Annotated in this window: 36 protein-coding genes (1 of these 36 running past the window's edge); 20 read left to right on the top strand and 16 right to left on the bottom strand. The window is 71.9% G+C overall.

What is annotated here, in order from left to right:
- Positions 1 to 88 precede the first annotated feature (88 nt).
- Positions 89 to 604 (bottom strand): lytic polysaccharide monooxygenase auxiliary activity family 9 protein, encoded by a 516-nt coding sequence (locus tag ACZ53K_RS18770; protein WP_468837488.1) that lies wholly within the window; start codon positions 602 to 604, stop codon positions 89 to 91.
- Positions 605 to 894: 290 nt separating this feature from the next.
- Positions 895 to 1,356 (bottom strand): SCP2 sterol-binding domain-containing protein, encoded by a 462-nt coding sequence (locus tag ACZ53K_RS18765; RefSeq protein WP_468837486.1) that lies wholly within the window; start codon positions 1,354 to 1,356, stop codon positions 895 to 897.
- A 328-nt stretch (positions 1,357 to 1,684) separates the two neighbouring features.
- On the opposite strand from ACZ53K_RS18765, the gene ACZ53K_RS18760 reads away from it, so the two are divergent.
- From ACZ53K_RS18760 to ACZ53K_RS18710, 11 genes are all read left to right on the top strand, one after another.
- Positions 1,685 to 2,188: a hypothetical protein gene (locus ACZ53K_RS18760; RefSeq protein WP_468837484.1), complete on the top strand. Its 504-nt coding sequence runs from the start codon at positions 1,685 to 1,687 to the stop codon at positions 2,186 to 2,188.
- A 228-nt stretch (positions 2,189 to 2,416) separates the two neighbouring features.
- Positions 2,417 to 3,262, top strand: coding sequence for a 2-keto-4-pentenoate hydratase (locus ACZ53K_RS18755; RefSeq protein WP_468837482.1), 846 nt, complete (start codon positions 2,417 to 2,419; stop codon positions 3,260 to 3,262).
- 109 nt (positions 3,263 to 3,371) lie between these two features.
- Positions 3,372 to 3,704, top strand: coding sequence for a putative quinol monooxygenase (locus ACZ53K_RS18750; RefSeq protein ID WP_468837480.1), 333 nt, complete (start codon positions 3,372 to 3,374; stop codon positions 3,702 to 3,704).
- 412 nt (positions 3,705 to 4,116) lie between these two features.
- Positions 4,117 to 5,691 carry an AMP-binding protein gene (locus ACZ53K_RS18745; protein WP_468837478.1) on the top strand — a complete coding sequence of 525 codons (1,575 nt, stop codon included), beginning with the start codon at positions 4,117 to 4,119 and terminating at the stop codon, positions 5,689 to 5,691.
- A gap of 215 nt (positions 5,692 to 5,906) precedes the next feature.
- Positions 5,907 to 7,376, top strand: a complete 1,470-nt coding sequence (locus ACZ53K_RS18740) for an aldehyde dehydrogenase family protein (protein WP_468837475.1) — start codon at positions 5,907 to 5,909, stop codon at positions 7,374 to 7,376.
- On the top strand, positions 7,364 to 9,019 hold the full coding sequence (locus tag ACZ53K_RS18735) for an APC family permease (protein ID WP_468837527.1): 1,656 nt from the start codon (positions 7,364 to 7,366) through the stop codon (positions 9,017 to 9,019). The genes ACZ53K_RS18740 and ACZ53K_RS18735 overlap by 13 nt, the downstream gene beginning before the upstream one ends.
- A gap of 288 nt (positions 9,020 to 9,307) precedes the next feature.
- A complete protein-coding gene (locus tag ACZ53K_RS18730; protein WP_468837472.1) occupies positions 9,308 to 10,483 on the top strand; it encodes a L,D-transpeptidase family protein in 1,176 nt (391 codons plus the stop codon).
- A 297-nt stretch (positions 10,484 to 10,780) separates the two neighbouring features.
- A complete protein-coding gene (locus ACZ53K_RS18725) occupies positions 10,781 to 11,296 on the top strand; it encodes a helix-turn-helix domain-containing protein (protein WP_468837469.1) in 516 nt (171 codons plus the stop codon).
- Positions 11,297 to 11,490: 194 nt separating this feature from the next.
- Entirely contained in the window at positions 11,491 to 12,015 is a 525-nt protein-coding gene (locus ACZ53K_RS18720; RefSeq protein WP_468837466.1) for a hypothetical protein, read from the top strand.
- 8 nt (positions 12,016 to 12,023) lie between these two features.
- Entirely contained in the window at positions 12,024 to 13,268 is a 1,245-nt protein-coding gene (locus ACZ53K_RS18715) for an MAB_1171c family putative transporter (RefSeq protein ID WP_468837464.1), read from the top strand.
- Between the two features lie 8 nt (positions 13,269 to 13,276).
- Entirely contained in the window at positions 13,277 to 14,485 is a 1,209-nt protein-coding gene (locus ACZ53K_RS18710) for a cytochrome P450 family protein (protein ID WP_468837461.1), read from the top strand.
- 55 nt (positions 14,486 to 14,540) lie between these two features.
- On the opposite strand, the gene ACZ53K_RS18705 is transcribed toward ACZ53K_RS18710, so the two are convergent.
- Positions 14,541 to 15,287, bottom strand: a complete 747-nt coding sequence (locus ACZ53K_RS18705; RefSeq protein WP_468837459.1) for a thioesterase II family protein — start codon at positions 15,285 to 15,287, stop codon at positions 14,541 to 14,543.
- 230 nt (positions 15,288 to 15,517) lie between these two features.
- Between ACZ53K_RS18705 and ACZ53K_RS18700 the strand changes: the two genes are divergently transcribed.
- Positions 15,518 to 16,402: a DUF2268 domain-containing putative Zn-dependent protease gene (locus tag ACZ53K_RS18700; RefSeq protein ID WP_468837457.1), complete on the top strand. Its 885-nt coding sequence runs from the start codon at positions 15,518 to 15,520 to the stop codon at positions 16,400 to 16,402.
- A 27-nt stretch (positions 16,403 to 16,429) separates the two neighbouring features.
- Here ACZ53K_RS18700 and ACZ53K_RS18695 read toward each other — a convergent pair whose 3' ends face one another.
- Positions 16,430 to 17,821 (bottom strand): tetratricopeptide repeat protein, encoded by a 1,392-nt coding sequence (locus tag ACZ53K_RS18695; protein WP_468837454.1) that lies wholly within the window; start codon positions 17,819 to 17,821, stop codon positions 16,430 to 16,432.
- Between the two features lie 157 nt (positions 17,822 to 17,978).
- Here ACZ53K_RS18695 and ACZ53K_RS18690 point away from each other — a divergent pair, with 157 nt between their 5' ends.
- Entirely contained in the window at positions 17,979 to 20,009 is a 2,031-nt protein-coding gene (locus tag ACZ53K_RS18690; protein ID WP_468837451.1) for a M6 family metalloprotease domain-containing protein, read from the top strand.
- Positions 20,010 to 20,082: 73 nt separating this feature from the next.
- On the opposite strand, the gene ACZ53K_RS18685 is transcribed toward ACZ53K_RS18690, so the two are convergent.
- The 3 genes from ACZ53K_RS18685 to ACZ53K_RS18675 all read right to left on the bottom strand — a co-directional run bounded on the left by ACZ53K_RS18685 (position 20,083) and on the right by ACZ53K_RS18675 (position 24,318).
- Positions 20,083 to 20,841: a lysophospholipid acyltransferase family protein gene (locus ACZ53K_RS18685; protein ID WP_468837449.1), complete on the bottom strand. Its 759-nt coding sequence runs from the start codon at positions 20,839 to 20,841 to the stop codon at positions 20,083 to 20,085.
- Positions 20,842 to 21,004: 163 nt separating this feature from the next.
- Positions 21,005 to 22,105 (bottom strand): isoaspartyl peptidase/L-asparaginase family protein, encoded by a 1,101-nt coding sequence (locus ACZ53K_RS18680; RefSeq protein WP_468837447.1) that lies wholly within the window; start codon positions 22,103 to 22,105, stop codon positions 21,005 to 21,007.
- 137 nt (positions 22,106 to 22,242) lie between these two features.
- A complete protein-coding gene (locus tag ACZ53K_RS18675; RefSeq protein ID WP_468837444.1) occupies positions 22,243 to 24,318 on the bottom strand; it encodes a phosphocholine-specific phospholipase C in 2,076 nt (691 codons plus the stop codon).
- A 509-nt stretch (positions 24,319 to 24,827) separates the two neighbouring features.
- Between ACZ53K_RS18675 and ACZ53K_RS18670 the strand changes: the two genes are divergently transcribed.
- From ACZ53K_RS18670 to ACZ53K_RS18650, 5 genes are all read left to right on the top strand, one after another.
- Complete coding sequence (locus ACZ53K_RS18670; protein WP_468837441.1) at positions 24,828 to 25,784, top strand: hypothetical protein; 957 nt, start codon at positions 24,828 to 24,830, stop codon at positions 25,782 to 25,784.
- A 432-nt stretch (positions 25,785 to 26,216) separates the two neighbouring features.
- Positions 26,217 to 27,668, top strand: coding sequence for an amino acid permease (locus ACZ53K_RS18665; protein ID WP_468837524.1), 1,452 nt, complete (start codon positions 26,217 to 26,219; stop codon positions 27,666 to 27,668).
- 154 nt (positions 27,669 to 27,822) lie between these two features.
- Positions 27,823 to 28,773, top strand: coding sequence for a GNAT family N-acetyltransferase (locus ACZ53K_RS18660; RefSeq protein WP_468837438.1), 951 nt, complete (start codon positions 27,823 to 27,825; stop codon positions 28,771 to 28,773).
- A 333-nt stretch (positions 28,774 to 29,106) separates the two neighbouring features.
- Positions 29,107 to 29,967: a sigma-70 family RNA polymerase sigma factor gene (locus ACZ53K_RS18655; RefSeq protein ID WP_468837435.1), complete on the top strand. Its 861-nt coding sequence runs from the start codon at positions 29,107 to 29,109 to the stop codon at positions 29,965 to 29,967.
- Positions 29,968 to 29,980: 13 nt separating this feature from the next.
- Positions 29,981 to 30,760: a GNAT family N-acetyltransferase gene (locus ACZ53K_RS18650; protein ID WP_468837432.1), complete on the top strand. Its 780-nt coding sequence runs from the start codon at positions 29,981 to 29,983 to the stop codon at positions 30,758 to 30,760.
- A gap of 2 nt (positions 30,761 to 30,762) precedes the next feature.
- On the opposite strand, the gene ACZ53K_RS18645 is transcribed toward ACZ53K_RS18650, so the two are convergent.
- Positions 30,763 to 31,884, bottom strand: coding sequence for a prephenate dehydrogenase (locus ACZ53K_RS18645; RefSeq protein WP_468837429.1), 1,122 nt, complete (start codon positions 31,882 to 31,884; stop codon positions 30,763 to 30,765).
- Positions 31,881 to 33,287: an aminotransferase-like domain-containing protein gene (locus ACZ53K_RS18640; RefSeq protein ID WP_468837426.1), complete on the bottom strand. Its 1,407-nt coding sequence runs from the start codon at positions 33,285 to 33,287 to the stop codon at positions 31,881 to 31,883. The genes ACZ53K_RS18645 and ACZ53K_RS18640 overlap by 4 nt, the downstream gene beginning before the upstream one ends.
- A gap of 373 nt (positions 33,288 to 33,660) precedes the next feature.
- On the opposite strand from ACZ53K_RS18640, the gene hppD reads away from it, so the two are divergent.
- Positions 33,661 to 34,758, top strand: a complete 1,098-nt coding sequence (gene hppD / locus ACZ53K_RS18635; RefSeq protein WP_468837423.1) for a 4-hydroxyphenylpyruvate dioxygenase — start codon at positions 33,661 to 33,663, stop codon at positions 34,756 to 34,758.
- A complete protein-coding gene (locus ACZ53K_RS18630; protein WP_468837420.1) occupies positions 34,748 to 35,935 on the top strand; it encodes an alpha-hydroxy acid oxidase in 1,188 nt (395 codons plus the stop codon). The genes hppD and ACZ53K_RS18630 overlap by 11 nt, the downstream gene beginning before the upstream one ends.
- A 113-nt stretch (positions 35,936 to 36,048) precedes the next feature.
- Here ACZ53K_RS18630 and ACZ53K_RS18625 read toward each other — a convergent pair whose 3' ends face one another.
- From ACZ53K_RS18625 to ACZ53K_RS18595, 7 genes are all read right to left on the bottom strand, one after another.
- Positions 36,049 to 36,270: a ferredoxin gene (locus tag ACZ53K_RS18625; RefSeq protein WP_468837417.1), complete on the bottom strand. Its 222-nt coding sequence runs from the start codon at positions 36,268 to 36,270 to the stop codon at positions 36,049 to 36,051.
- A 58-nt stretch (positions 36,271 to 36,328) separates the two neighbouring features.
- Positions 36,329 to 37,543 carry a cytochrome P450 gene (locus ACZ53K_RS18620; RefSeq protein ID WP_468837415.1) on the bottom strand — a complete coding sequence of 405 codons (1,215 nt, stop codon included), beginning with the start codon at positions 37,541 to 37,543 and terminating at the stop codon, positions 36,329 to 36,331.
- An 8-nt stretch (positions 37,544 to 37,551) separates the two neighbouring features.
- On the bottom strand, positions 37,552 to 38,742 hold the full coding sequence (locus ACZ53K_RS18615) for a cytochrome P450 (protein WP_468837412.1): 1,191 nt from the start codon (positions 38,740 to 38,742) through the stop codon (positions 37,552 to 37,554).
- 25 nt (positions 38,743 to 38,767) lie between these two features.
- Positions 38,768 to 40,300, bottom strand: coding sequence for a tryptophan 7-halogenase (locus ACZ53K_RS18610; protein WP_468837409.1), 1,533 nt, complete (start codon positions 40,298 to 40,300; stop codon positions 38,768 to 38,770).
- A 50-nt stretch (positions 40,301 to 40,350) separates the two neighbouring features.
- A complete protein-coding gene (locus ACZ53K_RS18605) occupies positions 40,351 to 41,637 on the bottom strand; it encodes a cation:proton antiporter (protein WP_468837406.1) in 1,287 nt (428 codons plus the stop codon).
- Between the two features lie 70 nt (positions 41,638 to 41,707).
- A complete protein-coding gene (locus ACZ53K_RS18600) occupies positions 41,708 to 41,932 on the bottom strand; it encodes an MbtH family protein (protein ID WP_361148416.1) in 225 nt (74 codons plus the stop codon).
- Positions 41,929 to 45,369, bottom strand: the 3' portion of a protein-coding gene (locus ACZ53K_RS18595) for an amino acid adenylation domain-containing protein (protein WP_468837403.1). The gene runs 3,159 nt beyond the window's last position; the window shows 3,441 of its 6,600 coding nt (coding positions 3,160–6,600); its start codon lies beyond the right edge, outside the window; it ends in the stop codon at positions 41,929 to 41,931. Before ACZ53K_RS18595 ends, ACZ53K_RS18600 begins: the two co-directional genes overlap by 4 nt.

The raw sequence follows: 45,369 nt of genomic DNA, 5'->3' as shown, positions 1-45,369 counted from the left end.
GGGGGGGGGGGGGGGGGGGGGGGGGGGGGGGGGGGGGGGGGGGGGGGGGGGGGGGGGGGGTTCCCCCCCCCCCCCCCCCGCCCTGGCGTCAGCGTATGTTGACGTCGATGCAGGCGTAGAACGCGTTGGAGGTGTCCGCGACGTTCCAGACGGCGAGCACCTTCTGCTTGCCCTTGATGCCCTGGAAGTTGACGTTGTGCGTGACGGTGGCGGGCGGCTTGGCCCCGTGGTCGTTCACCTCCGCGATCTTGCGGCCGCCGATGAAGTACTGCCAGGTGCTGGTGCGGTGCTGGGCCGTCAGCCGCCAGGTGAAGCTCTGGGAGCTGCCGACGGAGGTCGCCTTCCAGCCCTTGCTGTCGTCGTCCAGCTCTCTGAACTGGGCGTTGCCGCCGCTGCAGCTCTTGAGGCCCTTGGGCCCCTCGACGCTCTGCGGCTCCCACTTGATGGGCCCGCACGAGACGGTGCCCGCCGCGCACTGGGCCTGACGGCTGGCCGGGGCGTTGACATAGCCGTGGGCGCTGGCCGAACCCGCCGGCAGGGTCACGACGAGGAGCGGAGCCAGCGCGGTGCCGATGGCCGTGGCGATCTTCCTCTTCTGGTGCATGTCGACTCCTTCACGGTGGGGGCCCGGCGCGGGGCAGGCGCGTACCGCCGCTGTCGCGTGGTACGTCGGCCCGGCGGGCCCCGCTGGTGGGGGTGGGGTGACGCGAAGGTGTGGTGCCGACGCGCGAGGACCGCGGCCGCCCCGAAGTGCAGTGCCGACTCCACGGGGAAGGCCGGATTCCCGCTCGCCAATTGGTCTAGACTTTACTGATGGGCCAGCCCCGGTCAAGGGGGTGGACATCAACTCGTCCCGCCCCAGGCGTCACCCACGCCCCACCGGCAAGTGCCCCTTCACACCTTGGGAATGGCGAAGTACCGGTTCATGCCGGCGGCCAGCCCCAGGTCACCGGAGACCTTGATCTTGCGCTTGAGGACCATCGTCACCGGATTGCCGTTGCCCGACACCAGCCGCAGGAACTCCGCGTCGCCCAGGGTCAGCGTCAGCCGCGGCTCGGCCGTACCCACACCCTCGCGGACCGTGCACACCCCGTCCGCGAGGGTGGTCTCCCAGACCGCCTCCCGCTCGCCGGTGATCCGCCAGCGGATCACCGCGTGCACCCCGGCCGCGGCGTCCGGACGGAACTGCCGCCCCATCCTGCCGAAAACCTCGCCGAGCACCCGCTCCCGCAGCTCACCCCGCGCCAGCTCGGTGATCTCCTTGGTGGACAGCCCCTTCACGATCCGCGCGAACTCCTCGGGCGAGACGCTCGCGAAGTCGAGCTCGGCCAGCAGCGACCTGACGTCTTGGGCCACGGCACTCTCCTCATCACACGACTGCTACCCCTGCATGGTGCACGGGCACCACCGCGCGGCGCCCGCCGGGGCCCGCCGACGGCGCGTCCCGGCTCCCCCACCGGCCACTTCCGGCCGCCGGCGCCACGGTTCACGCCGTTCCCCCGGAACGTCCGGCGGCCAGAGGGTTCGCGGCCCGCCCGCCGGATACCCGTCGGCCGTGCACCGCGCGGAGGCGGCCGTTCCGGCGTACCCGCCTCTCCTCCCGCGCGGCGCACCCGGCAGCGGCCGCCGCCGTCCGCACGGCGTACCGGCGGGAGGGGAGGCACCCGTGAGAAGGAGCGTCACCATGCCCGCACACCGGACCGTCCGCCGCGCCGCCCTGGCCGCCGCTCTCTCGGCCTTCGCCGTCACCGCGCCCGCCGGGTCGAGCGCCGGCGCCGTGCCCGCCCCGGCACCGGCCGACGACCGGGCCGAGGTGCCCACCCGGAGCGGCCGTACGGACTCGGCCGTCGACCGGGTCGCCGACTTCTACGGCAGCTACCTCGACGCCGTGACCGACGACGGGCGCGGCGCGCTGGCCCTGGCGCTGCGCGCCCACTACCTCACCCCCGAGCTGCGGGCCCGCCTGGGCAACTGGGAGCAGCGGGAACACGCGGACGGCGTGTTACGCGCCCAGGACACCCCCACGGCCTGGCGCGTCACCTACAACGACAGCGCCATGGGCCGCGCCTGGACCCGGGTCCGCCTCACCTGGGGCGGCCCCGAACAGCCGCGTCACACCCGGCTGCTCGTCACCTCCGACCTGAACAGCCTGCGCATCACCGACATCCAGCCGGACACCGGGCAGTAGCCGCACCGGCGCGCGGCCCGCGGGCGCCCGTACGCACATCGCCGGCGGGCCCATGCGGCCGCCCCCTCGAACTGATCGCCATGACAGCCGCGTTGATCCGATACCGTGCCGGGGAAGATCTTCGGCAGCAGCACGTCCGGCACCGGCCGGAAGGCGGCGAGCACTCCCTGGGCTTCCTCTCCGGACCGGGCCATGCCCGTGTACGTATGTGAAGGACGAGGGAGCACAGTGACACTCGCAGCGAGTACGACCGCACACAGCACCGAAGCGACCGGGGGCCCGGCACGTACGGCCGTCGAGGCGGCGTCGAGGCGGCTGCTCGACGCGCGGGCGACGGGCGTGCCGTGCGCCCCGGTCCGCGACCTGATCGGTACGGACATCGAGGCCGCCTACGCGGTGCAGGAGATGTTCACCCGTTCCCGGCTGGCGGACGGCGCGCGCCTCACCGGCCGCAAGATCGGCGTCACCAGCCCCGCACTGCAGGCGCAGTTCGGCACCGACGCACCGGACTTCGGCATGCTGTTCGCCGACATGGCGGTGCCGGACGGTGCGGAGATACCGGCCGGGGCGGTGCTCCAGCCGAAGGCCGAGGCGGAGGTCGCCCTGGTCCTGGAGAGCGATCTGACCCACGAGCGGCACACGGTCGCCGATCTGCTGCGGGCGGTCGCGTTCGCGCTGCCCGCGATCGAGGTCGTCGGCAGCCGTGTCCGGGACTGGGACATCACCCTGGCCGACACGGTCGCCGACAACGGGTCCGCCGGAATGTACGTCCTCGGCACCCGGCCCGTCCCGCTCGACGCGGTGGACCTGCGGCGGGCCGGGATCGTGATCGAGCGGCACGGCGAGCAGGTCTCCGCCGGCACCGGGGCCGGCGGTCCGAGCCACCCGCTGCACACGGCCCTGTGGCTGGCGGACGCGCTGGTCAGGGCCGGGCGGCCACTGCGGGCCGGGGACACCGTGCTGACCGGGGCGCTCGGCCCGGTGGTGGACGCCGCACCCGGCGACGCCCTGGAGGTGCGCATCGACGGGCTCGGCGACGTACGGGTGGCCTTCGCCCGCGAGAGCGAGGGCTGAATCACCCCGGATCTGGCGACACGTCCTGGTTTCTGACCCGGTGTTACGGCCCCGGGGCGGCGGTGGGATAGGTTCGTTCGACATTCCGTTCGCCTTGGAGGTCGCAGGTATGCCGGTCGTAGTCGCCACGGTCAGGACGAAGCCCGGCGAGCTGGAGACGGCACTGGACGTCTTCCGCTCGCACGCGCCCGCCGTCCACGAGGAGGACGGCTGCCTGCTGTACGCGGTCCACGCGGGAGAGGACCGGGTGGTGGTCGTGGAGAACTGGGCGGACGGTGCCGCGCTGGACGCGCACTCCCGTGGCGCCGCGCTCGCCGGGATCGCGGCCGGGGTGTCCGGTCTGCTCGCCGCGCCGATGGATATCGCCGTGCTGGACGCCGTCCCGATGGGCGACCCGGGCAAATCCGCTCTTCGAGCACACCGCCCGGAGCGACTTCCTTAAATCGCAGGTAAATACTCCGTCAATTCCCCACCGACGAAAGCGCGCCATTTCGGACGGTACGCATTTCTCGTGAGCGGCCATCGCGGCGATACGCGTGGCCGCTTCCGTCCGTCTACCGTCCATACCGCCCCGCACCCCGCTGACCGGCCATTTCCGCACCGCCCGCGAACGCGCCCGAGACGTCCGCGACCTGCTGCTCCGTAAGCCGGAAAGGCCCGACCACCGAGGTGCCGCCCACCCGGGTGCCGGCGCCCGGCCCCCGCGGTTGGCCAAATGTCCGCGTCTCGGTAAAAGGCCCGCCCACATGCGTTCGGGTGAACTTGGAACCCTTGATCGACGACCGTTAGCATGGAAATGGTTGTCCGGGGCAACTACCTAGCCGTCATGCCCCGGAATCAAGGAGGAATCACCTATGCCCGACACCGCGCACGACTTCCGCACCTACGTGGAGGAGAACCTCGACGCCCTGGGTGCCGACCCCGGGCGCGTGGCGCTGGTGCACCAAGGGCGACGCGTCACCGCGGGTGAGTTCCGCGCCCTCGTCCACCGCATGGCCCGCGCGATGCGCGGTCAGGGCATCGACCGTGGCCAGACCCTCACACTGCTCAGCGGCAACCTGCCCGAAACCCTCGCCGCCCGCTACGCCGCCAACCTCATCGGCTGCCGGGTCAACCACCTCTACAACAAGCTCTCCGCCGAGGTGCAGGCCACCATCGTCAAGGACGTGGAGACCGGCGCGCTGATCGTCGACCCCCGCTTCGACGACCGCGCCGCCGAGCTGACCACGCTGGCGCCGGTGCCGACCGTACTGACCCTGGGCCCCGCGAAGTCCGGCACCGACCTGCTGGAACTGGCCGCCGCCGAGAGCGACGAGCCGTTCCCGAGCCTCGCGCAGCCCGAGGACATCTGCACCATCCGCCACACCGGCGGCACCACCGGCCACCCCAAGGGCATCTGCACCACCTACGGGCAGGTCCGGTCCTTCGTCGCCGACAACGACGAGGACGCCGGCGACGCCAAGGTGATCTGGGAGCGCCCCTCGGACGAGGAGCCGGCCCACCTGCTGGTGTGCACCACGCTGGCGCACGCGGGCGGCATGATGGCCGACGTCACCCTGCGCGAGGGCGGCCTCGTGGTGCTGCACGAGGACTTCGACCCGGCCGAGGTGCTCGCGACCGTCGAGCGGGAGCGCATCACCCACCTGTTCCTGCTGCCGCCGCTGCTCTACCAGCTCACCGACCACCCGGACGCGGCCACCACCGACACCTCCAGCCTGCGCTGCCTGACCTACGGCGGCTGCCAGTCGTCGCCGGCCCGCATCGCCGACGCGATACGGCGCTTCGGCCCGGTGCTGGTGCAGTTCTACGGGCAGAACGAGGCCGGCGGGATCAGCGTGCTGCCCGCCGCCGACCACGACCCGGACAACCCGGAGCGGCTGCGTTCGGCCGGCCGTGTCCTGCCCAACGTCGAGGTGGCGGTCCGCGACGAGAACGGCCGTGACCTGCCGCGCGGCGAGCACGGCGAGATCTGCATCCGCTCCGGGAGCATCATGCAGGGCTACTGGAAGCAGCCGGAGCTGACCGCCGAGGTGCTGCGCGACGGCTGGCTGCACACCGGCGACATCGGCTTCCTGGACGACGAGAACTACCTGACCATCGTCGACCGGCTCAAGGACATGATCGTCGTGGTGGGCGGCCATGTGTACACCACCGAGCTGGAGGACCTCCTCAACACCCACCCGCAGGTCTCGCAGAGCGCCGTCTTCGGCGTGCGCGACGAGGACCGGATGGAACAGGTGTACGCGGCCGTGGTGCCCGCCGCCGGGGAGAGCGTCGACGAGGACAGCCTGCGCACGATGGTGCGCGAGGCACGCGGCGCGATGTACGAGCCGGCCCATATCCGGTTCGTCGACACGCTGCCGCTGACCGACGCCGGCAAGCCGGACAAGAAGCAGCTGCGCGAGCTGGCGACCCGCGAGGCCGCCTGACCCCGCGCGCACGGCCGGACCGGCCCCTGCCTCACGGAGGCGGGGGCCGGTCCGTTCGTACGCCAGGCCACCGCCCGCGGGCCCGCGGGGAAGCCACCCGGAGCAGCGCACCATGCGTGCGCACCACCCCCCGCCTACGCTCGGTACACAGATCGTCACCATCGGGCTGTCCGGCCGGGCCGCCCGACCGCGAGCACAGGCACGGAGGCTCACCCATGCCGGAGCTGTTCATCGGGGGTCAGTGGACCGCCGCGGCCGACGGGGAGGTACGCGAGATCCGCTGCCCGGCGGACGGCACGCCGGTCGCCACCGTCGACGAGGCGGGTGCCGCGGACGCGGCCGCCGCCGTCACCGCGGCCCGCGCGGCGTTCGACGACGGGCCGTGGCCGCACACCCCGGCCGCGGAGCGCGGGGCGCTGCTGCTGCGCGTCGCCGGTCTGCTGGAGCGGGACAAGGACACGTACGCGCGTGCCGAGTCCCTGGACACCGGCAAGCGGTTCGTGGAGAGCCAGTACGACATGGACGACATCGCGAACTGCTTTCGCTACTTCGGCAACCTGGTCGCGTCCGGCAACGACGGCCGGGTGGTGGACACCGGGCAGCCGGAGGTCGACAGCCGGGTGGTGTACGAGCCGGTCGGCGTCTGTTCCCTGATCACGCCGTGGAACTACCCGCTGCTGCAGACCGCCTGGAAGGTGGCCCCGGCCGTCGGCGCGGGCGACACCTTCGTCCTCAAACCCAGCGAACTGACCCCGCACACCGCGATCCTGCTGATGCGGACGCTGGCCGAGGCCGGGCTGCCGGACGGGGTGGCCAACCTGGTGCTGGGCGCCGGCGGCGCCGTCGGCGCGCCGCTGACCACCGACGAGCGAGTGGACCTGGTCTCCTTCACCGGCGGGCTGGTCACCGGGCGGAGCATCATGGCCGCCGCCGCGCCCACCGTGAAGAAGATCGCGCTGGAGCTGGGCGGCAAGAACCCCAACCTCGTCTTCGCCGACACCGACTTCGACACCGCCGTCGACTACGCGCTGATGGCGGTGTTCCTGCACTCCGGGCAGGTCTGCTCGGCGGGGGCGCGGCTGCTGGTCGACGACGAGCTGCACGACGACTTCGTGGACGAGCTGGTGCGCCGGGCGCGGGCGATCCGGCTGGGCGGGCCGTTCGACGAGGACGCCCGCACCGGGCCGCTGATCTCCGCCCAGCACCGCGACAAGGTGGAGAAGTACGTGGCGGCGGGCCTGGCCGAGGGCGCGGTGCTGCGCTGCGGCGGTGCGCGCCCCGACGACGCGGCGCTGCGGGACGGTTTCTACTACCTGCCGACCGTGCTGGACGAGTGCTCCCCCGGCATGTCGGTGATCCGCGACGAATCGTTCGGCCCGGTACTGACCGTGGAGCGGTTCCGTACCGAGGACGAGGCCGTGGCGCTGGCCAACGACACCGTCTACGGGCTGGCCGCCGGCGTGTGGACGCAGAGCGTGGAGCGTTCGCACCGGGTGGCTGCCCGGCTGCGCGCCGGAACCGTGTGGATCAACGACTTCCATCCGTACGTACCGCAGGCCGAGTGGGGCGGTATGAAGCAGTCCGGCGTCGGGCGGGAGCTGGGCCCGGCCGGACTCGGGGAGTACCAGGAGGCCAAGCACGTGTGGCGCAACACCGCGCCCCGGCCGCAGCGGTGGTTCGAGTGAGCGGCACCGGGCCGGCGGCGAGCGGCCCCGCGCCGGACGGCGGGAAGGCCGATGAGGAGGCGTACGGCAACGGCACCGCGCCGGCCGACGCCGCCGACAGCTCCGACGACAGCTCCGACGACGAGTCGCTCGCGGAACTCGGCTACAAGCCCGAGCTGAAGCGCACCCTCGGCAACTTCCACACCTTCGCGGCCGGCATCAGCTACATCTCCATCCTCACCGGCACCTTCCAGCTCTTCTATTTCGGTGTGAACCACGGCGGGCCCGCCTACTGGTGGTCCTGGCCGATGGTCTTCTGCGGCCAGCTGATGGTGGCCCTGTGCTTCTGCGAGCTGGCCGCCCGCTATCCGGTGGCCGGATCGGTCTACAACTGGGCCAAGCAGCTGGGCGGCCCGCACGTGGGCTGGCTCGGCGGCTGGATGATGATGACCGCGACCATGGTGTCGCTGGCCGCCGTGGCGCTCGCCTACCAGGTCACGCTGCCGCAGATCTCCTCGTTCTTCCAGTTCATCGGCGACGGCTCCGGGAAGACCGACCACGCCGCCAACGCCGTGCTCCTCGGCGCCGTACTCGTCGTCTTCACGACGCTCATCAACGCGTTCGGCGTCAAGCTGATGGCCCAGATCAACTCCGCCGGTGTGGCCATCGAGCTGGTCGCCGCGCTGGCGCTGATCGTGCTGCTGGCCGCGCACATCACCCGCCCGCCGAGCGCGGTGACCGAGACCTACGGGCTGGCCGAGGGCCAGTCGCTGGGCTACCTCGGCGCGTTCCTCACCGCGTCGCTCGCCTCCGCCTACGTCATGTACGGCTTCGACACGGCGTCGTCGCTCGGCGAGGAGTCCAAGGACCCCGGCCGCAACGCGCCGCGCGCGATCCTGCGGGCGCTGTTCGCGTCGTTCCTCATCGGCGGGCTGATCCTGCTGTTCGCGCTGCTGGCCACGCCCGACCTGCACGCCAAGGAGCTGTCCGTGGACGGCCTCCAGTACGTCGTGCTCAGCACGCTCGGCTCGACCATGGGCCAGATCATGCTGTGGTGCGTGGTCATCGCGATCACGGTGTGCGCGCTGGCCGTGCACACCGCCGGCATCCGGCTGGCGTTCGCCATGGCCCGGGACACCAACCTGCCGGCCGCCTCGCTGCTCGCCCGGGTCAGCCCGCGCTTCCAGACACCGGTGGCGCCCGCGGTGATCATCGGGTGCATCGCGGTCTGCATCCTGCTGATCAACGTCAACCAGCCGCAGATCTTCTCGGTGATCACCAGCATCGCGATCATCATGATCTATGTGGCGTATCTGATGGTCACCGTGCCGATGCTGGTCCGGCGGCTGCGCGGCCAGTGGGAGCCGGCCGAGGGGAAGTTCTCGCTGGGCAGGTTCGGGCTGCCGGTCAACATCCTCGCCGTGCTGTGGGGCACCGCGATGGCCACCAACCTCGCCTGGCCGCGCCCCGAGGTCTACAACGCGACCGGCCCGCAGCACTGGTACCTGCGCTGGGGCGCGTTCCTGTTCGTCGGCATCGTCGCCGTCGGCGGGTTCACGTACTACTGGTTCGTGCAGCGCAAGCACACCTGCGTACTGGCCGGGCACGCCGCCGAGACCCCGGACGACGAGCCCGAGGACCCGGCCGCTCCCGCCTCCTCCTGACACCGGCCCGGATACCGGGCAGGGGCGCACCGCGCGGGGCCGACGGCCCGGCGGTGCGCCCCTGACGCGTCCGGCCGGACAAGCGGAATATCCCCCTCCGCCAGCTCGGCGCACACCTGTACCGATCTGTGACACAAATATCCGTTTCTTCAGGCAACCGATCATGCGGTGTCACCCGTCTGCATGTACGGCGGTTGCCGACAACCGGCCCCGGCGGTCCCCGCGACCACGCCGGAGCCCGAGCGGTTCCCGCCACAGCCACTTGTGTTGCTTTGGAGGGAACCGCTCGTGCACGTCAGATCAGCCCGTCGCACCATCATGCTGTCCGCCACCCTGGTGGGAGCCGCGGTGCTGACCGCGTGCGGAGCGGACGGCGGCTCGCAGACGTCGGACAAGCCGGCGGCGAAGGTGACCGTGACCCCGGCCGCGGGCAGCAAGGCCGCGGAACTGGGCTCCCCGATATCGGTGAAGGTGGACGGCGGCAGCCTCACCTCCGTCGAGGCCAAGGACGACAAGGGCGGCAAGGTCGAGGGCAAGCTGTCCGGTGACGGCTCGTCGTGGACGTCCGAGGGCAAGGTCAAGCCCGGCACCACGTACACCGTGCACACGAAGACGAAGTCCGGCGACGGCAAGGAGTCGGACGCCGACTCGTCCTTCACCACCGCGAAGGCCGACAAGGTCAACAAGCTCACCAACACCCCGTCGAACGGGCAGACCGTCGGCACCGGCATGCCGATATCCATCCTCTTCGACCACCCGGTCGCCAAGGACCAGCGCGCCGAGGTCCAGAAGGCCCTCAAGGTCACCACGCAGCCGCAGGTGGAGGGCGCCTGGGGCTGGGTCAAGGACTGGTCGGGCAAGGACCGCGTCGACTGGCGGCCCAAGACCTACTGGCCGGCCGGCACCAAGGTGTCCGTCAAGGGCGGCCTGGGCGGTATCGACTCCGGCAAGAGCGGCGGCTGGTTCGCGCGCGACTACGACTTCGGATTCACCGTCGGCCCGGACCACAAGGCCGTCATCGACGTCACGGCGCACAGCATGACCCTGTACGAGAACGGCAAGCCCGTCGACACGATCCGGGGCTCCGCGGGCTCGCCGCAGGACCCGACGCGCGGCGGCGTGCACACCGTACGCAGCAAGAACGCGGCCGAGACGATGGACTCGTCCACCATCGGCCACGGCACCGAGTGGATGCTGGACTCGAAGTGGGTGACCCACCTCACCGCGTCGGGCACCTTCCTGCACTCCGCGCCCTGGAACAAGTCGATCGGCGTGGTCAACAACAGCCACGGCTGCTTCGGCATGACCACCTCGGACGCCAAGCGGGCCTACGACTTCCTGACGATCGGCTCGACGGTCGAGGTGAAGAACACCAGCAGCACCAAGAAGACCGACGTCGGCAACGGCCTGGAGGTCTGGCAGGAGACCTGGGAGCAGTGGCAGCAGCGCAGCGCGGTGAAGTGACCGCCGCGGCGGCAGTGCCGTCCGGGCGCGTCGGCGCCTGAGTGTGCGAGCGTGAGGGTGGGGCTCCCCCGTAGGCGGGGCGGGCCCCACCTGTGGTTGCGGACGTGTTCGGACCACACCCCCGTGCCGGTCCGAACTGTCCGCCCCGCTTCACACCAGAGTCTTTGACTCAGGTGTGAAGAATAGAGGGTCCGGGCGGTGCGTGCCAGCCCACAGGGGTGGGAGCGCCCGTCCGCCCCGGCGACCGGACCACTACAGTGGAAGTCTCACGTTTGGCCTTGAAGGGAGCGCGGCGCGATGGGGGACGAGGACCGCGGGCCGGTCAGCCTGGCCGAAAAGCTGGACCGGCTGTTCCAGGAACGAAGTCGCGAGCGGGGCAAAGCACTCTCCGCGAACGATGTCGCCACCGAGATAAACATCAGGGCCGGCGAGCAGGTGATCTCCGGCAACTACATCTGGCAGCTCCGCAAGGGCAAGCGGGACAATCCGACCAAGCGGCACATCGAAGCGCTCGCGGAATACTTCGGCGTGCCCGCCGCGCACTTCCACGACCAGCGGGACACGGGCCCCGGCGGCACGTCCGCCGACCGGCCCGACCAGCCTCCGGAGCTGCTGGAGGCGATGCAGGACGCGGGGGTCATCGCGATGGCCGCGCGGTTCATGGACATGTCCGCCGAGTCCCGTACGGCCGTACTGGAGATGATCGACCGGGTACGGAAGCTGGAAGGACTGCCGGACGTCGGCAGCACCACGGGCAACGGCGCGGCCAACCCGGTGGGCAACTCCGGCGAAACCTGGCGTACCGCTCGCTGACCGATGCTCCTTACCGACTGACACCCCCTGCCGTCCCCGGACCCACCCCCGCCCGTTCCCGGGCCGGAAGCCCGGGCGGCAGGGTCCGCGGAAGCCTGCGGGCCCGCGTACGACCCCGCCCGGGAGGGGCCATCCGGCGCTGCATGAGAATGGCGCGTGTACCTTTCACGGCGGAGGCCGAAGGAGAGCACGCCATGAAGTTCACACGGCGACCGGACCGTGTGCTCGCCGACTGTTCGGACCGGCTGCGCGGACTGCACATCCCGCGCCCCTTCGAGCTGGGTGCCTTCCTGGACCGGCTCGCCGAACAGCGCGGCCGCCCGATCCACCTGGAGCCGCAGGTCACCCCGCCCGCCGGACCGTGCGGCCTGTGGATCGCCACCAACCGGGCCGACTACGTCTTCCACGACGCGGCCACCACCGCGCTGCACCGCGACCACATCGTGCTGCACGAGGTCGGCCACATGCTCAGCGGCCACTCCAACCTGCTCTCCGGCGAGGTCGCGCACACCCTCGTACCCGACCTCGACCCCGCGTCGGTGGAATCCGTCCTGGGCCGCAGCCACTACAGCGACCAGGACGAGCAGGAGGCCGAGATGATCGCCTCGCTGATCCTGCGGCGCGCCGACCGCACCCCCGCCCGCCGCCCGGCGACGACCCAGCAGGCCGAGGTCCTCAGCCGCATGGACGACGTCTTCGGCTCTCCCAAGCGACGGTAGAACTCCAGATGGTCAACGTTCTCTTCCTCTCCATAGCGGCCGTCCTGCTGCTGGCCGCCGCGTACAAGGCGCGGCCCCTGCTGCGCCGGCCGCGCCCGCGCGGCCTGGGCGCGCTGTGCGGGTTCCTGACCGGGCTGGGCGCCTCGCTGGTGTTCCTGACGCCCGTCGTCGGTGACGCGCTGAGCGTCGTCACGCCCAAGCTGGGCCGGCTGCTGGGCAACGGCAGCACGCTGGCCGCCGCCACCTGCATCTCCATCCTGCTGCTGCGCTTCAACGAGGAGCCGCCGGACGCCGACCGCAAGGCCCGCCACCGGCTCGTCTCGCTGGGCGTCGTCCTGGTCGCGATGGCTGTGCTGTTCTTCGCCTCGCCGATGGACGACGCCCCCGGCGCCCCTACCTTCGGCGAGCTGCCGCGCACCGAGCCGCTGCTGAACATCTACGTACTGGTGTTCACCGTGCACCTCGGCACGGCCATCGTCGACCTGCTGCGCCAGGCCCTGCGCTACTCCCGGCACGCCCCGCGCACCAGCCTCCGCTACGGGCTGCGCGTCATCGCCGCCGGCTGCGCGCTGGGCATGGTCTACATCGGCTATAAAATCGTCCATGTGGTCGGGCTGTGGACCGACGCCGCGTGGCTGCCGCCCGAGCAGCTGTGCAGCTCCCTGGTGACGCCCGCGACCTGCACCTTCAGCGTCGGCCTGCCCGCCATCTGCAGCCTGCTGCTGGTCATCGGCGTACTGCTGCCCGCCGTCGGCCCGGCCCTGGCCTGGCCCTGGCGGCGGATGCAGCTGTGGCAGCTGCACCGCGGGCTGCACCCGCTGTGGGCCGCGCTGACGGCGGCGGTCCCGGAGATCCAGCTCACCGCCACCGAGAACCGGTACGCGGCGCCCGACCCCGAGTTCCGGCTCTACCGCCGGGTGATCGAGATACGCGACGGCATGCTGGCGCTGCGCCCGCACCGCAGCGACGAGGTGCGCCGCGCCGCCGAGGAACGGCTGCGGGCCGGCGGCGCCGACGCGCGGCAAGTGGACGCCGGTGTCGAGGCCGCGGTGCTGGCGGCGGCGCTGGAGTCCCGGCGCAGCGGACACACCGCCGCCCACGCGGTCAGCGCCGAGGACGCGACGCTGACCCGCCCCGAACTGAACGATCTGTTCGACGAGGCCCGCTGGCTGCGCAGGGTCTCGAACGCCTTCGTGTCGTCCGGCAACGGCCCCGCAGCGGCCGAGCCGTCCCGGCCCGCCGCAGGAATCTGAGGTCATACGTGAGCCACCCCATGGAGTCTCCGGAGTTCTTCCGCGACCCGTACCCGCTGCTCGCCGCACTGCGCGAACGCGGCCCCGTCCAGCAGGTACGGTCCGGGCCGCACGGCGCGACCTGGCTGGTCACCGGGTGGGCCGAGGCCCGTACCGCGATGGCCGAGCCCCGGCTCTCCAAGGACACCACCCGCTACTTCGCGGACAAGCCGTCCAAGCGCAACCTGGCCCCCGCCGTCAGCGCCACCATGCTGGCCACCGACCCGCCGGACCACACCCGGCTGCGCAGACTGGCCGTCAAGGCCTTCACCCCGGCCGCGGTGGCCCGCCTGGAACCGCGCGTCAGCGAGATCGCGAACGGCCTGCTGGACCGGATGGCCGCCCGCGGCGGCACCGCCGACCTCGTCGAGGAGTTCGCCGTCCCGCTGCCCATCGAGGTCATCAGCGACCTCCTCGGCGTCCCCCGCGCGGACCGCGCCGCACTGCGCCACTGGTCCAACGACCTCTTCGCGGCCGGCGCCCCGGACACCATCGACGCCGCCTCACACGCGATCAGCGACTACATGGCCGACCTCATCGAGCAAAAACGCGCGGCGGGGCGTGGCGACGGCGAGGCCGGGTCCGCCGGCCGCGACCTGCTGACCGATCTGATCGCCGCGCGCGACGAGGGCGACCGGCTCAGCGAGGCCGAGCTGGTATCGCTGGCCGTCCTGCTGGTCGTCGCCGGACACGAGACCACCACCAGCCTGATCGGCAACGGGGCGCTCGCGCTCCTGCGGGACGACGCGCTGCGTACGCGGCTGCGCGAGAATCCCGCGCTCATCCCGGACGCCGTTGAGGAGCTGCTGCGGTACGACTCCCCGATCACCACCGCCACCTTCCGCTACGCGGCCGAACCGCTCACCCTCGGCGGCGCCGAGATCGCGGCGGGCGACATCGTCCTGGTCTCACCGGGCGCCGCCAACCGCGACCCCGCCCGCTTCACCGACCCCGGCACGCTGGACCCGGACCGCCCCTCCGGCCACCTTTCCTTCGGCCACGGCCCGCACCACTGCCTGGGCGCCCCGCTGGCCCGTCTGGAAGCCCGTATCGCCTTCCACGCCCTGCTCACCCGCTTCCCGGACCTGCGCCTGGCCGTACCGCCGGCCGAACTCGACTGGCGCCACACCCGCCTGATGCGCGGCCTGGACCGGCTGCCGGTCACCGGCACGGCCTGACCCGGAGGGCCGGCCGGGCGCCGCGGGCCGGACACGGCCCGGGCGCCCGCGGTCCTCACTCCCCCGCCGCGAAGTCCTCCACCGCGCGGCAGACCGCGGCCGCGTGCTCGGCGAGGTAGAAGTGGCCGCCGGAGAAGGTCTCCTCGCGGTACTCGGCGATGGTGTGCGCCTTCCAGGCAGCCGCTTCCTCGCGGGTCACGCGCGGGTCCGCGTCACCGGTGAGGCACAGCAGCGGGATGTCCAGCACGGCGTCGGCGGGAGGCCGGTACAGCTCGATCGCGCGGTAGTCGTTGCGGATGGCCGGGAGGATCAGCCGCACGATGTCCGGGTCGTCGAGGAGCCGGCTGTGGGTGCCGTCCAAGCGGCCGACCTCGGCGAGGAGTTCCTCGTCGGTGCCCTGGTGGAGGTGGCGCTCGGCCCGGAACATCGAGGGCGCGCGGCGGCCGGAGACGACGAGCCGGCGGGGCGCCGGCCGGCCGAGGTCGGCGAGCCGCCGGGCGGACTCGAAGGCGACGGACGCGCCCATGCTGTGCCCGAACAGGACCAGCGGGGTGGTGTCGTGGCGGTTCAGGCAGCCGATCACCTCATCGGCGAGGCCCTCCACGGAGGTGACGAAAGGGTCGTTCCACCGGTCCTGGCGTCCGGGGTACTGGATCGCCGACACGTCGAGATGGTCGCCGAGGTGGGCGGCGAACGGCCGGTAGTACGAGGCGGATCCCCCGGCGTGCGGGAAGAAGATGAGGTGGGCGGCGGGCCGCGGCCCCCGGCGTACGTCCCGTATCCAAGCGTTCTTCCCCGTCATGTGTACGTGCTCCTGTGCTGGTGGGCCGGTGGTCGGGCTGCTCGCCCGCGCGGGCCGGCCGAGGAGCCGGACCGTACGCGGACCAGTCAAGGATGACCGGTCCGGGGGGTGTCGGGCCAGCAGAAAGTTGATCAAGAAGGGATCGGTCCGGCGGGAGCCGGTTCCGAGGGGCGCGCTGTCGCCCGCTCGGCTTGCACCTCCCGTAGCGGGAGGCTTTACGGTCCCGGGACATGAAGATCATTGTTCATGACACCGCGTCCGCCATGTCCCGCCTCCTCCGCCTGCCCTTGGCGGAACGGCCCGACGCCCTCCGAGACCTGCTCAGCCCGCTGCAGACCGTGATGTCCGGGATCGGCGGCCCGGACGTGGTCGAGATGCACCGGATGGGCTGCGGATTCCGTATCGACCGGGAGGACCCCCGGTACGCGGACGCCTTGGAGCAACTGCGGAACGCCCGGGTGTGGGACCGGATCGAGGACTGCCTCGCCACGGCGCGGGAGCGGCTGAGCAGCGCGGCGCCCGGTGCCCGGACCGCCGATACCGTGCATGTGGTGCTGGTGCTCGGTGATCCCGATGACGAGCTGATGGTCCGTAACGCCGGTTACACCGGCCTGGGCGGCTTTCCGGGGATGATCCAGCTGACGGTCTGGCCCACCGCGACCAGCCTGGCGAAGATCGGGTACGCCGCAGCGCACGAGCTGCATCACAACGTGCGCTACGCCAACGTGGTCTGGGACCCGGCGGCGGTCACGGTCGGCGAGCAGGTCGTGGCCGAGGGGCTGGCCGAGGCGTTCGTACGGGAGCTGGCGGGCGAGGAGGCCATGGGCCCCTGGGCGACGGCGCTGACCGGCGCCGAGCTGGACAGCGCCTACGAGAAGATCACGGCCGCGATCGACGTGGCCGGGATGCAGAACCTGCCTCCGTACGTGTACGGCGACGACACCGCCCGGCGCATGGGCCGCGAGCCCGTCGGGCTGCCGTACGCCGCCGGGTACGCGGTCGGCCTGCGCATCGTGGACGCCCACCTGGCGGCCTCCGGCCTGACCGCCGCCCAGAGCGTCACCCTGCCGGCCCGTGACGTGCTCGCCAACGCGGGAGTGCCGACCGGCGTATAGCGCCGGTCATGGCCCGGGACCGTCTCCTCACCGCGCCAGCGCCGCGGCCCCCACCGCCGCCTGTTCCGCGGCACGGGACCGGGCCGCGGCCGCCTTGGCGGTTTCGCCGAGCCGGTCGGCGAGGCGGGCCTGGGCCAGCCAGTTGTACGGGCAGACGGGGCGCAGGTTGATGCGCTCGCTGAGCAGTGTGCGCGCCGTCTCGTCGCGCCCGGCGCGGAGCGCGGACTCCAGGAGCGTCTTCTGTACGGCGTCCCGCTGGGCGTGGCTGCCGCCGAAGGTGTTCAGGCGGTAGCGGATGGGGGCGAGGAGGTCGACGGCCTGTCCGTATCTGCCCTGGCCGTAGGCGATCAGGGCGCGGCAGACGGGCAGGCCGACGCCGGCGGTCATGGCGACGTTGGACAGTCCGGGCCGGGCGCGGACGAGCCAGGCCTCCCGCTCCCGGACCAGGCGTTCGGCGTCGGCGATGCGGTCAGCGCCGATGTACGCCATGACGGCGTGCACGTCGTTGAAGGCGTAGTACGGCGGGTCCTGGCGGGCCGCCCAGGCGTCGGCGAGGCGGTCCCAGCGGGGGCCGGCGCCGCGGTCGGCCAGCAGCAGCCGCCACAGGAGGGCCGAGGCGTCCAGGAGTTCCATGGCGAGGCCGGGCGACTCCTCGTGGTGCAGCACGGCGTCGTAGATGTCCAGCGCCCGGTCCGTGTCGCCGGATTCGAGGGCGTAGAGGCAGTAGTGCCACCAGTTGTGCACGTTCAGGTAGTTGCCGGAGGCCCAGTCCTCCATCCGGGCGTCCAGGAAGCGGATGCCCTGCGCGAACTGCCCCTGCATCTCGTACGTGTGCACGACCGCGTGGATGCCCCACACGTCGCGGGGGTTGTGCTGGACGGCCGCCAGGCCGGCTTCCTCCGAGCGGGCGTAGTGGCCCGATTCCTCCAGCCCGAAGGCGTACATGCCGAGGAGGTGGCCGTAGTGCGGGTCGTCCTCGGGCCAGGCGGTGAGCGCGCCGCCGACGCGGTCGCGCAGGCGGGCGGCGTCACCGGTGAGGAAGTCGATCTGGTGGCCGACGGCGAGCGCGAGTTCGTCGCGCGGGAAGGCCACGGTCAGCTCGCCCAGTACGTGTCCGGCGCGGTGGATGTCGCCGTTCAGCCAGGACGTGGCGGCGGCGAGGTGCATCCGCTCGCGGTCCGTCGGCCGGCCGGCGCGTACGCAGTCCGTGTAGCGGGTGAACGCCGCCTTGGCGGCGGTGGCGTCCTTCTCCTCGGTGCCCAGCAGCCCCAGGTAGGCCGCGAGGACGTTGCCCATGACGGATTTCGGGGCGGCCTCCAGGGCCGCCTGCGTCGCGGTGGCGACCTCGCCGCGGAAGAAGAGCAGTTCGCACAGCGCGTTCTCGTAATGGGACACGGCTTCCGCGCTGGTCCCCGTCATCGCGTGACCGTGCCGGTCACTCACCGTCCGCGGCATCGTCGGCTCCTCACGACCCTCTGGCGTCACTCCGTCCCCCGCCTTACCTTGTCGGGGGTAGGAATTCTGTTCGATCACCTTGTCATGTCCTGGACTTGAGATCACAGACAAGAGGTGCGCCTTGTTCCTTCCCCGCAGACCGGCCCGCCCATACCGCGGCAGGGCCGGCAGACTGGGTGTTCTCGCCCTCCTCCTCGGCGTCCTGGCCGCCGTCGCCGCCGGCCCCGCCCGGGCGGCTCCCGAGGCCGCGCCCGCGGTCCGGCCCCCGCTCGTCCGGCCCGTCGACCCGCAGAACTGGCGCAATCCCGACGCCATGACCTGGGCCGAATACCGTTCGGTCCCCGGCACGAACTGGGCCGACCCCGCCGTCAAGCCCACCCGGCGGATGTTCAGGGGCGCGCTCGTCCTGCTGGATTACCCGGACGAGGAGTTCAGCGTCAGCAGGCCCGCCGGTTCGTCCGTCTTCGGCAACCCGCAGCCCAGCGCCCACGACATCCCCCGCCCGCAGGTGCCCGCGTTCTACCGGGACTTCCTCAACAAGCCGGGCAAACTCAACCATGGCCACACCATCAACGAGTACTGGATGGAGGACTCCGGCGGCCGGCTCGGCGTCGAACTGACCTCGTTCGGCGTCTACCGGATGCCTTCCAAGTCGTACCAGTACGGCATCGAACCGTCCATGAACCCCGGCGCCTGCCCCGTGGGCGACAGCTGCGGCAAGAACATCCGCACCGACGGCAAGGCGGCCTGGGTCGCCGACGTGGGCGACGCGGAGACCAAGAAGTACGACTTCATCTTCTACCTGACCGCGGGCCAGGACGAGTCCGCCGCCTGGCAGGAGTTCGGGCAGATGAAGTTCGCCTCGCCCGGGGACGTCCCGGCCGCCTGGGGCCCGCCCTCCCCCATCCAGGGCGGGGGGAACGCCGCCCGCACCCGCTACGTGCCGTGGACCTCCTGGAAGGCCGCCGCCCGCATCTGGCCCAACGCCGAGGCCGGGTCCTCCACCCAGGCCGAGAGCTCCGGCATGGCCGTGTACGCCCACGAGTTCAGCCACATCCTGGGTATCGCGGACAACTACAACAACCCGTACGGCACACCGATGCGCCGCGCCTACACCGGCATCTGGAGCATGCTCTCGCGCGGCTCCTTCAACGGCCCCGGCGGCCCGCACACCCGCTGGCAGATACCGGCGGCCAACGGCGCCTCGATGGGCTCCCAGCACGTCCTGCGCGACAAGCTCAAACTCGGCATCGTCGACGACAAGAACGTCCTGCGCCTGGACCGGGACGCGCTGAAGACGTCCGGCGTCGCGGTCGCCCAGGTCACCGCGCGCTCCGCGCCGCCCGGCGCCAAGGGCCTGTCCGGCGTCAACATCACCATGGGCCGGGACCTGGAGCCGGCCTGCTCCACCACGACCGATCCGCTGTGCGACGGCGGCGGTTACGACAATTACACCGTCGAGGTCGTCGACCGGATGGGCATGGACTCCTTCACCCCGGACAACGGGGTGCTGCTCTCCAAGACGAGGAACGAGGACCGGGCACCGTTCGCGTGGGTGATCGACGCGCATCCGGAGGACATCGGCATGGTGGACTTCCGGCGCCCCGACGGCACCCCGCAGATGATCACCATGGGTGACTACCGGCAGCTCAGCGACGCGCTGTTCCACGCGGGCGCGGACTCCGGCAGCTCCTACGAGTACGTCGACCGGGCCAACCGGCTGCACTTCTACGTACTGGACATCGAGCGGGACAAGAAGGGCGTACTGCGCTACACCGTCGCCGTCCGGTCCCTGGACGGCGCGGGCCCGCAGCGCCGCGGTGCGCAGCTGCGGCACGGCACCGCCCACGGCAAGCCCGCCAAGGGCCGGGCGGTGTGCACCTTCCCGCTGACCAACACCGGCCGTCCGGGGAGCGGGGCCGCGCACCTGGACTCCGACGTGTACCGGCTCTCGGCCGCCGCGGGCGGGCACGGCTGGTCCGCCTGGCTGCCGAACCGGCTCGCCACCGCGAAGTCCGGCAGCACGGTGAGCGTCCCGGTCGCCGTCACGGCGAAGCCGGGGGCCGCCCGGCACGGCCGGGTCGTCCTGAAGGCCCGCTCCGAGAGCGACCCGAGCAAGTCCGTCCAGGCCACCTGCGCGCTGGGCCGCTGATCTGCCGACCCGGCGTACGGACCGTGCCGCTCACCCGGGGTGAGCGGCACGGAGGCCGGGCGCGTACGGGCCGTCAGCCGGCGCGGACGGCCGGTACGGCGGGCCGCGGCGCGCTCTTCGCACCGGCCTTCGTGCCCGGCCCGGAACCGTTCCCGGACGTGGCCTGTGCCTTGGCCTCCGCCGCGTACGTGTCGACGTACTCCTGCTCGGACAGCTTCAGCAGGGCGTACATGATCTCGTCCGTGACGGCCCGCAGCACCAGCCGCTGGTCGGCCATCCCGGCGTAGCGGGAGAAGTCCAGCGGCTCCCCGAAGCGGATGGTGATCGGGACGAGGCGCGGCAGCCGCCGGCCGGCCGGCTGGGCCTCGAACGTCCCGATCATCGCGCACGGCACCACCGGCGCACCCGTGCGCAGCGCCATCTCCGCCACGCCGGTCTTCCCCTTGTACATCCGGCCGTCGTGCGAGCGCGTGCCCTCGGGGTAGATGCCGAGCAGCTCACCGCCGCGCAGCACCCGTACGCCTGCCTCGACGGCGGCCTGGCCGGCGCTGCGCCCGGAGCGGTCCACCGGGATCTGCCCGCAGGCGCGGAAGAAGGCCGCGGTCAGCCGTCCTTTGACGCCCCGTCCGGTGAAGTACTCCTGCTTGCACAGGAAGGTGATCCGGCGCTTGACCGTGGCCGGCATCAGGAAGCTGTCGCAGAAGGAGAGGTGGTTCCCGGCGATGATGGCGGCGCCCGACGCGGGCAGGTTCTCCCGTCCCTCGACGCGGGGGCGGAACAGGCACCGCAGCAGCGGCACCAGGACGATGGATTTGAACAAGTAATAGAACATGTAACTGATCCCCTCCCCAGAGTGATCCCCCCGCGTCGGGGGACGGTAGTGCCGCTCCGGTTCCGGAGGGAGAGGGCCTATTGAGCCATCGTCGGGCCGACGGCCGACGGGTGCGGATCACGCCACCGGCCGCACCGGGACACCGGCGCGGCCGGGGCCGAAATCACTGGTTCGCGGGTGTCTCGTCGGCGAACACCTTGGTGACGACGCGGCCGTCCTCGGTCAGATAGCCGTGCAGCATCCCCTCGCTGCTGTGCGGCGCGTCGAAGACGCCCCGGGCGTTCAGCGCGATCACGCCGCCGGTGCCGCCCAGCTTCGGCAGCCGCTCGACCAGTACCTCGTACGCGGCGGTGGCCAGGTCCCGGCCGCCGAACTCGATCAGGTTCGAGATCGTGCCGGTGGCGGCGCCCCGGAGGAAAACCTCGCCCGCTCCGGTGGCGCTGGCCGCGACGGTGCCGTTCTTGGCGTAGGTGCCCGCGCCGACGACGGGTGAGTCGCCGACCCGGCCGGCCATCTTGCCGGTGAGGCCGCCGGTGGAGGTCGCCGCCGCCAGGTCCCGCTTCCCGTCCACGGCCACCGCGCCCACCGTGCCCTGGGTCAGCGTCTCGCCCTTGCCCGTCAGCCGGCCCTTGGCCTTCATCAGCTCCTGCCAGCGCTTCTCGGTCCAGTAATAGTCCTGGGTGACGGTCGGCAGGCCGCTGCGGGCCGCGAAGTCGTCGGCGCCCTCGCCCGCCAGCAGCACGTGCCTGGTCTTCTCCATCACCAGCCGCGCCGCGGAGACCGGGTTGCGGACGTTGCGTACCCCGGCCACGGCTCCCGCCGCCAGGTCGGCGCCGCGCATGATCGACGCGTCCAGCTCGTGGCCCGCGTCCTCGTTGAACACCGCGCCCTTGCCCGCGTTGAACAGCGGGTTGTCCTCCAGCCTGCGTACCGCGGCCTCGACGGCCGCCACACTGCTGCCGCCCTTGCCCAGAACCTGCTGCCCGGCGCGCAACGCCTCGGCCAGCCCGTCGCGGTACGCCTTCTCCTGCGCGGGCGTGGTGTCCTCGCGCTTCAGGGCGGTGCCCGCGCCCCCGTGCACCGCGATGACGACGTGGCGGGCGTCCGGCCGCGGCTTGCCCTTGGCGGCCTGGGCCGCGACGGGCTCGGCGGTCCCGGGGCGGCCGGCGGAGGCTGCGCTGCCGGGCACCACGGCCAGCAGTGCGGCCACGGACAGCGTTCCGGCGCCGATACGGGTCAGGCGCCGTGCCGAGTTCCTGGTCATGGGCTCACTCCCTTGAACGGGTGATCAGGCGTCGGCACGATATCGCGCACATGCCAAGCGGAAACCGCCATGATCCGGACAGCGCGAAGGGCCGCCCCTCCCCGCACACGGGAGGGGCGGCGCGGTGGCCGTACGGCTCACACAGTGCGGATCGCGGGGTCGCTCACCCCGGCCTTCCCGTTCTCCACGTGCCCGGCGAACCGGCGCAGGAAGGTGCGGTCCGCGTCGCAGACCACGCTCACGTCGTACCAGCGCTTGCCCGCCCGCGAGTCCACGGTGTGGGTCACCCGCTGCCCCGGGCGCACGGTGACCCGGTGCGGGGCGCCGCCGTACGCGTCGGTGATCGTGAGCGTGCGGGTGCCGTCACCCGCGTTGGTCAGGGCCAGGTCGAGGTTGCCGGTGGCGCTGTTGTGCCGCGCGGTCACCTCGGGTCCCGCCGTCCTGCCCGGTCCCCGGAAGGTGCGCACGAAGCCGTTCGGGCCGAACACCGTCAGGTCGTACGTGCCCTTCGAGTAGGCCGTGTTCCAGGTGTCGGAATCCCTTTTGCCGCGCTCGGTGGTGTACGTCCACGGGCCGTCACCGCGGTTCGGCGCGGTCACGTAGAACTGCGCGCCGGCGGCGTCGCCGCCGCTGAAGGTCAGGCGGTACTTCCCGGCGGCGGTGTCGGCGGCACCGTCCACATACGGCGCGTAGGGCAGCGGGCGGGTGGGGCGCGCGCCACGCTCCTGCTTGGGCAGGCTGCCCGCGGCCGGCGGCTGAGGATGGAAGTCGGCGGGCCGGGGGTGGATCGGCGTGTAGCCGCCGGTGTCCGGCAACGCGCCCGGCCTCCCCGTACCGCTGAAGTCGAACGCCGAGGTCAGGTCGCCGCAGACGGTGCGCCGCCACTTCGAGATGTGCGGCTCGGACACGCCGAAGCGGCGTTCCATGAACCGGATGACCGAGGTGTGGTCGAAGGTCTCGGAGCAGACGTATCCGCCGGTGCTCCACGGCGAGACGACCAGCATCGGCACGCGCTGGCCGAGACCGTAGGAGCCGGCCTGGTATCCGCCGCCGCCGGGGTACAGCTCCTGTTCGGTGGAGACCGTGGAGCGGCCCTGGTTGGCGTCGGCGGGCGGGTACGGCGGGACGACGTGGTCGAAGAAGCCGTCGTTCTCGTCGTAGGTGATGAACAGGGCCGTCTTGCTCCACACCTTCGGATCGGAGGTCAGCACGTCCAGCACCTGGGAGATGTACCAGGCACCGTAGTTGGCGGGCCAGCTCGGGTGCTCGGTGTACGCCTCGGGGCAGGCGATCCAGGAGACCTTCGGCAGCCGCTTGTTCCTGACGTCCGCCCGCAGGTCGTCGAGGAGCTGTCCGCCGCCCTTCACGTCCGAGCCCCGCCGGGCCTTCTCGTAGAGCGGGTCGCCGGGCTTGGCGTTGCGGTAGCTGTTGAAGTACAGCAGGGAGTTGTCGCCGTAATTGCCCCGGTAGGGGTCGTTCTTGAGCCAGCCCCAGCTGCCGGCCGCGTCGAGGCCGTCCCCGATGTCCTGGTAGATCTTCCAGGACACCCCCTCGGCCTCCAGCCGCTCGGGGTATGTGGTCCAGCTGTACCCCTTCTCGTCATTGCCCAGGACCGGGCCGCTGGGGTCACCGACGCCCTTGCCGTCGTTGCCCGTGTAGCCGGTCCACAGGTAGTAGCGGTTCGGGTCGGTGGAGCCGATGAACGAGCAGTGGTACGCGTCGCAGACGGTGAAGGTGTCGGCCAGCGCGAAGTGGAACGGGATGTCCTTGCGTGCCAGGTGCGCCATCGTCGTGGCCGTCTTGGCCGGGATCCACTGGTCGTACCGGCCGTTGTTGAACGCCCGGTGGCTGCCCTTCCAGTCGTGGTTGAGGTCCTCGATGAAGGTCAGCCCCAGATAGTCATCCTTGGTCTGCGGCCGGAACGGCAGCACCTCCTTGCCCTTGCCGTCGGCCTGGTGCCAGACCGGCTTGCCGCTGGGCAGCGTCACCGGCCGCGGGTCACCGAAGCCCCGTACGCCGCGCAGGGTGCCGAAGTAATGGTCGAAGGAACGGTTCTCCTGCATCAGTACGACGATGTGCTCGACGTCCTCGATGGTGCCGGTGCGGCGGTCGGCGGGGATCGCGGCGGCGCGGGCGATGCTCTGCGACAGCGCGGTGAACGCGGTGGCCCCGCCGGTGAGTTGCAGGAACCGGCGCCGGTTGAGTTCTGGCATGGCTGAAATGACCCCTTGGGATGGGCGGCTACGGGCGCGACTGGAGTGTTCCAAGAGGAACGAGGCCGTGGGAAGACGCCGTGACGCCCGGGTGAAAACCCGCGGGGTGGGATGTGAACAGACGGAGGACGCCCCTTCGTTCCCGCCGCGCCGGGCATATCGTGCCCGCACCGCCCATACCGGTCCGCCACCGTCCGAGCCGAGCCGTGGGCGACACGTCCGGCCGAAACCTTGCCGGCCGGCGCCCCTTCAGGGATCTGGCATATGCCAATTGCATACTGTTCGTTTTTTGCCGCCGCATGATCGACCGATTTCACCGGCATTGTCGCGCCCGGTTTCGAAGCGGAGTCAGGTAATTACGATCACCAGTTTCGAACCGAGTAGCCGCTGAGTAGGGTGTGGCACTGCCGGTGGAACTGGGGGAACAGTGCGTACCGGTTGATTTCGGCATGGCTGAAAATGCGCTGGTGGCCGACCTCACCGGCAGAACGGCAGGAGCGGCAGGGGACATGACCGCTGGGTTATTCGAGGGGCAGTACGTGTGGCATCCGGCAGCCGATGACCTCCAGCTCGCACGGGCCTGTGTGGACATCCGGGCGGGCCGCTACTTCGGCGCGCGCGAAATCCTCCGGGAAGCGCGCGGGGACCACGGCGTACGCGCGCACCGCTCCCTGGTGCTGGCCTCCGAAGCCGCCGATTCGGACCTGGCGGAACGCTGGCTGGCCGAGGAACCCGGCCGGGAAGCGGCCCTGCTGTGGGCGCGGGTCGCGGTACTGCGGGCCGTCCGCGCGGCCGACGGCGGCGACCGGCGGGCCGAGGCCCTCGGCCGGATCGCCGTGGCCGCCTGCGACCGCGCCGCCGAGACGGCGCCCGACGACCCCACACCGTGGTCCGCCAAACTGACCCTGGCCCGCCTGCAACAGCCCCGCGACCCCGCCCCGCAAGGGCTGCTCACCGCGCCGCCCGGCCCCTGGTCGCTCTTCTCCCACATCCTGCGGCTCGACCCCTGGAACCGCGAGGGCCACCACCGCTTCCTGTCGTTCTTCTTCCCGCGGTACGGGGGCGAGGCGAACGCGTCCTGGGACGTCGCCGCGTTCCTCAGCCAGCGGGCACCGTCCTCCTCACCGCTGCGGCTGCTGCCCCTGGTCGCCCTGGTGGACGGCTACAACCCCGACTCGCTGCTGGCCGAACGCACCTGGGAACAGCCGCAGTGGAAGGCCACCGCCCTGAGCGTCTACCGCAACTGGCTGCCGCACGTCGCCGGATACCGCTTCACACCGGTCCTCGACCTCGCCTACCTGGCACACGCACTGCACATGGCGCAGTGCTCCTTCGAGGCGCGGGCGGTCTTCACGGCCATGGGCCCGTACGCCTCCCGTATGCCGTGGAGCGTCTTCGGCGACCCGGAGGAGCAGCTGAACAAGGCGAGACGCGCGTGCGGTCTGCCGGTGCCCGATGCTCCCTGACCTCCCGGTCGGTGGTCGCGGGGGCGGCGGGGGCCAGGGTGGTGGCCGCCGCCGGTCGCCGGTTGTGTGGTGTGGTGCCGGCCGGGTGCCGGGTGTCCGGTGTGCCGTGGGCCGGTCGCCGCCCGTTGACTCGTGGCGGCTGTCCGCCGCTTGCCGGGCGTACGGCCCGCTGTCCGCCGCTCACCTGGTCAGCAAGCCGCCGTCCGTCCTTCGCCGTACCCCGATCCCCCGGCCTGCCGGAGGCCGCCCCCCTGCGCCCCGGTACGCCCCGAAGACAGGTGCCGACACCGCGTATCGACGCTCCGCGCCGATGTCTTCCTGTCCCCCACCAGAAAGGTTGCGGTTGTGTCCGATCCCGTGTCCCCCGCCCGTACGAGAACCCGCCGCGCCGCGGATCCCGTCACCCTCGACGACGACGCGACGCTGCACGCCATGGGCTACCCGCGGAAACTGACCCGGCGGTTCCGCGCGTTCGACAATTTCGCCATCTCTTTCACCATCATCAACATCCTGTCCGGGATCTTCTCCTCCTTCGGGTTCGGAATGAACGCCGGCGGACCGGTGATCCTGGTCTTCGGCTGGATAGCCGTCGCCGCGATGGTGCTGTTCGTCGGCGCCTCGATGGCGGAGATCGCCTCCGCCTATCCCACCAGCGGCGCGCTGTACTTCTCGGCCGGTAAGCTGGCCAAGCGGCACCGCGGCGCCTGGTCCTGGTACACGGGCTGGCTCAACTTCGTCGGCCAGGTCGGCGGCACGGCCGCCACCGGCTACGCGGCGGCCACCTTCATCCAGGCCTTCATCGCCATGCAGTGGCCGTCCTACGAGGCCACCCCGCAGCGCGCGGTCCTGATCACCGCGGCGATCCTGGTCGTCCAGGCGCTCGCCAACACCTTCACGGTGCAGCTGGTCGCGGTGCTGAATCGTATCTCCGTGTGGTGGCTGCTGATCGGCCTGGTCGTCATCGTCGCGGCGCTGGTCGCACTGCCCTCGCACCACCAGTCGCCGTCGTTCGTGACCCACTTCGTCAACAACACCGGCTTCACCAACGGCCTGTACGGCGCGATGCTCGGCCTTCTCGTCACCAGCTGGACGTTCACCGGGTTCGACGGCAGCTTCCACATGTCCGAGGAAACGGTCCAGGCCACCGTCAACGCGCCCAAGGGCATCATGCGGGCCATCGGCTACTCCGCGATCGCCGGCCTCGTCCTCATGCTCGCCCTGGTCTTCGCGATCCGCGACTACGCGGGCGCGGCGGCCGCCGAGGCGCCGCCGGTACAGATCCTCATCGACGCGCTCGGCACCGGCACCGCCAAATTCCTGCTGCTGATCGTGATCGGCGCGATGCTCTTCTGCGGGCTGGCCAACATGACCAGCAACACCCGGCAGATCTTCGCCTTCTCCCGGGACGGCGCGATGCCCGGCTCCCGGTGGTGGCACTCCGTCTCCACCCGCACCCGCACCCCCGTCAAGGCGGTCTGGCTGGCCGCGGCCTGCTCCCTGGTCCTCGTCATCCCCGGCTGGTGGTCGCACACCGCGTTCACCGCCGTCGTCAGCGTCAACGTCGTCGGGCTCTTCCTCGCCTACGCGGTGCCGATCTTCCTGCGGCTGCGGCTGGACACGTTCCAGCCCGGGCCGTGGAACCTGGGCCGGTACGGCAAGCTGGTCGCGGCCGTCGCGGTGACCTGGATCGTGATCAGCAGCGTGCTGTTCATGCTGCCGCAGGCGTCGCCGATCACCGCGGAATCGTTCAACTACGCGCCGATCGCGCTGGGCGTGGTGCTCGTCATCGCCACGGTGTGGTGGTTCGCCACCGCCCGGCGGCGGTTCCAGGGACCGGTCAGTTACGGTCGGCCCGACGAAGTGGCCGCGATGGACCTGATCTGACGCGACGCCACGTCGGCACGGGCGCCCGGACGCGCGGACGCCCGGCCGGGCCGGCCACCCCTGACCAGGGCGGCCGGCCCGGCGTCCCCTCCGCACCTCCGTCCCGCCGCCCCGTACGGCGGCGGGGCCCGACAGCCAAGGACGTACACCAGGTATGACCACCCCCGGTGAGATCCCCCACCAGAACGCCACCACCGACGACACGGCCGCCGCGCCCGGCGCCGCCGCCGCGATGATCACCGCGGACCCGGGCGTCCCGGCCGGTGAGTTCACCGTGCGCCCCGCCACGCTGGAAGAATGGCGCGACGTCGCCCAATGGGCCGCCGACGAAGGCTGGAACCCCGGCCTCGTCGACACCGACTGCTTCCACGCCACCGACCCGGACGGCTTCTTCATCGGCCTCCTCGACGGGCAGCTCGTCGCGTCGGTCTCCGTCGTCAACTACTCCCCGGACTACGCGTTCCTGGGCTACTACCTGGTACACCCCGACTTCCGCGGCCGCGGACTCGGCATGGCCACCTGGCGCGCCGCGATCCGGCACGCCGAGGGCCGGACCATCGGGCTGGACGCGGTCCCGGCCCAGGAAGCCACCTACCGGCGCTCCGGCTTCAGCACCGCCTACCGGACCACGCGCTACCGCGGGCGCCCCGTGCGGCCCGGCACGCCAGCGGTGCCGGTCGTGTCCGTCACCGCCGACCACCTCGACGAGATAGCCGCGTACGACCGGCAGTGCTTCCCGGCCGACCGGCGCGCGTTCCTCTCCCGCTGGCTCACCGCCCCCGGCCACCACGCGTACGCGCAGGTACGGGACGGGCGCATCGCGGGATACGGCATCATCCGTCCCGCCCGCGACGGATACCGCCTCGGCCCGCTCTTCGCCGACACGTCCCGGGGGGCCGAGGCGCTCTTCGACGCGCTGATCTCTCATATGGGCGCCGACGACACGGTGCACGTCGACATACCCGACCCGCACCACAGCGCGAGCGCCCTGGCCCTGTCCCGGGGGCTGGTCCCGGACTCGCACACGATGCGGATGTATACGGGGGAGGTTGCGCCGGTTCGTGGGGAGCGGGGGTATGCGGTGACCAGTTTGGAACTCGGCTGAGATGCGCGCTTTGCGCGCGTTGTTTTGAGGTTTGGCTTTCCCACCGTGGGGGGTGCGGTTCAGGTGTCCTCAAACGCCGGACGGGCTGGGGTTGTGCGGGGCGGGTAGTGGGGCTGCGCGCACCCGCACCCACCAAACAACCCATGCGAACCCGGCGCGAAGCGCCACCCCTCGCGCGCAGCGCGAGACAGGCCAACCCCTACAGGGTGAACCCACAAATCAGGCCCAGCCCCCTGAGGTATCACTTCGACCGGGCCCCCGGGAGGAACACCCGTTCACGCGACGTCAGTACCCTCGCTGCCCAAGGCGACATCGTGCGTACAGGAGGCTCCGATGGGCGGCGGAGAGGCGGTGGGTGAGGACGCGACCGCGTTCTCCCGGCTGGTGGCGCGGTACCGGGCGGAGTTGCAGGTGCACTGTTACCGGTTGCTGGGGTCGTTCGAGGAGTCCGGCGAGCTGGTGACGGAGACGCTGTTACGCGCCTGGCGTGAGCGGGAGTCCTTCGCCGGCCACGCGACGTTCCGTACGTGGCTGTATCGCGTGGCGACCCACGCGTGCCTGGACCACCTGGCCGCCCGTCCGCGCACCCCGCCGACGGGCGGGTTACCGGAGGTGCAGCCGTGTCCGGACACGTTACTGGACCAGGTGATCACCCAGGAGCCCGAGGCGGGTGAGGTGGTCGCCGCGGAAACGATCGGGCTGGCTTTTGTGGCGGCGCTCCAGTTACTGCCGCCGCGTCAGCGGGCCGTGTTCGTGCTGCGGGAAGTGCTGGGCTGGTCGGCGCGGGAGACGGCCACCGCATTGGGGGTCAGTGTGGCGGCGGTGAACAGTGCGTTGCAGCGGGCCCGGCCCAGGGTGCGGGACCGGAAGGCTGTGGGCGCGGCGGGCTCGGGTGGGAGTGCTGTGCTTCGGCGCTATGTGGAGGCGCTGGAGGGGGCGGATGAAAATGCGCTTGCCGCCGTCTTGAGGGAGGGTGCAGGCTGTGCCCGGCTCGCCGTGCCACCGGGCGTCCGCTGCGTGCCCACCTGGATGAACCGGCAGCCCGCTGTCGCGCTCTATGCCCGGGGGCCGGACGAGGCCGCCCACCATGCCCACGGCCTCGAAGTGCTCCGCGTCGAGGACGACCGTATCGCGGAGGTCACTGTTTTCGGCCCCGGCCTCTTCGCCGTCGTGGGTCTGCCCGCTGCTCTGTGAGGAAACGTCACGCATGAAGTCAAGTGAGATCGCCGGCCTGCTCACGGGCCTTGACGAGGAGCGCCGGGCTTCCGGTACGGCCGACCCGGACAGTGGGGTCGTGCGGGAGGTCGCTGCGGACGGGTCGGAGTGCCGGATCGTGTACGCGCGCTGTGCGGAGGAGGATGCCGACGGCGTCATCCGCGCGGAGACCGCCCGTGCCGGCGCTCTCGGCTACGCGTTGGAGTGGAAGCTGTACGGCCATGACGTCCCGGCCGGGATGGACCGTCGGCTGCGCGCTGCCGGATTCGAGCCGGAGGACGCGGAGAAGGTGCTGGTGCTGCCGGTGAGCGAGGAGACGGCGGCGGCCTTCGGGGCTCCGGCGTACGAGATCCGGCGGGTCGGGGACGCGCGGGGGCTGGACGATGTCGCCACGATCTCGCGGGACGTGGGGCGTCGTCGTGTCGAGGAGGAGCGGCGGCAGCTTGAGCTGGGGCTGCGGGACGCTCCCGCGGACATGAGTGTCCACGTCGCTTACGTGGACGGTGTGCCGGCGGCGTGCGGGCGGGTGCATTACCGGCCGGGCGGTGCTTTCGCCGAGCTGGCCGGCGGGCGGACCAGGCCGGCGTACCGGAAGCGGGGGCTGTTCACGGCACTGGTCGCCGCCCGGCTGCGGGAGGCTTGCGCGCGCGGCCGTACCCATGCGTTCGTCGACGCGCTGCCCACATCCGAACCCACCTTGCTGAAGCGCGGGTTCACGTGGGTGACGACCACGCAGCCGTTCGTCTACGAGCCCGGGACGCGGGTGGAATAGGTTCACCCGCTCGTGGCGCGCGCCGGGCGGCCGTCCGTCTCGGCGTCCCACCCTTCCGCGGTGACGCGGGCGAGCAGGGGGCCGGTCACGGCTGCGGGGACGGCGAGCCGGACCGTCAGGTCACCGGGTGCGCCGTCGCCGGGGCGTACTTCGGCGTCCTCGGGGCCGACGCCCAGGTCGGTGGTGGCGGTGAGGAGGCGGGCGAGTTCGCCGGGGCGGTCGGTGATCCGGACGCGTACGGAAGCGGAGCGCGGCGGGTGGCCGGGGTGGCCGGCGGATATCCCGTCGAGTCCGGTGATGCCCCGGTCGAGGAGATCCACGACGGTGCCCAGGCTCTGCGCGCTGTGCCGGCCGGCCGGTCCGGCCAGGTCGCGGAGGGCGATGAGGAGTTCGGCGAGGTCGGACTGGAGGTCGGTGAGGACGCCGGCGACGGCACCGGCGTTGGACTGGAGTATGTCGCTCCAGAGCCGGGAGTCGCCGCCGGCGATCCGGGTGACGTCGCGCAGTCCCTGGCCGGCCAGCCGCGGCGCCTGGGGCGGGCCGCTGCCGAGCCGGGCCGCCATCAGGCTGGACACCACGTGCGGCACGTGGGAGGTGAGCGCCACCGCGTCGTCGTGCGCCTTGCTCTGCATGACCAGCGGTACGGCTCCGCAGAGTCCGATCAGGGCGAGGGCGCGGTCCAGGGCGGTGCGGGAGGTGAGCCGGGACGGGGTGAGTACCCAGACGCGGTCCTGGAAGAGGTCCACGCGGGCCGCGAGCGGGCCGGAGCGTTCGCGGCCGGCCAGCGGGTGGCCGCCGATGTAGCGGGTCGGGTCGGGCGCCCCGGCCAGGATCGCCCGTTCCGGCTCGTACTTCACGCTGGCGACGTCGGTGTAGGTGCTGGCCAGCCCGCGTGTCTGGTGGTGGGCGAGGACGGTGGCGACGAGGCTGGGCGGGACGGCGATCACGGCCAGGTCCACCGGTTCGGGCGGCGGTCCCGGTATGCCGGCGCCCAGCGCGGCGGCGGTCCGTACGGCGGACGGGTCGCTGTCCTGGAGATGGACCGTGACGCCCTGGCGGGCCGCGGCGAGCGCCAGGGAGGTGCCGATCAGCCCGGTGCCGACGACGGCGAGGGTGCGGATCACCGGGCACCGTCCGGGCGCGGGGCGGCGGGTGCGGCGGACGGGGTGGCGGCTCCGTCCGCCGCACCTGCCTCGTGGGCCGCTTCATTGCCGTTGGCGCGGAGCCGTTCGGTGATGAGCGCGGCGAGCCGGTCGAGGCCCTTCTCGATGCGTTCGGGGGTCAGGGTGCTGATGGAGAGCCGGAGTTGGCGGCACTGCGCGGACGCGCCGTAGAAGTGGTGCATGGGGGTGAACAGCACGCCGTGCCGGCGGGCCGCGTGCTCCAGGAAGGCGTCGGTGACGATGAACGGCACGCTCAGGACGACGAAGAAGCCGCCGGTCGGCTCGTTCCAGGTGACGCCGGGGCAGTCGGCGAAGCGCCGGGTCAGTCCGGCGAGGACCTGGTTGAGGTTGCGCCGGTAGACGTCCGTCTCGCGGCGGTTGGCCTCGACCATGCTGCATCCGTGGCTGAGCAGTTTGCCGCCGATGACCGCCTGGGCGATGGGTGAGGTGTTGACGGTGAGCATGCTTTTGATCTTCGACAGTTCGTCGGCGAACAGCCCGTCGGTGCCGTCGCCGGTCACCCGCTGGTCGGCGACCACGTACCCCACCCGCGCCCCGGGGACCCCGGTCTTGGCGAACGAGCCCAGGTAGACGACCCGGCGGTTGCGGTCCAGGGACTTCAGCGTCGGCGGCCGCTCGGCGGAGGTGTGGAAGACGCCGTAGGCGTTGTCCTCCAGCAGCAGGAGGTTCTCCCGCTCGGCGATCTCCAGCAGCCGGTGCCGTTCGGACAGTTCCATGCTGGCGCCCACGGGGTTGGCGAAGTCGGGCGTCACGTAACAGGCGCGTACCCGCCGGCCCGCGGCCCGCGCGCGACGCAGCTGGGCGAGGAGGTCGTCCAGGTCGATGCCGTGTTCCCCGGTGTGCACCGGCAGTACGGGCAGGTCGGCGAGGAGCGCGGCGCCGGTCAGGCCTACGTAGGTGGGCCGGGGCGCGAGCACGGCGTCGCGGCTGTCGGCGCGCAGGGCGCGCAGTACGAGGAACATCGCCTCCTGGCAGCCGACCGTGACGACCACGGACCCGTCCACGGCCTCGATGCCCTCGTCCACGGCCAGGCTCCGCGCGATCAGTCCGGCGATGATCCCTTTCGTCTCGCCGTACTGGAAGAGGGTCCGGGCGATTTCCGCTTCCGTCATCCGGCGCTCGGCGCCCAGGTGTGCGCAGAAGATCTGGAGGTATTCATGCACCTGGGAAGCGTCATAAAATCCTTCGTACGGCCGTCCCGCGGCGAAAGAGATCGCTTCCGGATAGGTGTCGGCGATCTGATTCAGAAGATTCATGGACTCCATCGAGGCGTCGGCCAGCGAAGCGTGCAGCGTCGCGCTATTCAGCTCGGCTGCGGCGATTTCCGGTTGCATGATTTCCATGGCTGCCTTCTGTCGGTCAGGAAGGAGTACGGCGGGCGCCCGTGCGCGCCGCGCCCTCAGCATCCCCCAGGGCCGGATCAACAGCAATGGTTGCCGTGGGCGCTTACGGGGTCAAGGTGATACCGCGTCGGCCGGCCGGTCGGGGCCTCTTTCTTGACACGTGCGACAGCGGTAGTGCCGGTGTAATGTCGGGCACCACCGAAATTGTTCGCCTTCCGCTGTCCGGCGGCAGTGGCGAACTCACCAAGAGGTCCACGGATTAGGCCGGCCCGGTCATCGGTGCCGGTCGTGCGGCAGGTAATCCGTCCACTCCGGTAGGCGAGCCGGCTCGACGAGCCACGTCGACAGATCATTCCTTCAAACGGGGACTCTCATGACAGTTTCGAAAACCACAGCGGCAACGGCTGCTGTCAGCGATCTCGCGATCGACTACGTCGAGATGTACGTGGACGACCTGGACGCGGCGGCGTTCGCCTGGGTCGACCGGTACGCGTTCACCGTCATCGGCACCGGCGGCTCCGCCGAGCACCGCAGCATCGCCCTGCGGCACGGCACGATCACCCTGGTGCTCACCATGGCGACCTCCGACCGGCACCCGGCGTCGGTGTACGTCGCGGCGCACGGCGACGGCGTCGCGGACATCGCGCTGCGCACCGCCGACGTCGAGGGGGCCTTCGCGCACGCGGTCGCCAACGGCGCCCAGCCGCTGCGCGAGCCCGCCCGGCACGAGCCCGGCGGCGGCGTGACGGCCACCGTGAGCGGCTTCGGCGATGTGGTGCACACGCTGGTGCAACGTGCCCCGGAGGAGGGCCCCGGGCTGCCGGTCGGCTTCGTGCCGACGCTCAAGTCCCGGCAGCCGGTGCCCAGCGAGGTGGGGCTGCTCGAACTGGACCACATCGCGGTGTGCCTGAACAACGGCGACCTCGGCGCGACCGTCGAGTACTACCGGCGGGCCCTCGGCTTCCGGGAGATCTTCGAGGAGCACATCGTCGTGGGCGCCCAGGCGATGGACTCCAAGGTCGTCCAGAGCCCCACCGGCCGGGTCACCCTGACGCTCATCGAGCCGGACACCACGGCGGACCCGGGGCAGATCGACGACTTCCTCAAGAGCCACCACGGGGCGGGGGTCCAGCATCTCGCGTTCTCCTGTGACGACGCCGTGCACGCGGTGCGTACCCTCGGCGGCCGCGGCGTGGAGTTCCTCAGCTCCCCCGCCGCGTACTACGACCTGCTGGGCGAGCGGATCGCGCTCAGCGACCACAGTCTGGACGACCTGCGGTCGACCGGTCTGCTGGCGGACCAGGACCACGGCGGGCAGCTGTTCCAGATCTTCACCGCCTCCACCCACCCGCGGCGCACGATCTTCTACGAGATCATCGAGCGGCAGGGCGCGAAGACGTTCGGCAGCTCCAACATCAAGGCGCTGTACGAGGCCGTGGAGCTGGAGAAGAAGGGCCAGCGTGTCCTGTGAGGACCCGGCGCCCGGCGGCGCGGCGGCGGACACGCTCCTGACCCTTGAGGACATCGAGCGTGCCGCCGCCGCGGTGCTGCCTGCCGGGGTGCGGGACTTCATCGCGGGCGGCAGCGGACGCGAGTGCACCCTGGCCGCCAACCGGGAGGCGTTCGACCGGGTCTTCGTGCGGCCGCGGGTGCTGCGGGACGTGTCGCGGTGCACGGCCGAGGCCGCGTTGCTGGGCCGTCCGGCGCGGATGCCGGTGGCGGTGGCGCCGGTGGCGTACCAGGCCTTGGTGCATCCCGACGGTGAACTGGCGGCGGCCCGGGCGGCGAAGGCGGCGGGCGTGCCGTTCACGGTGAGCACGCTGGGCACCGTGCCGGTGGAGGAGATCACCGCGCTCGGCGGCCGTGTCTGGTTCCAGCTGTACTGGCTGCGCGCGCCCGGGCGGGCACTGGAGCTGGCGCGGCGCGCGGAGGACGCCGGCTGTGAGGCGCTGATGCTGACCGTGGATGTGCCCTGGATGGGGCGGCGGCTGCGCGACGTTCGCAATGAGTTCGCGCTGCCGGAGCGGGTGCGGGCGGTCCATCTCGACGGTGGTGGCGCCTCGGCCGCCCATCGGCGCGCCGCCGGGGTCTCGGCGGTGGCCGTGCACACCGGCCAGGAGTTCTCCTCGGCCCTGTCCTGGTCCCAGGTGGCGGAGCTGCGGGCGCACACCCGGCTGCCGCTGCTGCTCAAGGGGGTGCTGGCGCCTGAGGACGCGGTGCGTGCGGCGGAGTTCGGTGTCGATGCCGTCGTGGTGTCCAACCATGGAGGTCGTCAGTTGGACGGTGCCCTGCCGAGCGTAGAGGCGCTGCCCGAGATCGCCGAGGCGGTCGGCGGGAGCTGCGAGGTGCTGCTGGACAGCGGTGTCCGCTCGGGTACGGACGTGCTCAAGGCGCTGGCGCTGGGCGCGTCCGGGGTGCTGGTCGGGCGTCCGCCGGTGTGGGGCCTCGCGGCTGCCGGGGAGGCGGGCGCGCACCGGGTGCTCGGCCTGCTGGCCGCCGAACTGGCCGACGCGCTGGGGCTGGCGGGCTGTGCCACGGTCGCGGACGCGCGGCGGCTGCGTACGGTACGGGCCGGGGCCGCGGCCGGGCCGGGCGGGCCCTCCGGGGGCCGGGCCGGCACCGTACGGGTGGAGGCCGGTGGCCCGTAGCGCCGGTGCCCGGTGGCGATGCGAAAGCTCCTGGTGGCCGGGGATTCCGGCCACCAGGAGCTGTTTTTCGTGGTGTTCTCCGGTGGCCCGGCGTCGCACCGGGTCCGGTGGCGTTACGCGCCGGAAGCGTCCGTCTCCCTCTCGTGCACCGCGATGGCGCCGGCCGGGCACCGCAGGGCCGCCGTACGCACCTTCGCCGCCAGTTCCTCGGGGGGCGTCGCGTCGGCGAGCCGTACCGTGCCGTCCTCCTCCGACTGGTCGAAGACCGCGGGCACCAGCAGCTTGCACATGCCGGAAGCGGCGCAGATCTCCGGGTCCACCCGTACCTCGACCATCGTGCTCTCCTCATTTCCGGGGTGTCCGGGCGCCGCGCGCCCCGGTCGGTCCCGGCCGTCACCAGGCGACCGGGAGGCGCTCCAGGCCGTAGGCGATGGAGTTCGTCTTGTGCGGCACGTCCGCGGCGGGGACGGCCAGCCGCAGGTCGGGGAAGCGCCGCCACAGGGCCAGGTAGGCGGTGCGCAGTTCCATCCGGCCGAGTGCGGCGCCGATGCAGTGGTGGATGCCGTGCCCGAAGGCGATGTGCGGCAGCGGGTCGCGGTTCACGTCGAACCGGTCGACGTCGGGGCCGAGCGCCGGGTCGCGGTTGGCCATCGGGATCGAGCAGACGACCTCCTCCCCGGCCTTGATGAGCTGCCCGGCCACGACCACGTCCTCGACGGCGGTGCGCGGGGTCGGCGCGTGCGCCACGGACAGGAAGCGCAGCAGTTCGTCGACCACGCGGTCCACGTTCTTCTCGGGGTCCGCCAGCAGGATCGCGAGCTGGTCCGGGTGTTCCAGGAGGGCCAGTACGCCGAGGCTGATCATGCCGGTGACGTTGTCGAGGCCGGCCAGCACCATCAGGCCGCAGATGCCGAGCAGTTCCTCGTCGTCGAAGTTGTCGCCGTGGTCGCGGATGAGCTGGCCGATGAAGCCCTCGTCGGGTTCCCTGCGCTGCCGTTTGACCAGGGCGCGGAGATAGCCGGAGGTGTACGCCTGGGCGGCGGCCCGGTCCTTGCGGCTGCGGTCCTGTTCCAGCTGCCACTGGTGCTTGACCAGGAACTCGCGCCGGTCGTCGCGGGGTACGCCGAGCAGTTCGCACAGCACCGCGCCGGAGATCGGGCCCGCGTACAGGCCGACGAGGTCGGCGGGCTGTCCGGCGCGTTCCATGGCGTCCAGGCAGCGTTCCGCGATCTGCTCGGTCACCGGCTTGAGCCGCTGGATGCGGCGCACCGTGAACTCCGGTGTGAGCATCTTGCGGAGCCTGGTGTGTTCGGGCTGGTCGTAGTCCATGAGGTGGCCGGACATCTCCTGCGGGCGGTGCTTGCTGCCGCCGCGGACGGCCTGGGCGCGGAACCGGCGCTGGTTGCTGAAGCGGACGTGGTCGCCCATCACCTGGCGGACCGCTTCGTACCCCAGCGCCATCCAGATGGGCTCGGTGGCGGCTCCGGGTGCCGGGGCCACCTCTTCCTTGATGATGGCGCCTTCGGCGCGCTGCTGACGGATGTCGTCCGACGGGCCGAAGCCCGCCCGGCGGGCGTGGTCGAACTGGTGCTGGGTCTCCTCCGGCATTGCGCCTCCTACCATTCGACGGGCAGTGATTCCAGGGCGTACTGACGTGACCGGGCGGGCCGGAAGCGGACCCGCTCGGGCGGTACGGCCAACCGGAGGCCGGGGAAGCGGCGCAGCAGTGCCGGGAAGGCGATGCGCAGTTCCATCCTGGCCAGCGGCGCGCCGAGGCAGTGGTGGATGCCGTGGCCGAAGGCCATGTGCGGAGTCGGTTCCCGGGTGATGTCGAAGCGGTCCTCGGGCTCGCCGGCGGCCGGTACACGGTTGGCGGCCAGGAGCGAACAGGCCACGCTCTCCCCCGCTTTGATCTTCTGGTCGCCGATGGTGACGTCTTCCAGCGCGGTGCGGGGTGACGCGGTGTGGATGACCGTGAGGTAGCGGAGCATCTCCTCCACGGCGCGGTCGGTCAGCTCGGGGTTGTCGCGCCAGAGAGCGAGCTGGTCGGGGTGTTCCAGCAGCAGGAGCGTGCCCAGGCCGATGATGCTGGCGACCTGTTCGAAGCCGGCCGCCATCACCGTCGCGCCGATGCCCGCCAGCTCCGCATCGGAGACGGCCGTGCCCTGCTCGCGTACCAGGTTCCCGAGCATGTCCTCGCCGGGGCTGCGGCGGCGGCGCTCCGCGAGCTGCCCCATGTACGCCCAGTACGCCTTGCCGGCGGCGAGCTGCTGTTCCTGGGTGCGGCCGACGTCGCGGGTGATGTCGAGGTAGCGCGCCAGTTCCGTCTGGTCGTCCCGGGGTACGCCGAGCAGCTCACAGCTGACCAGGCCCGGGATCGGCCAGGCGAAGTACCGTACGAGATCCGCGGGACGCCCGATGCGCTCCATCGTGTCGAGGCAGTCGGTGACGATCTCCTCGACGCGGGGCTCCAGCCGGCGCATCCGCCGCACCGTGTACTCGGCCGTGAGCAGTTTGCGCAGCCGGGTGTGGTCGGGCGGGTCGTACTGGAGGAGGTTGCCCGCCTGCACCAGGTTCTGCGCGTCCTCCTCGCTGTCGGCGGGCGGCCGGGTGCTGAACCGCTCGGCGTCGGAGAGCACCGCCCGTACCTCGGCGTGTCCGGTGGCCACCCAGCCCAGCTGCCGGGAGGGCCCGATGGTCACGTCGGTCTCGACCAGGGGTGTCTCCCTGGCCATCCGGACGAGTTCGGGCACCGGATCGAAGCGGTCCCGCCGGTAGTGGGCGGGAATCTCGGGTGTCTCGGGCATCCGCGGATCCTTTCCTTCCTGGAGGTCAGCCGCCGCTGGCGGGGAGCCAGAACATGCCGTCGGGGGACGAGACGAGTCCGCCGGGGACGAGGGGGGCCTCCGGTTCGGCATCCGCGCCCAGCAGTGCCCGCATCTGCACCTGCGAGCCCTCCCGTGTGACCTGGCTGACCACCGCGGACTTGAACAGCGGCAGCATGCTGCCGTCCTCGCTGTGTGCCAGCTGGTCCACGGCGCCCGCGAACTCCTCGGAGTCGGCCCGCAGCCGTTCCACCACCGACTCGGCGTCGGTGAGCGCCGCCTCGCCCGACGAGACGCCGCCGACCAGGTCGACGAACGCCTCCATCTCGGACCTGGCGTGGTGGGTGACCTTCTTCGCCCGCCAGAAGTAGGACTGCTCGCTGTGGTGCATCTCGTAGAACGAGAGCAGGAACTCGTAGAAGACGCTGTATTCACGCCGGTAGCGGGCTTCGAACTCCCGCATGGCCACCGTCTCGTCGACCAGTCCGGCCAGCGCGCTGTTGATGCTGCGGGCGGCCAGCAGGCCGCTGTAGGTCGCCAGGTGGACGCCGGAGGAGAACACCGGGTCCACGAAGCAGGCCGCGTCGCCCACCAGCATCATGCCGGGGCGGGCGAAGGTCGTCTGGTGGTACGAGTAGTCCTTGCGGACGCGCAGTTGGCCGTACTGGCCGTCGGTGACCCGGGTGGCGCCGGAGAGGTACTCCGATATCAGGGGGCACTCGGCTATCAGTGCCATGAGGGCCCGTTCGCGGTCGCCCTGGACCTTGTCCGCCATGTCGCGCCGTACCACCACTCCGACGCTGGTCAGCGTGGGGCTGAGCGGGATGTACCAGAACCAGCCGCTGTCGAAGGCGACGGAGAGGATGTTGCCGGAGTTCGGCTCGGGCAGCCGCTTGCCGCCCTCGAAGTAGCCGAACAGCGCCAGGCTGCGGAAGAACTCCGAGTACTTCCGCTCGCCGCCCACCCGCTGGAACAGGCGGCTCTTGTTGCCCGACGCGTCCACCACGTACGTCCCGTACGCCTCGCGCCGCACACCGTCGGCGTCGGTGTAGCGCACGCCCCTGACCCGCTCGGTGTCCTCGATGACGTCCGCGACGGCGCAGCCCTCGCGCACCACCGCGCCCGACCGGCCGGCGTGGCGCAGCAGGATCTCGTCGAACTTCGAGCGTTCCACCTGGTACGCGTACGACGTGGGCCCCGCCATCCGTTCCGAGACGGAGAAGGAGAACGTCCACGGCTCGGGGGTCGCGCCCCAGCGGAAGGTGCCGCCCCGCTTGCGCGTGAAGCCCGCCGCCGCCAGGTCGTCCGCGACCCCGGTCAGCCGGCACACCCCGTGCACCGTCGACGGCAGCAGCGATTCGCCGATCTGGTAGCGGGGGAAGAACTCCTTCTCCAGCACCAGCACCCGGTGTCCCTGTTTCGCCACCAGTGTGGCCAGCGTCGAGCCGGCCGGCCCGCCGCCGACGACCACCACGTCGAACGTCTCCGAGTTGACGGAGTTCCCTGCGTTCGCTGAACTCGCCACGGCCCTCTCCCCCATTCTCGGGCGGAATGTATCTGTACGTTTGCGCGCAGATTCCGGTCCGCCTGCTATTCGATTGTTAATTTTCTCTGAGAACCCGTCAAGGAAAGCGATTTGACACCGGGTCCGGGTGTACCGCGCCGTCCGATCAGGGACAGCAGCGGTCCGGTCATGAAGGTGGTGATCAGCGCCATGAGCACCAGTACGGTGAAGAGTCCGGGCCCGATGACGCCGGCTTCCAGTCCCACGTTCAAAACGATCAACTCGGTGAGGCCCCGGGTGTTGACCAAGGCGGACACCAGCGCCGATTCATGCCGGTCCATGCGGCTCAGCCGCGCCGCCGCGTAGGCCGGGACGAGTTTGCCGACGGTGGCAACGGCCACGATCAGCGCCAGCAGGACTCCGGCGTCGCCGTCCAGCGACCCGATGTTGAACGACAGGCCGGTGGTGACGAAGAACAGCGGCAGCAGCAGGCCGGCGCTCTGTTCCATCGGGCGCAGCACGTCGGCGTCGGGTACACCGTTGCGGCGGGGCATGGTCAGGCCGGCGAGCAGCCCGCCGAAGACCGGGTGCAGGCCCAGGGACGCGGTGACCCAGGCGCTGCCCAGGGCGAGCACCAGCGCGATGGTGACCTGGTGGGCCATCAGCGCCTTGGAGCGCCGCAGCCACCAGCTCAGCGCCGGGCGCACGACCAGGAACAGGCCGGCCACGAACACGGCGAGCAGCAGCAGCGTCACGGCCCAGTGCTGCCCCGGCGCATGACCGGTGCCGACCAGGGCGGCGGCGAGTACCAGCCACGCCGCCGCGTCCATGGACCCGGCGGCGGTGGTCGCGACCGTGCCGGCGGGGGTGCCCGCCAGGCCGCGCTCGCGGACGATGGCGACCAGGACCGGCAGCGCGGTGATGGCGGTGGCCACCGCCATGAAGAGCAGGAAGGACCGGCCGCCCGCGTGGTGCGGGTCGACCGCTTCGAAGACACCGGGCAGCAGCTGCACCGCGCCGGTGCTCAGCCCGGCGGGCACCAGCAGTCCGAAGAGGGCCACGGTCGCCGCCGCCCGGCCGCCCCGGCGCAGCTGCCGCGCGTCGATCTCGTAGCCCGCCACGAACATGAACAGCACGATGGCGACCTGCGACAGCACGGTGAGGAAGGGCAGGACCTCCCGTGGGAACAGGTGCGCCGTCAGGTTTCCGGGGAGCCGGCCCAGCAGGGTCGGTCCCAGGGCGATGCCCGCCACGATCTGGCCGATGACGGCCGGCTGGCCGATCCTGCGGGCCGCGGCCCCCAGCAGCCAGGAGACAACGACGATCAGGGCGACATCGCCGATGACCACCGTCACCGCAGTTTCCGTACGCACTTCGAGACCCTCCCCCACGGGGGCGGCCCGCGTGCGGACCGCCCCCTTCGTGGCCGCTTCGCGTGAGCGTCTAGGACGCGTTGCCGCTCGCGCTCATTTCAGCGATGAGGCTCTTGGGACGCATATCGGTCCAGTTCTCGTCGATGTAGTCGAGGCATTCCTGGCGGCCGGCCTCGCCGTGTACGGAGGTCCAGCCCTCGGGAATTTCCGCGAAGGCGGGCCAGAGCGAATGCTGGCCCTCGTCGTTGACGAGCACGAGGAAGGTGCCATTCTCGTTGTCGAACGGATTGGTCATGACGGGTTCCTTTCCCCTGTCGGCCGCATGGCCTGGAGTTTCTCTGCGACGATGCGCCCGATCTGTGCCAAGGGCGCCGGCTGGAGCATGTTGTTGTGGTCGACGGCGATGTCGTGGGTGTCGATGTCCCCCGCGACGAAGGTCCGCCAGCTGGCGACGGCGTCCCAGGCCTGGGAGCCGTCGGGCCGGTCGACGGTCGCGACGAAGACGACGAGGTCGCCGCCGAACCGCTTCGGCGTGTAGCCGTAGGAGAGCCGGCCCGAGTTGATGGTGACTTCCCTGATGTTGGCCAGGACCTGTTCGTCCAAACCCAGCCCGGCGGCGTCGCCGCCGTCCGGCGGGCCCTGTTCACCCAGTTCGCGGCGCATCGTCACGTCCTCGCCCGCACGGGCGGCGGGTGTCTCGCCGAAGAACTCGCCGGTGTCCCCGCCGTGGTAGGTGTCGAGCAGCGCGAGCAGCGCGACCTTCTCGCCCTGGGCCTCCAGGGCGGTGGCGACCGCGTAGGCCACGGTACCGCCGAAGGACCAGCCGAGCAGGTGGTATGGGCCGGTGGGCTGGACGGTGCGGATCTGGTCGGCGTAGTCCGCGGCCATCTCCTCCATGGTCAGCGGCAGCGGCTCGGGCCCGGACAGGCCGCGGGCCTGGAGTCCGTACACCGGCCGGTCGGCGGGCAGGTGCGGCAGCAGGCCCCGGTAGCCCCAGCTCAGCCCCAGGCTGGGGTGGACACAGAACAGCGGCGGGAGGCTGCCCTGCGACCGCAGTGGCAGCAGGACGCCCAGGTCGCCCCGGCTGGTGCCGCGGGCCGCGCCGGTGCCGCCCGGGCGTGCCCGGCTCGCGTCCGCCATGGTGATCAGGCCGGCCGTGGTGCGCCGGGCCCGGTCGCCGGTGTGCAGCATCCGCTCGCCGGGCGGGCCGAAGGGGCTCGCGACGAACCGTTCGCCGGTGGGTCCGGGGCGGTCCGCGTAGCCGCGTGCCGTCGCCGCTCCCGCCACGTACAGGTCGCCCGTGACGCCGGGCGGGACGGGCCGCAGCAGGTCGTCGAGGACGTAGGCGCGGGTGTTCCACACCGGCCGGCCCGCGGGCAGCGCCGACGGTACGGGCTCGCCGGGGGCGGCGCGGTGTTCGAGCCAGGGGCCCGCGGTCCCGGCGGCGGTGTGGCCGGTGACCACGGTGACGTCCGGGAGGGTCTCCCGCCATTTCAGCAGGTCGTCGTCGGGCTGCGGCGGGCCGGCCGACACCGCGAGGATCTCCGTGGGCCGCTGGGCGTCCGGGAGTTCGGTGAGCGTCGGCAACAAGGCCCGGGTGGTCACCAGCAGCCGTCCGGTGTCCGGCCCGGTGGGTGTGCGTACGTCCTCCGGGGCGCCGAGCCGGACGCTGCCGCCTGCGCACAGCGCCGCGAGCGCCGGGGTGACGAGGGCCGCGACGGGGGCCCGGGTGTCGAGCAGGGCCGTGCCGCGGACCGCCGGGGTGGCGTGGGCGCGGTACGCCGTCTGGTGGGCCAGCGTCCGGTGGTCGACGACCGCGGCGGTGCCGTCCGGTGCCGTGCCGTCGAGCACCAGCGCGGGCTGGGCGGGCAGGGGCGGCCGCAGTCCCGGGCCCGCCGCGGCGACGGCTCCGTCGGGCGAGGCGGACACCGGGTCGTCCAGCGCGACGGTCGGCACCGGGCCGTCAGCGGGCAGCTGCCCGCCCGTGGCCGTGGTGCAGACCAGGGCGGCGGGGCGGCTCTCGGACAGCAGCGTCCCGATGTCCTCGACCGGCCGGCCGGCGTCGACGGGACGGCAGGCGGCGCCGGTCTTCAGGACGCCGGTCAAGGCGACCAGGAAGGCGGCGGTGACCGGTTCCGCCACGGCCACGACGTCCCCGGGGCCGGTGCCCAGCGCCGTGAGCCGACGGGCCAGCAGACTGCTCGCGGCGTCCAGCGCGCTGTAGGTGAGTACGCCGTTGCGGTCCATGGCGGCCGCCGCGTCAGGCGTGCGGGCCACCTGTGCGGCCAGTTGCTCGACCACGGTGCGGTCCGGGACCTCGGCCGCCGTACCGGCGGAGTCCGCCACCAGCCGGCGGAACTCGGTCTCGTCCAGCAGGACGTCGACCTGGCTCAGGCGCAGTTCGGGATCGGCCGCGAGCTGTTCCAGTACGCGTACCAGCCGGTCGGCGAAGGCCTGCGCGGTGTCCTCGCCGAACAGGTCGGTCGCGTAGGTCAGGTGGCCGTCCATGCCGTCCGGGCCGCCGTCGGTGCGCTGCCGCTCGGTCAGGTCGAACGACAGGTCCAGCTCACCGGTCGCACCGCCCACACCGAGGCGGCCGGTGCGCAGGCCGGGCAGCTCCCAGGGGTCCCACACCTCGGTCCGGCCCTCGTGGAGGTTCAGGCCGACCTGGAAGACGGGGTGCCGGTCCACGGAGGGCGGCAGCGGCAGGGCGTCCACCAGGCGCTCGAACGGGACGTCCTGGTTGTTGACGGCTTCCCGGTGCGTCTGCTGGACCCTGCGCAGCAGTTCCAGGAATCCGGGGTCGCCGGAGGTGTCCGTACGCAGTGCCAGCGGGCCGTCGAAGGGGCCCACCAGCCCTTCCAGGCCGTCTTCGTCCCGGCGGGCCCGGACGGTGCCGAGGGTGATGTCGGTGCCCGCGCCGAGCCGGGTGAGCAGCAGGGCCAGTGCGGCCTGTACGACCATGAAGCCGGTGGCGTCACGGGGCTCGGCCGCCGCCATCAGCCGGGCGTGCGCCGCGGCGTCCAGGCGCAGCGGCACCTTCTCGATGCGCCGGGAGGGCAGTGCGGGGCGCGGCCGGTCGGTGGGGAGTTCCAGTTCCCCGGCCAGTCCGGCGAGGGCGTCCTGCCAGTACGTGAGCTGGTCGCTGACCAGGGTCTCGGGTTCGTCGGCGCCGCGCAGCAGCTCCTGTTCCCACAGTGCGTAGTCCGCGAACTGGAGGGGCAGTGGCGCCCGTTCGGGTGCCCGGCCTTCGCAGCGCGCGCCGTAGGCCGCCGACAGGTCGCGGAAGAGCGGATCGAGGGACTGCTCGTCGGCGGCGATGCGGTGGACGGTGACCAGCAGGACGTGTTCGGTGTCCGACAGGGGGAACAGGTGCGGCGCCCAGGGTGCTTCCCGTGTCAGGTCGAAGGGGCGGGCGCCGTGGGTGGCCAGCAGGTCCGGCAGGTCCTCCTCGGTCGCCGCGGTCACCGGCAGGTGCGGGCGGGCGGCGGCGTCGGTGGCGGGCATGATGTGCTGGCGCAGTTCGCTGCGGGCGCCGGAGAAGGTGGTCCGCAGGATTTCGTGGCGGGCCGCCACGTCGCCGAGCGCGGCTTCCAGTGCCGTACGGTCCAGCTCGCCCGTCAGGCGCAGCGCGGCGGAGAACTGGTGGGCCGGGCCGTTGTCGTGCAGCCGGGTCATCAGCCAGGTGCGCAGCTGGGCGACGGTCGCGGGCGCCTCGCCTGCGTGGCCGGC

Source organism: Streptomyces sp. NPDC033221, from assembly GCF_055577005.1.
This window is presented reverse-complemented; position numbering and strand designations above follow the sequence as displayed.

Excerpts from the sequence above, each read along its gene's own strand:
- ACZ53K_RS18655 (WP_468837435.1), top strand. The coding sequence starts at position 29,107 with ATGGGCGGCGGAGAGGCGGTGGGTGAGGACGCGACCGCGTTCTCCCGG.
- ACZ53K_RS18650 (WP_468837432.1), top strand. The coding sequence starts at position 29,981 with ATGAAGTCAAGTGAGATCGCCGGCCTGCTCACGGGCCTTGACGAGGAG.
- ACZ53K_RS18610 (WP_468837409.1), bottom strand. The coding sequence starts at position 40,300 with ATGGGGGAGAGGGCCGTGGCGAGTTCAGCGAACGCAGGGAACTCCGTC.
- ACZ53K_RS18685 (WP_468837449.1), bottom strand. The coding sequence starts at position 20,841 with ATGTTCTATTACTTGTTCAAATCCATCGTCCTGGTGCCGCTGCTGCGG.
- ACZ53K_RS18625 (WP_468837417.1), bottom strand. The coding sequence starts at position 36,270 with ATGGTCGAGGTACGGGTGGACCCGGAGATCTGCGCCGCTTCCGGCATG.
- ACZ53K_RS18760 (WP_468837484.1), top strand. The coding sequence starts at position 1,685 with ATGCCCGCACACCGGACCGTCCGCCGCGCCGCCCTGGCCGCCGCTCTC.
- ACZ53K_RS18665 (WP_468837524.1), top strand. The coding sequence starts at position 26,217 with ATGGGCTACCCGCGGAAACTGACCCGGCGGTTCCGCGCGTTCGACAAT.
- ACZ53K_RS18745 (WP_468837478.1), top strand. The coding sequence starts at position 4,117 with ATGCCCGACACCGCGCACGACTTCCGCACCTACGTGGAGGAGAACCTC.
- hppD (WP_468837423.1), top strand. The coding sequence starts at position 33,661 with ATGACAGTTTCGAAAACCACAGCGGCAACGGCTGCTGTCAGCGATCTC.
- ACZ53K_RS18740 (WP_468837475.1), top strand. The coding sequence starts at position 5,907 with ATGCCGGAGCTGTTCATCGGGGGTCAGTGGACCGCCGCGGCCGACGGG.
- ACZ53K_RS18675 (WP_468837444.1), bottom strand. The coding sequence starts at position 24,318 with ATGCCAGAACTCAACCGGCGCCGGTTCCTGCAACTCACCGGCGGGGCC.
- ACZ53K_RS18640 (WP_468837426.1), bottom strand. The coding sequence starts at position 33,287 with ATGGAAATCATGCAACCGGAAATCGCCGCAGCCGAGCTGAATAGCGCG.
- ACZ53K_RS18700 (WP_468837457.1), top strand. The coding sequence starts at position 15,518 with ATGAAGATCATTGTTCATGACACCGCGTCCGCCATGTCCCGCCTCCTC.
- ACZ53K_RS18615 (WP_468837412.1), bottom strand. The coding sequence starts at position 38,742 with ATGCCCGAGACACCCGAGATTCCCGCCCACTACCGGCGGGACCGCTTC.
- ACZ53K_RS18695 (WP_468837454.1), bottom strand. The coding sequence starts at position 17,821 with ATGACGGGGACCAGCGCGGAAGCCGTGTCCCATTACGAGAACGCGCTG.
- ACZ53K_RS18680 (WP_468837447.1), bottom strand. The coding sequence starts at position 22,105 with ATGACCAGGAACTCGGCACGGCGCCTGACCCGTATCGGCGCCGGAACG.
- ACZ53K_RS18770 (WP_468837488.1), bottom strand. The coding sequence starts at position 604 with ATGCACCAGAAGAGGAAGATCGCCACGGCCATCGGCACCGCGCTGGCT.
- ACZ53K_RS18705 (WP_468837459.1), bottom strand. The coding sequence starts at position 15,287 with ATGACGGGGAAGAACGCTTGGATACGGGACGTACGCCGGGGGCCGCGG.
- ACZ53K_RS18715 (WP_468837464.1), top strand. The coding sequence starts at position 12,024 with ATGGTCAACGTTCTCTTCCTCTCCATAGCGGCCGTCCTGCTGCTGGCC.
- ACZ53K_RS18620 (WP_468837415.1), bottom strand. The coding sequence starts at position 37,543 with ATGCCGGAGGAGACCCAGCACCAGTTCGACCACGCCCGCCGGGCGGGC.
- ACZ53K_RS18750 (WP_468837480.1), top strand. The coding sequence starts at position 3,372 with ATGCCGGTCGTAGTCGCCACGGTCAGGACGAAGCCCGGCGAGCTGGAG.
- ACZ53K_RS18725 (WP_468837469.1), top strand. The coding sequence starts at position 10,781 with ATGGGGGACGAGGACCGCGGGCCGGTCAGCCTGGCCGAAAAGCTGGAC.
- ACZ53K_RS18670 (WP_468837441.1), top strand. The coding sequence starts at position 24,828 with ATGACCGCTGGGTTATTCGAGGGGCAGTACGTGTGGCATCCGGCAGCC.
- ACZ53K_RS18600 (WP_361148416.1), bottom strand. The coding sequence starts at position 41,932 with ATGACCAATCCGTTCGACAACGAGAATGGCACCTTCCTCGTGCTCGTC.
- ACZ53K_RS18720 (WP_468837466.1), top strand. The coding sequence starts at position 11,491 with ATGAAGTTCACACGGCGACCGGACCGTGTGCTCGCCGACTGTTCGGAC.
- ACZ53K_RS18660 (WP_468837438.1), top strand. The coding sequence starts at position 27,823 with ATGACCACCCCCGGTGAGATCCCCCACCAGAACGCCACCACCGACGAC.